Source organism: uncultured Ellagibacter sp., assembly GCF_934643285.1.
Lineage (GTDB): Bacteria > Actinomycetota > Coriobacteriia > Coriobacteriales > Eggerthellaceae > Ellagibacter.
Genome location: NZ_CAKUBT010000003.1, coordinates 113,086 through 159,241, shown reverse-complemented (window position 1 = coordinate 159,241; position 46,156 = coordinate 113,086). Strand labels below are relative to the sequence as shown.

Below are 46,156 nucleotides of genomic sequence, written 5' to 3'. Positions count from 1 at the left end.
GCCGGCGAGCGCCTTCCGGGCGTCTTGCACGTGGCAAGCCGCACGGTGGGCACGCACGCCATGAGCATCTTCGGCGACCATTCCGACGTCATGGCGTGCCGCGACACCGGTTTTGCGCAGCTCAGCTCGGGAAGCGTTCAGGAAGCAGCCGACATGGCGGCAGTCGCGCACCTCGCCGCCGTGAAGGGCAGCATCCCGTTCATGCACTTCTTCGACGGTTTCCGCACTTCGCACGAGCTTTCGCGCATCGACATGCCCGACACCAAGAAGCTCACCGCGCTCATGGACACCGAGGCGCTCGATCGCTTCAGGGCGCGCGCCTTAAACCCCGAGCATCCCATGCTGCGCGCCACCGTGCAGAACGGCGACGTGTACTTCCAGGTGCGCGAGGCGAACAACACCGCCTACGACGAGCTGGCAGATGTGGTCGAGGGCATCATGGCGCAGGTCGCCAGCGTGACGGGCCGCGAGCACCACGTGTTCGACTACTACGGCGCACCCGACGCGACCGACGTCGTGGTCGCCATGGGCAGCGTCTCGGGCACCGCGCAGGAGGCATGCGACTACCTGAACGCGAAAGCCCAGGCTGCGGGCAGCGGCAAGCGCTACGGCTTCTTGCAGGTGCACCTCTACCGTCCCTTCTCGGCGAAGCACTTCTTGGGCGCGCTGCCCCAAAGCGTGGAGCGCATCGCGGTGCTCGACCGCTGCAAGTGCATGGGTTCTGCCGGCGAGCCGCTCTACCTGGACGTCTCGAGCGTCATCGCGAACAGCGACCGCGCGGGCAAGGTGCTCGTTGTGGGCGGGCGCTACGGGCTTTCCTCCAAGGACACCGATGTCGCCCAGATCGTCGCCGTGTTTGAGAACCTTGCTGATGACCAGCCCAAACGCGGCTTCACCATCGGAATCAACGACGATGTGACCAACCTGTCGCTTCCCGTCAGTCCGCTCGAAGACTTCGACAACGACGACACCTACAGCTGCAAGTTCTGGGGCTTAGGCGGCGACGGCACGGTGGGCGCCAACCACAACACCATCCGTATCTTGGGCGACTGCGCCGACCTGTTCGCGCAGGCGTATTTCGAGTACGACTCCAAGAAGTCCTTCGGCGTGACTAAGTCGCACCTGCGCCTCTCGAAAAAGCCCATCCGCAGCACGTATTACGTGAAGCGCGCCGATTTCGTCGCCTGCCACAACCAGAGCTACGTGCGCCAGTACGACATGGTGCAGGAGGTGAAGCCGGGCGGCACGTTCCTTTTGAACACGGGCTGGACGCCTGAGGAGCTCGATGCCAACCTGCCCGGAGCGATGAAGCGCTACATCGCGAGCAACGGCATCCGCCTGTTCACCGTTGACGCGGTCGAGATTGCGCAGCGCGTGGGCCTGGGAAGCCATATCAACACGGTGCTCCAAGCGGCGTTCTTCAAGATTTCAGGGCTCATGCCGGTCGAGCAAGCCCTCGACTATATGAAGGACGCGGCGCGGAAGTCCTACGCGCGCAAGGGCGACGCCGTGGTGGCGAGCAACGTGGCCGCCATCGAGGAGGGCGCCCAGAGGTGTGTTGAGGTCGAGGTTCCTTCAAGCTGGGCAAACGCCGAGCTCGACGAGCTTGGTGGCGATGAGGGACTGCCAGCTGTGGTCACGAACATCCTGCGTCCCGTGAACGCCCAGAAAGGCGATGAGCTCCCCGTGAGCGCGTTTGCGGGCTACGAAGACGGCATCATCGACATGGGTCTCACGGCTTTCGAGAAGCGCGGCATCGCCGTCGCGACGCCCATGTGGAAGGCCGACGCCTGCATCCAGTGCAACCGCTGCGCCTTTGTGTGCCCCCATGCTGCAATCCGCCCCTACCTGGTGAGCGAGGAGGAGGCTGCGACTGCTCCCGCAGGGTTCGAGACCGTCGCGCTCAAGGGCGGCAAGAACCTGCCCGATGGCATGCGCTTCACCCTCCAGGTGAGTCAGTTCGACTGCACAAGCTGCGGCAGCTGCGCCGACGTGTGCCCAGCAGACGCGCTTTCCATGGAGCCCGCCAAGCTCACCGACGCAAGCCGCACGCTGTGGGAATACGGCCTGGGGCTTGCCGACAAAGGCAGCGTGTTCGACCCCTACTCGGTCAAGGGCTCGCAGTTCAAGCAGCCTCTTCTCGAGTTCTCGGCGGCATGTGCGGGCTGCGGCGAGACGCCCTACGCCAAACTCCTCACCCAGCTGTTCGGCGACCGCGTGTACTGGGCAAACGCCACGGGCTGCTCGCAGGCGTGGGGTGCGCCCTTCCCCGGCATCCCCTATACCACGAACAAGCGCGGCTTCGGCCCCGCGTGGACCAACAGCCTTTTCGAGAACAACGCCGAGCTATCGTTGGGTCTCTACCTGGGATCGACCCAGCAGCGCGCGGCCGAGAAGGCTCGCGTCGAGAAGCTTTTGCAGGTGCTCGCATGCGGCCTGGAGAACCCGAAGGAAGGCAAAGGCGACGCACCCGAGCCCGCCGCCATGGAGAGGGTCAAGGCTGCGTGCGAGTCCTATCTCGCCGCTTTCGAAGACTTCGACGCCTCGCGCGCCGCCTCCGATACGCTCGTGACGGCAATCGAAGATTCGATGGGCTCGCTCACCAACAGCGCCAAGAAGGTATGCGAGGGGATCCTCAAGTTCAAGGACCAGCTCGCCAAGAAGACATTCTGGATGTTCGGCGGCGACGGTTGGGCGTACGACATCGGCTTCGGCGGGCTCGACCATGTGGTCGCGAGCGGCGCTAACGTGAATGTCCTGGTGGTCGACACCGAGGTCTACTCCAACACCGGCGGCCAGAGCTCGAAGGCCACGCCCGCGGGTGCCGTCGCGCAGTTCGCGGCGAGCGGCAAGAAGACCGGCAAGAAGGATCTGGGCGCAATCCTTATGAGCTACGGCAACGTCTATGTCGCCCAGGTGGCGATGGGCGCCAACTACAACCAGCTGGTCAAGGCGCTCAAAGAGGCTGAGGAATACGACGGCCCCTCTGTCATCATCGCCTACGCGCCCTGCACTTCGCACGGCCTGAAATGCGGCATGCACGATGTCCAAGGCGAGATGAAGCGCGCGGTGGAAAGCGGCTACTGGGCGCTGTACCGCTACGACCCGCGCAAGGAGAGCCCGATGACCCTGGACTCCAAGGCGCTCACTAGGGACTACCTGGAGTTCGTCGCGGGCGAGAACCGCTACGCCTCGCTCACCAAGACCTTCCCCAAGGAGGCCGAGCGACTCTTCGAGCAGGGCAAAGAGGACGCGCTGCGCCGCTTCGAGCGCTATCGCCGCATGACACAGGATTAACTGCCAACGTCCAGCGACTGCCCAGACGGCGCGAGGGTTCGGCATGCGCTCGCATCCCCCGCGCCGTGGCTGGCCACGCCCGCACGGCATGTGCCCCGCCCATTGCCCGTTCGCTGTGCGGAGCCGTCTATGGCGCTGGTCTCCCTTCACCGCGCGGGCGTCTTTCCCTTTACCGCATGCCGTGCGGATGGCACGTCATGGCTAAAACACCTGATGAGAATACTATTCGAACAAGCGTTCCAATTAATGCTTGCCAATTCGGGGGTTCTTCGTCTATACTCCGAATGCACCCGTTGACGGCTGGTCCGTCTTTTTTAATGGGAGTTCTGGGGGCGGCATCGGCTGCCTTTGCTTCTCGAAGCGTGTCACAGAATTCCCCGTCATACACGGCATGGGGGCGGCGCCGGCTGCCTTTGCTTTAAGCGGCTTTCCAAGCTGCGGCGTGTTACATGACCGTTCGCAATACCGCAACAACTGAAGATGAGGAAACGTTGAGCAGGAGCGGCATCGCTGAGCCTTCGTGCGCATTCTTTCCCGTCATGCAACCCGCATGATGGTGAGCGCGCGTTTGGCGTCGAGCCTTGCATCCTCTGCCCTTAACAACCCTCCGGCGCTTGGCGCCATTCGAAGAAAGGCACGGCATGAGCACTTCGGTCTACCCTCCCCAAATCATTGAGGAAACTAATCTCGGCATCCAGCGTTTCGACATCCGCGACGCGATGCTCGCCTCCCGCGAGCTCGAGCTTTCCGGACCCGTCGACTCGGAATCGGTGGCGGTCATCATCCGCGGGATCCTCTATCTGCAAAAGGTCGACCCTACGGCACCCATCACGCTTTTCATTAACAGCCCTGGTGGGGAGGTAAGCTCGGGCCTGGCGCTCTACGACGTGATGCAGGCCACAAGCTGCCCCATTCGCACCGTGTGCCTGGGTCTTGCGGCGAGCATGGCCGCGCTGCTGTTCATCGCCGGCGACACGCGCGACATGCTGCCCCACAGCCGCGTGATGGTTCACGACCCGCTCATTTCAGGCGGCGTGGGCGGAAGCGCGCTTTCGGTGAAGGCGCGCGCCGACGACCTGATGCGCATCCGCGACATAACAGCGCAGGTCATCGCTCAGCATTCGGGAATGGACCTCGAACAGGTCTTCGAGATCACTGCCCGGGACACCTATTTCGAGGCAGAAGACGCGGTGGCGGCGCACCTTGCCGATCGCGTGATAAGCACGCTGTAGCGGCGCCGTGCGAGGGCATCGAGTCTGCTCGGACCGCAGGCGGGCTTAAGCTTGGCGCCACCCGTTCGTTCCCTCGCTCACCCTTCCCCTGCCCGCCCATTTCCCATCCACTGTCAACTTCCAACCTGAGGAGCAGCCTATGAAAGCCACCGAATTCAAAACCATCGCCAAAGATGCCAAGCGAAACCAACTCGCGCAAGCTTTCCCCGCCGCAAAGCCCAAAAGCGAGCCTGCTTGCAACCCGCAGCGAAGCGCCTACCAGGGAGAAACCTTGCTTTCCGCCAACCGATCCGTCAACTGCGACACGTGGCGAAGCGGGCTGAACAACAACGTCCTCGTGCTCGGGTCCTCGGGCGGCGGGAAAACGCGCAACCACGTCAAGCCGAACCTGCTGCAATGCCAAGGGTCCTACATTGTGCTCGATTGCAAAGGCTCCCTCTATCACGAGGTGGGCCCTTACCTCGAGGAAAACGGCTACATCGTCGACTGCATCGACTTCAACGCCATGGACGGCACCATCGGATACAACCCGCTCGACCACATTCGCTGGTGCGAGGGCCGACCGATGCAGCAGGACATCATCTCCATCGCTTCAGCCATCTGCCCTGTTGACGAGCATGCGAGCGACTCCTTTTGGCCGCTCGCCGCGGCAAACTACCTCACGGCCTACATCGCTTACGTGCTTGAAGCCTTGCCCGACGACGCGCAGAATATGTCGTCGGTCATCCGCATGTTCGAACTCGCCGTCGCTCGGGCGGTCGACCCGCTATTCACTGACCTGCAGAAAGAAGACCCCCGGGGCTTATGCGCCCGCGCTGTACAACCGCGCAAAGGCCACGTGCGGTGCGGAGAAGATGCATGCGAGCATCTTGGGAATCCTCGCGGCGGACCTCGTGCCGTTCGGCTTCGAAGGCGTCATCAGGTCGTACAGCAATCCCCGGCAGATTGACTTCTGCAGCTTCGGGCGAGAAAAGCGCGCGCTGTTCGTCACCATCGACGACATGGATAGAAGCCTCGACAAGCTCACGAGTCTCTTCATCCAGCAGGCGTTTTCCTCCCTGTGCCGCTCGGCCGACCGCGATTACCCCGACCATCGGCTCCCCGTGCCGGTACGCTTCGTCCTCGACGACTTCGCAAACCTGCGCCTGCCCCACATCGACGACGTGCTCTCGGTCATCCGCAGCCGCGAGATTAGCTGCACGGTGGTGTGCCAGACGATAAGCCAGCTTGAAGCGCGCTACGGCGAGGCCACCGCCAACTCCATCGTGGGCAACTGCGACAGCCAGCTTGTTCTCGGCTTTCAGGACGAACGCACAGCCACTTACTTCTCCTGCCGCGCGAACAAAACCGCCAGCACCTTGCTGGAAACGCCTGCGGGGATGTGGTGGGTGTTCCTGCGCGGTCAGCGCGGAGCGATGGACCCCGCCCGGCGCTTGGAGGACCACCCGCGCTTTCCCGAGCTCATCGAGGCGAAGCGCGCAAAGGAGGCCCAGATCGAGCTTGAAGAGCGGCGGCGCAGGGAAGAGGAAGACCGCATGCTCCGCGAGATCGAGGAGGAGCTCAACGTCAGCTTCGAGGAGCTCGAGATGGAGGATTTCGACGAGCGAAACATCGCATAGATGCAAAGAAACCCCCTGTTCCCGAGATTGTTCTCCCGGAAACAGGGGCAGGTTTCCCGCTTGGCGCATGCCCGCCAAACTTAGGAGGCCACCAACACGAGCACGACCAAGGCGAAAACGGCCAACACGTAGACGGCTCGCATGATGTCGCGCGTTCTCTTCCCGATTCCCAGGTCACGGGCAAGGGACTTCGTCGCGATGCCGACATGCCACGCGAGCGCGGCAAGAAGGAGCAGGAAAAACACCTTTATCTGATGGGGAAAGGCGGGAAGGCTACCAGGGCAAAGGACGCAGAAGAGGTGCGCGGCGATCGCTGCCGCCAAAACCGCCCCCGTCGCCCACTTCAGCACGAAGTGGCGCTTCTTTCGAGAACTCGGCGGCCGCGCGGTGTCGGTGAGCATCAAAGCGGTGGCGCCGACGCTTGCGAGCACGTGCGCTCCCGCCGCGCCGAACATGATCCAGACGAGCCAAGGCACGCTGTTGGTCAGGCCTTCAACAAAAAGCGATGCCGTCCCAAGTGCAGAATGCGCTAAGAAGAAGACGGCGATCGCCGAGGCGACGAGCGCGTTTAAGAGGCGCAGCTTCTCTGCAGAAGTGCTCGCGCGCCTCATCGCAGGGTCATCTCTTCCACGGAACCGAACAAAAGATCGACCATGAGCAGCCTGTTGCGAAGGACGTCCTGCCTGCCGAGCAGTACCTTAACAGCCTCTGCCGCCTGAAACGACGCGATCGCGCCCGCCGTGAAGGGCAGGTTGCCCTCGGCTTTCTGCGCACCTTCCCCGCTGTCACTATCTTCATGGGCGCCATAGAGGGTGACGAAGGAGACGTCGCCGGGGAACACCGTGCACACCTGGCCGAACCAGCCGGCGATGGCGCCGTACACAACGGGAATGCCCGCCTCCTGACAAGCACGGGCCAACTGAAAGCGCGCAGTGACATTGTCGAGGCAGTCCACCGCGCATTGGCAGCCATCGATCAGGTCAGAAACGTTGTCGCTGGTCAATAGCGTGTTGAATGTCTCAAACTGCACCTCGGAGTTCACATTCCCCAAACGCTCGGCAGCCACTTCCACCTTCGCGCGGCCCAAAGCGTCCTCGGTGCAGAACAGCTGGCGATTGAGGTTCGACTCTTCGAAGATGTCGGCATCGACAAGGCGCAGTGTTCCCACGCCGACGCGGGCGAGGTGCTCGGCCGCATATCCGCCCAGTCCGCCGCACCCGATCACCGCCACCTTGCACTCTGAGAGCGCCTGACATTCCCGATCCGACAACGCCTGATTGTTGCGATCATAGCGATGTTCGAATGCCATGGCGCCCCCTTCTGTCTAGCTGGCCCATCATCAGCGCGGCCGCGCCTTTCGCATATCCGAGCGAAGGTGCGGCCGCCTTGCTTTGCGGCCGCGATCCTACACGAAACGATACGTCTGCGCTAGCTCGTTCGCAACTGCTTTTCGGCGGCACGCGTCGCACAGTTCCACATCCGACATCTGCTGAGTGCCCAGCACGCGTCCGCATTCCTTGCAGCGAGAAAGCGTGAACGTGCGGTTCCAGATGGTACGCGTCTCGGAGTCTTCCGTGAACGGGATACTGTCCGTGGGACAAACGTTTGCGCAGCTCAAACACCCAATGCAATCGTCGCTTGCCGCGCCGTAGGGGGTGTTTATCTCCTTGTCGACGCCGCGATTGACCGTCGAGATGGCACCCGTCCCCATGCTCTCGCACGCCTGCACGCACAAACCGCACAGGATGCACTTGCCTGCGTCTAAAGGCTCAAGGCGCTCATAGCCCTCGCCCGCCCCCATATGGGACGCCATCGCAGCCATGAGGTCGGACTCCGGCGCGCGGGCGGCAAGCAGCGCCATGAGAACCTTGCGATCCTGGACGATCTTAGGCGAGTTAGTGCGCACCTCACATTCCCCTTCTATGGGGTACACGCAGGAAGTGACCACCTTGGAGCGGCCGCGCGCGACCACTTCCACAATGCACACGCGGCAGCTTGCGCGGTGTTCGGGGAAGGCCTCGCTGCGGCACAGCGCAGGAATCTCGATGCCGTTGCGCTTCGCTACGTCCCACAGGTATTCGCCGTGCTCGGCCGTGCAGGTCTTGCCGTCGATCACGATTTCGTACGTCTTAGCCATAGCTACATCCCCTCCGTCAGCACCGCGTTGAAGTTGCAAATCTCACGGCAGCTGCCGCAGGCTATGCACGCGGCGGGGTCGATGGAATACGGCTGCTTGCGCTCGCCGGAGATGGCTTCAGTGGGGCACGCCTTAGCGCACATGCCGCAGCCCGTGCACGTTTGCGGATCGATGTTAAACCTGGTCAGCGCGGCGCAAACGCCCGCGGGGCAGCGATGCTCGCCGATATGCGTCTCGTATTCCTCGCGGAAGAACTTGATGGTGGTCAGCACAGGGTTCGGCGCCGTGCGGCCCAAAGCGCACAAGGAAGCGTCCTGCATCATATGCCCGAGCTCTTCAAGCAGCTCGATGTCGCCCTCTTTGCCGCGGCCTTCGCAAATCTCGTTGAGGATGAAGCGCATCTGGCGCAGGCCCTCGCGACAGGGCGTGCACTTTCCGCAGCTTTCCTCGCACAGGAAATCGATGTAGTAGCGCGCGACTTCGACCATGCAGCTGCAATCGTCCATGACGATCATGCCGCCGGAGCCCATCATGGCGCCGTATTCAACCAGCGTGTCGAAGTCAACCGGCAGATCGAGCAGGCTTTCGGGGATGCAGCCGCCCGACGGGCCGCCCGTCTGGATGGCCTTGAAGGGACGGTCCTTGATGATGCCACCGCCGATATCGTAGATGAGGGTGCGAAGCGTGGTGCCCATGGGGACTTCAACGAGGCCTGTATGCTTGACCTTGCCCACCATGGCGAAAACCTTCGTACCCTTCGATTTCTCTGTCCCCAGCTTGGCGTATTCCTCCCCACCGTGGGCCAAGATGGTGGGAATGGACGCCAAGGTCTCGACGTTGTTCAGCACCGTGGGCTTCTCGAACAGGCCGCTTTGGACGCTGCGGATATACTTGGGCCGCGGCTCGCCCACCTTGCCCTCGATCGAATTCATAAGTGCCGTGGACTCGCCGCACACGAAGGCGCCGCCGCCGCGCACGATGTTCAGGTCCAGCTTGTGGTCGCTGCCCATGATGCGCTCGCCCAGGATGCCGGCAGCGTAGGCGTCGTCGATAGCGCGCTGGATATGCTCGCGCGCCAACGCGTACTCGTCGCGGATGTAGAGCACACCCGTCTCGGCGCCGATGGCCAGCGCGCCGATGATCATGCCCTCGATAACGGCATGGGGGCTGCCCTCCATCGTGGAGCCGTCCATGAACGCGCCCGGGTCGCCCTCGTCGCCGTTGCACACGATGTACTTCGGCCACGCGTCGTAGCTTGCCGCACTGCGCCACTTACGCCCCGCGGGGAAGCCGGCGCCGCCCTTGCCGCGCAGACCGCTCTTCTCCACTTCGTCGATGATTTCGCCGGGGGTCATGGTGAGGGCACGCGCGAGCCCCTCGTATCCGCCGGCCGCCTTGTATTCCTCCAGACTCAAGGGGTCGATGATGCCCACATCCTTCAGCACCACCTTGTGCTGAAGGCCGTAGAAGGGGTTGTCCGCCTGATGCTCGTGGCGTACGCCCTGCTTGTCGCGGTATAAAAGCTTCGCCACCGCGTCGCCCTCGAGCGAGGCGATGACGGCGGGCGCATCGGCGGGCTTCACCTTGTAATACATGGTGTCGCGGGGCATGAGGCGCACAAGCGGCCCCTGCTCGCATTCGCCCGAGCAGCCCGTGCGGCATACCTTAAGCTCTACCTGGGCATTTGCTCCCTGTGCCGCAATCTGCTCCTCCAGGGCGCTCGCCACCTCGTAGGCACCGTTGGCAATGCACCCAGTGCCGCAGCATACCAGTATTCTCTCGGTCCTAGTCATTGCCGGCCTCCCCTTCTTCAGCATCCGCGAGGCGGTAGCGCTCCACGATGCCGGGGACATCTTCGAGCTTGAGCTTGTTGTGGTAGGTGCCGTCGACCAGCATGACCGGCGCTAAGGCGCACGATCCCAGGCAGTTCACCATCTCTACGGAGAACATGCCGTCCTCGGTCGTCTCGCCAGGATCGATTCCCAGCTCGCGCTTGAGGCCGGTCGCGAGGTTCACCGAACCGCGGATGTGGCAGGCGGTGCCGTTGCAGATCTTGATGATGTGTTTGCCCTTCGGCTTCAAAGACAGCGCCTTGTAGAAGGTGGCCATAGAATACAGCTGGGCGACACCGCAGTTCAGGTGCTTGGCCAGGCAATGAAGCCCCTTCTCGGGGATATAGTTGAAGGCATGCTGCATATCCTGCATGGCGGCCAGCGCATAGCGGCGCTCGGCAGGATAAGACTGCACGATTTGGGTGACTTCTTCGTCAGAAACCATAGGAGTCTCCTTCGCGTTTTCGAAGGGCGCGTGCTCGATGTCCGTCGCACATTGCGGCATCAGCCTCCCGCAACTAGCGGCGTCACGGCTACGTAATCCTGCTCGGAAAGCGGGGTGCGCACGCCATCCAAATGCTCGATATGGCGGCCGCACACCAGCACGATGGCATCGCGTCCCTTATCGGTATGATCGTCGTTGAGCAGCAGCCCCTGGAAATCAGGGTAGCGTTGTTCAAGTATTTCCAGCAGCTCCAAAACGTCGCGAGGGGCGGGGAGGTTAATGCACCCCTGCCCCACAATCATACGATATGTAGCGAAAAACTTGACGTTCATACAGCCCCTTACAGGCGAAGCTCCTGGAATTTGGTGTCAGTGGGGTCGCTTTCCACTGTCGAAAACGCGCTGCGCGCTCTTGTGCGCGAGGGGTATCTGGAGAAGATCGGCGCCGGCCGCTCCACGGCGTATCGGCGCAAGTGAGGGTTGCCGGCAACCCGCTCGCCTTCCCGTGCCTTCGAGATGACTCCCCCCAAACCTGCAAGGATTCCCTCGCCCGATTCGTTTCTCTATCGAAGACAGAAACGATAGGAGGAGGCCACCGTGTTGAGAAATAATTTCTGTCGGTGAGGCAAATTCGGGCGCCACTGCATATAATTATGAGGTTATGTCACGTGCGCCCGCATGCGCAGGCGCATTCCCATCGATTTTGAAGGAGCTTCGCATGGATCCCAATCATCGTCCCGACGATATGGTGCGCATCACCACCCCCGAGCTTGCCCAGGCGTTCATCGACGAGCAGGTTGCCGCAATCCGCGAGCAGGTCGGCGACAAGAAGGTACTGCTGGCTCTTTCCGGCGGCGTCGACAGCTCGGTCGTCGCGGCCCTTCTCATCAAGGCCATCGGCAAGCAGCTCATTTGCGTGCACGTGAACCACGGCCTCATGCGCAAGGGTGAAAGCGAGCAGGTCATCGATGTTTTCAAGAACCAGATGGATGCGAACCTGGTCTATGTGGACGCGACCGACCGCTTCCTCGGCAAGCTGGTTGACGTCGCCGAGCCCGAGGCAAAGCGCAAGATTATCGGTGCCGAGTTCATCCGCGTGTTTGAGGAGGAGGCGCGCAAGGTTGGCAACGAGGTCAGCTTCCTGGCGCAGGGCACCATCTACCCCGACATCCTGGAGTCCAAAGACGGCGTAAAGGCCCATCACAACGTGGGCGGCCTGCCCGATGACCTGCAGTTCGAGCTTTGCGAGCCCGTCAAGCTGCTGTACAAGGACGAGGTGCGTGTCGTGGGCCGCGAGCTCGGCCTGCCCGAGAACATGGTCGAGCGTCAGCCGTTCCCCGGCCCTGGCCTCGGCGTTCGCTGCCTCGGCGCTATTACCCGCGACCGTCTCGAGACGCTTCGCGAGGCGGATGCGATCGTTCGCGAGGAGATTGACAAGGCGGGGCTGACCATCTGGCAGTACTTCGCCGTCGTGCCCGACTTCCGCGCTACCGGCGTGCGCGATGGCAAGCGCGCCTACGACTGGCCCTGCATCATCCGCTGCATCAACACCGTCGACGTCATGACCGCCGAGGTGCCCGAGCTCGACTGGGCGCTGCTCAAGCGCATCACGGCTCGCATCACCGCCGAGGTCCCCGGCATCTGCCGCGTCTGCTACGACCTCACGCCCAAACCCGTCGGCACGGTGGAATGGGAGTGAGCTGGGCCTTCATTCCATCTAGTTGCAAGCCGCCCGCCTGTTGGCAGTGGTTAGCATCTATTGGCACGACTAGGACGAAGCCACCCGGACTTTCCGAGAGTGAAACGTAGGAATCAGCCCCGAGACAAGACCATTTCGGGGCTGATTCTATAGGCGTTAACCTGGGGAAATACTCTCGACAACCCTTCAAGAGGACGACGTGATGATACTCTCTGCTAAGAGGGGCGAACGGATGCCAAAACATGCCAACGCGGTGATGGAAGATTTCATCGCGTTTTCAAGCCAGGGGGGCATCTGACGCCGTGCCATGTAATCACCTTGTAGTCACCCCGCTTTTTTGCTCTCCGTTTTGCAAAATCGCAGGTAGGAGTGAGGAGTGACAAATCGCGAAACTCGGCGATTTCCGATGAATTCGGGCCGTTTTCAAGCCTTCCGAAAGAGCGTTTGTCACTCTCAACACTGTGTTGTAATAGACGATTCTAGGCCCATTTTGGCCCCCGAAAACCGGCAATAGTAATGCGAGAGTGTCGACTCCTCCGCAATCGTTGCACTTCGCACCATTGTACTATCATGCTGAACTTCCGCGGATATAAAGCATAAATGTACGAGCCGTAAATCTATACCCACTATTTGAGCGGCAGGATTATTTTCAAACACTCGGGAAGCTATTCGCGAATCTCTTCCTAAATCGCTTCCTGAATGCGTGAATGCTTCCCGAATCATGGTAAAATTTCAACAGAATATGACCCTAAATTGGAACGAGTAACCCGCATGGAAGCCGAACTGTTGTTAGAGACGATCGCCCAGGGTGAATCTGTATCAGTCGAGTTTAAGAGGTGCGGAGCACGGCCTGAACGGGACACCTTTGAGACCGTCTGTGCATTCGCTAACCACATGGGTGGAAGTGTCTACCTCGGCGTGGAAGACAATGGGACTGTTGCTGGCGTTGCGGAAGGCGCGGCAATAGATATACAGCGCAATATCGCCAATGTCGTCCGCAATCCCAAGCTGTTCGATCCCGCTGTGATGCTCGAGACTGAAATGGTTGCCGTAAATGGCAAGACCGTCGTCCGCATCTGGGTCCCCATGAGTCCGGATGTTCACCGCTATAAGGGCGTCGTATACGACCGCATCGCTGATGCCGATGTAAAGGTTAGCGCTGGCAGTCAGATTTCTGCCATGTATATCCGGAAGAGCAATCTCGAGACTGAGCGGCGAATCTTTCCATATTTGACGCTGAGCGACTTGCGTGCAGATCTTATACATCGTGCAAGGCAGATGGCTACGGCACGGCGGCCGGGACATCCTTGGGCAGGGTTGGATGACGAGCAGCTCTTGCGGAGCGCCCAGCTTTTGGTCAAGGACTACTCAACAGGACAAGAAGGCCTCACTCTCGCCGCCGGCCTGCTGTTCGGTAGCGACGAGACGATTGGCTCGCTCTGTCCTACTTACAAAACCGATGCTGTGGTCAGGTTGCGTGACCAGGACCGCTACGACGACCGTCTAACGGTGAAGACCAATCTCATCGATGCGTACGATGCCCTCATGGGGTTCTGCGAGCGTAATCTCCCCGATCCCTTTGTTATTGAGGGAGACGCAAGGGTAAGCGTGCGGGGCATCGTATGCCGTGAGCTCATCTCGAACATGCTCATCCACCGGGAATTCACGAGTCCCTATCCTGCAAAGCTGGAGATCGACCGCGAGGGCTTGCACACCCAGAACGCCAGCAGGACGTTCTTTGAGGGGAATATCACGCTCAATGACTTTAACCCGATGCCAAAGAATCCCTCGATTGCCAATGTCTTCACTCAGATAGGGCTTGCGGAGGAGTTAGGGAGCGGCACACGCAACCTCTTCAAGTATGCACGAAGCTTCATGGGTGGGGACCCGACCCTCGTGGACGGAAGCATCTTCCGCGCTACAGTTCCAGACGCAGGTGGGGTTTTAATCACCGAGTCGACAGTTGCCAAGCAGTTGGGGGGCACTGACCAAGCCATACTGGAGCTCGCTGCATCACGAGTCAGCTTCACGCTGGCAGATGCTGCCGATGCTGCTGGAGTCTCAAAACGCAGCGCCAGCGCTCACGTATCCGCACTCATTGAATCGGGCAAATTGGTCGGGGAGGGATCGACGAGGAGGCGCCGGTTCAGGAAGGCATGACCTCGCATTTGGTAGGCGCGGACTCATTTCTAGATTGCCGAAGTGGCCCATTTTGTCCGCGTACTTTGACTTTGCGTGGAATCTGATTGACGTCTGACTCCCCGATGAGTATTAATATGCGCACATGGAAAATCTTCGGGTTTTGTAAGGGCGGGGCCCACGGGGTTTCGCTCTATTTGTTATGCAAAGGGCGCGGCCATAGGATTCCCGAACAGATGTCGTTGCCCATGGCGCGGAGCGTCTCGCCTCGCTCGCCTTCCCTGACAGACAGAAGCCTCCCGATCCTTATGGTGGATATCTTCTGCCGCTCGATGGGCTTGCAGACCGACGCCTTCGATACGCGCAGGTAATCCGCGACCTGCGGCACGTCCACGAGGCATGGGGCGTCACTTGGACATGAACGACTAGGTGCCGACCAGCAGGTCGAGGTTGGCGATGGTCACGCCAAGCACACCCTGCGCCACCGTGCGCGCGAGCCTCCACTACCACTCGTTTCTGCAAGGGAGCTCGTTCATTATCTCCAGCCTTTCTCCCAGGCCACAGTTGCTTCGGCAATGAGCGCGACGAACGCAGTATACGTTCCGTTGCCGACGGTGCCGACTCCGCTAGAACAACCGATGCCGCCCCACTGTGCAGAGAAATCTCCGGCGCCGTGGGGCGGGCGGCGGAGTGAGCCAACAGCAAAGCCACGCCGCTAGTAGTAGCCTGTCACCAGCAATCTGCAAGTCATTAGCACCCCACAGCCGCGTCGCCCGCATCCCTTGGTCGCCATATCAGCCGCACGGTATAATCTATCCATCGATATATTGGTTGAACCATGGTGTCTCTGCTGTGACCATAAACCTCCGCAAGACGCCAGGACCTTGTTCTAAGGAGATCTGGTGGAGAAAGGTCAAGAGGACCCACCACAAGACCAGGCACTTGCCCATAGAGTCAGGTGGGCTGACCTCGACAGCGTCTTCGCGCACATGGGCGACAATACTAGCGTCGGAGAGGCAAGTAACGGCATCCACCTCATAAATGACCGGGAGCACGTCGCCGTGCGCCAGGACCACGAGGTTCGCATTCCCGATGAATACCTGCTGGAATCATACGTCGGACAGCGCGACAGCGACCTGAGAAAAGCAAGGGAGATGCTCCTTCAGGCCAAGCAGGAGCGCCCTTCCTACAAACCTGACATCCTTTTAGGTCTCGCGACAACGTTCCTGGGCTGGTTTCTCGGGGGTTTGTCGTCATCTGTCAATCTCGCATCTTTGCTCGGTATCTTAATGCTCTGCGTAGCACCGTGTGGCGCAGTAGGACTCTTTGTCGCTTTTATCTTTATCCGAAAAGAAGAGAACCAAGGCAAATCTGATCTGGCTGAGCGCGTTCTAGAACACCTAGCGGATCCCGATGGCAAGGAGGCCAAGACCGATGAACATTAATGATACGAGCACGCAGCTGCTCTTTACCACGGTCCCCATCGTGGGCATAACTACCGAAGGCACGGGCGTCTCGGGTACAGGATTCTTCTTTTCCTATGACCTTGAGGACGGGCGCAACGTGCCCCTGCTCATCACCAATCACCATGTCCTCAAGGATGTGATTCAGGGTCGCTTCGTCATCAATCTAGCCGAAGGTGACGCCCCGTCACGCGAGACCATCAGCGTGAACTTCGACAAGTCATTCATCGAGGGGAAGAAGCTCGGAGAGCTCGACTTGGTTGCGATGCCGGTGGCTCCTGTTCTCAGCATGCTCGAACAAAACGGGAGGAGGCCTTTCTACCGCTCCATCGACTCTGGACTCATCCCGAAGAAGAGCGTGCTGGACAATTTGGCGGCGCTCGAGCAAATCACCTTCATCGGATACCCCAGCGGGCTCTATGACGACTACAACAAGACTCCCCTCATCAGACAAGGCTGGACTTCCACGCCCGCTTGGAACGACTACAAGGGCAAGCGCGAGTTCCTCGTTGACGCATCTGTATTCGAGGGCTCCAGCGGCAGTCCCGCCTTCATCCTCAACCAGGGCAGCTATCCCACGACCGACGGAATTGCCCTCGGCTCCAGGCTGCTGTTCATGGGTGTAATCACTCAGACGATTACGAAGGAGGAGAGTGAGCACCTCGATTTAGGTACAGTCATCAGAAGCGACGCGATGCTCGACAAGCTCAAACCCTTCGTGGAAGGTCTGCTGTAGCTAAGAGCGCCGTCAAAAGCGGTGACGCCCCTTTGCTCCTTTGCCTAGGACGAGGTGACTGAGCTCGGCGTGCTGGTTGACATCTGGCTCCCCAACGGCTCACAATACAGACACATGGAAAACCTTCGGGTTTTGTAAGGGCGGGACCCATAGGGCCTCGCTCTAGTTTTATGCGATGAAGATATGCCGGAAGTTATGGGATCACCGATTAGATGTCGTTGTCCATGGTGCGCAGCGTCTCGTCTAGCTCGCCTTTCCTGACACGCAGAAGCCCCCCGATCCTTATGGTGGGGATTTTCTGCCGTTCGATGAACTTGCAGGCCGACGTCTTCGACACGCGCAGGTATTCTGCGACCTGCGGCACGTCCATGAGGCCGTCGGGCAGGTCGTACGTTTCGGATGTCGAGGAGGCGACAGACCCCCGTATCTCCGCCCCGGCATTCTCGCGGCTCTCGGCATCATTATCCGATATTCCGATGGGCGTCGGGAACGCGTCACGTGTCATCTGGAGGATGTCGTCTCCCATGGGGTGGCCTACCTCCTCTTCGTCTTGCATCTGGTGCGTTTGGGTTGCAACGAGACCCAAGGAGCCTCGTTCCGTCATCGCGGGCAAGCTGAGAGATACCTGATGGGAAATACGTACGCAACGTCACAAAGGGCGCTAGGCCACGCTAAGTCACGATTCGTCTTAGATCCGTTGGCCCCGCGAATTAAGGGATGATTACAGCGCCCGAATGTCGGACTCTGTCACTGGCGATAAAATAGTCATTGATAATGCGAAGGGGCGTGTCGGGTATGAGTAACACTGATGACATTGTAAAAATCGTTTACTTTGATGAAGGCTCTGCAACTGACTATGTTCAGTTGAAAACAGGTGGGTCATTCATGTCGGAGATTGCCACGACTGATGACAAATCTGCTGAAGGTGGAGCAGAAATAAAAGGTTCCATCGGCGTGCGTGCTTGGTTCGCCAACCTGGTAAAGGGCTCAGTATCTGCCGAGGGGTCGCTCTCGGCCTCCTTTAAAGATGACACCGTAGTCAAAAGCATCGTCACTAACACCGTGCTTACCGACTTCCTTGCTGCAGTGGATGGAGAGGAGAGCGATAAGCGAATTGAAAAGTTCGATAACTGCAAAATCGTGCAAATCCCAGGATCCATCTCTAGCCTCTCTTTGCTCACTCCCTATTTGTCGATGCTTCGGAGCGGCCAGGGCATAGAAGCTGGGGAATTTAACATCTCCTTGGACAAGCTTGATTCCACGTTGACGAAGGCAAAGGGGTACTTCGAATTCTTCGGCAACAACGACGATGGCTAAAGAATCGTTCTTCGATTTAACGGTTTGGGCTTCAAGAACAACTACAAGCAGGGTAATCTCCTCAATATGAATTTGAGGCTGTATGCAGTAAACGTTGGCAAGACACGGATTGCTGAGCTAGCTGCAGACAAGGAACTTAGCCTTGAAGGATTTTCATCTGCCACCAATCCAGATTATGTCGAGGGCGCCGAGAATGAAGAAAGCGCAGTTGGCGAAGATGAAAGCCTGGACATGTATGATGTAATCCTTGCGGGAGTTGTTTCAAATGGCTGATAACGCAGTGATCTTTTTTGGACCGCGAAAAGCATTTGATGAGATGGTAGAAAGAGAAACCGCTGAAGATGAGCGGAGCGTTACCTATCTCGAATCCATCCGCGTCTATAACGCCCGGATAAAGTCGAGTGATCTCATCACTAGGGATCTCGTCCTCAAGGCTCCCGAGCGAGTTGATAGCTGCGTGGTCCATGCCGATGACTTCGGTTCCGTCTTGAGCCATGTCCTACCAAGCTTTGCCACCATACTCGAGCAGACGTTTGATGTCGGAAAGCTCTACGTGCAGAACCCTCCGAAACGAGTCTTCGACTCTCTAAAGGCGTCGCAGCCGTAAGGAACTCTTGATGTCGTACACTATGAGTACCCGCTCATTGAGAATAAGAGACTCAATGACATATACGACAAACTGCAATCGGATGTCCTCGGGCAAGACGAGGGGAAAGAGTCACTGATTGCATCTCTGTATCGGCTTGCCGCCATGAACGAGGAGCGTCCCTCTGTAATCATGTTCTATGGACCGTCCGGCGTCGGCAAGACGGAAACGGCGAGGTGTTTAAGCGAGGCAGTTGGCGGAGAGCTTACCAGAGTGCAGTTCTCGATGATGCAAACGCAAGAGGCTTACGAGTATCTGTTTGGCGCGGAACACTCGAAAGCAAGTTTCGCGCGCGATCTTTTGGCGAGGGAGTCTAATGTCGTTCTAATAGACGAGTTCGATAAAGTCGATCCCCGTCTGTACAACATGTTCTACCAGCTCTTTGATGAGGGCAGATATGTCGACACGAACTCTGATGTCGACATGAGAAATGCCCTTTTTCTCCTAACGTCTAATTTCAATTCCGAAGCGTCCGCTCGTCGAGCAATGGGCCCCGCCATGTTCTCGCGCATCGGCGCAAGCGTACATTTCTGCGATCTCGGAGTAGACGAGAAGGTCACGATAATCAACGAGCACATTGAGTTCGTTCTCTCAAAACTTGATGAGGAAGACAGGGCGACAATCGAGCAAAGCGATGTTCAGGCTTGGTTCATCGAGCATGCTGCAAAGTATGACAACATGCGTACGATGAAGAACAAGATTGAGATGGCCATATTTAAGAAGCTTTCTGCTCCCATTATTTTGTCCGGAAGAAAGAGCGTTTAACGCAAAGAAACGCCGCCTTCTCCTCATGATTCAGCTCGGGGATGGGTTGTTTTGCTTGCGAGGACCGATGTAGTCACCTACTAGGTAGAAATTCATATTTTCCAAGCTCAGCGCAGTCACTCTTCACTCGGGATTTGTCACTCTTCAGTTGGGGAGCGCCCCACCCCGTTGGCTCTGTTTCCGCCATGTAGTCAGTTGTGCACAATCGAACTTTGTTTCCGCAGGTCAGACATATCACTCTTCGGTCTGGTGAAAATACTCTCCCCAGGTGACTACAGGTTGACTACACGGTTTTCGAGATAGGAGAATAGATGGAATCCCAGCTCATCCATCCCGCTGACTACACGGAAACGGGCCATGCAACGATTGAGTGGGAATAGCAGAATCTGGCATGCCGCTCCCAAGCGCCCTGTTCAGAGCGCTGGCACATCCACTAAAAACCTCGAAGTGGCGCCATCAGAGCGTCGTCAGAGCGCCATCACAACCGTGTGAAATCCACAAATCCGAACTCGATAATCCGATTAACCCTGGAATAAAACCTTGCCCCGGCTTTTGGGATGGATATGTCAGTTGCAGATGATGGGAATAGGCGCACCTCCTTCCGTGTCGGAATCGGTGCGCCCATCATATGAGGAAATCATCTTCTATACTTTCCAAAAAATTCAGTTAAGTCCCTGTAAGTCCCGTCTGCATGATTTCTGCACAAATGCGAGTTTGGATTCGGCCTCGTTGGCGCTCTATGAATGTTTTCACCGGGACCTCTTTGAGATATCTATCCCGCGTATAAAGATCCTCCTCACGGCAAATTAAAACAGCAGGGCGGCAATGACGACGAATGTGGGGGTGATGGCAATGGCTCGCACGATTGCTATAGATGATCTAGGTGCAGATACATCGAGTGAAAGGGATTTCGCGGACACGCATATATGAGTGCAGACTGCTATCGCGAGAATCATCGATGCGAGTATCCAGACGGCTCCATCGAAGGGCGCGAGAACATGCGCGTCAATCATGCCCACTCCCGCCCATACGATCCAAGAAGCCTCCTTCCGCACCGTGCTCATAAGGTAAAGTGCACCCATCAGCTCATGGGCTGTGAACATGGCGCATATAAGCAGCGCAATTATGCCGTTCGACCGTCGGAGGATTCAAACAGTATTACAGCAGTCCCAGCAATTTCACGTAATGCGACACGTAGGAGGTCTCGTTGTCGAACCAAGCAGCAACTTCGACCAGGTATCTCCCGTCTCCGATATCGGAGACCTTGGTCTGAGTCGCGTCGAAGATGGAGTGCAGCTTCGTTCCCGCGATGTCGGACGAGACCAGCTCTTCGTTGGTGTAGCCGAATATGTCGCTCTCGCGTTCGCGCATCAACTGGTTCAGAGTATCGGCAGTAAGCCTTGTCTCGCCCTCTCCGCACACAACGGCATAGAGCGTGATCAGGCTACCGCGTGTTACGGGAACTCGGATCGCGTAGCCCGACAGCCTCCCTTGAAGCTCCGGCAATACCAGCCCGACCGCCTGAGCGAAGGCGGCAGAGGTGGGGATGATGTTCTCGCTTGCCGTGCGCGAGCGGCGCAGGTTGCCTTTGCGCTGCGGATCGTCGAGCACCATCTGCGAGGGCGTGAGGGCATGGATTGTCGTAGCGATGCCCTGCTCGATGGGTGCCACCGCATTGAGCGCCTGTGCGAAGGGGGCAAGCCCGACCGTGGAGCATGAGGCTGCCGAGATGACGTTGTCTTTCGCTGTGAGGATGTCGTCGTTCACGCCATACACGACAGTGGGCACATCGGATCCGGCGGCAGCCGATATCAGCACCTTCTGCGCTCCTGCCTCGATGTGCGCATGCGCCTTCTCGCGAAAGCAGTACGCGCCAGTGCAGTCCAGTACGACATCGACGGAGAGCTCCTCCCATGGGAGCTTCGAGGCATCCGCCACCCGGAGCGCCCTGATGCGCGAGCTGCCGAGCGATAAAGTGTCATCCGCCTCATCGTAGGACACGTCGCAGTCAAGCGTTCTGTATTCGGTGCTGTGCTTCAGCAGGTAGGCTATCGTCTCCATCGGCGCGATGTCGTTCACGGCGACGATCTCGATTTCGCCATGCTCCATCAGCGAGCGTGCCACCAAGCGGCCGATCCTGCCCATACCGTTTATCGCAACGCGTTTCATATCCGGTCTCCTAACTTCCGACGACAAAACAGATGAGGTTGATGATCTGAGGGAACAGCGCCATCACGACCGCTGCGCGCACCACCTGCATGATGACCACATCGGTGTTCCTCACGTGCAGGTCCTCCATGATGAGCGCCATGTCCGACGCGCCTGCAGGGGATGCCATGAGCATTCCCTCCTTGCGCCCGTAGCCGAAGAGCCTGCTCTCGAGCTTTCCTGCACCGAAGCAGTTCAGCGTGTATCCAGCGATGAGGATGAGCGCGGGCGCGATGAGGCCAGGAAGCCCTGCGAATCCCTCTGCGGTAAGGAGCGTCCCCAGATAGCAGCCGGCGAGCAGTTGGCATCCCTTCTTCACGACCTTGGGTATGAAGGCGAAGTCGAATGCCAGCTTCAGGATGGAGACCGCGACGATGGATGCCGTGAAGGTGAGACCGGGGATACCACTGAGCTTGCCAAGAGCGCCGAATACGAGGGCAACGGAGAGAGCGGCTATGGTAGAGCCGCTGAACTTCTGCTTCGACTTCACGCGCTTTGCGTCGTCTTCTGTCTTCGCATCTCCGGGGTCAGGATGTCCCTGGCGTACACGCAATCTGTCGAAGGCCTCGATCATGATAGGGAACACTCCGATGCCTAGCACCTGGCGGATGAGCTGCATGATGGTCACGTCCGGGGCGTTCGCGCCCATGGCAGCTGCCACGATGGGGGTGTCGTTGATGCCGCCGGGTATCGCACACATGAGGGCGGTCACTAGGCTTAAGGGAGACGTCGCCCAGATGAGGAACCCGACCACGAGGTTGAGCGCCAGGAAGATGAGAAGCAGGAGCACCATGGGCTTCAAGAAACCACGCACTCGCTCTAGGTCGCTGCGCTCAAGGGAGCATCCGACGAACGCCCCTGCGATTATCTGTACGAGGGTGCGGGTCTCGGTGGGCAGCCATGCTGCGCCCGTCGCTATGTTCAAGACCGACACACCGGCGAACGCGCCTATCATGAAGCCTGCCGGTACCTTGAGCTTCTTTGCGATGAGCCCGCAGGGCACGCCGACGCAAAGCGTCAGGAGCGCCGATATAAGAAGGCTGTCCACTTGCCCTCCTTCGTTGATTGATATTTGTGCAAGTATAATTCCAATCAGCATCTCACGATTCGTGCTGGTATCATTAGATCCTCGTATACATCGTTTCGTATCGTTTTGTAGCGTTTGGAGGTAGATCGTGCCAATGAACCAGGACGAAGCCCTGACGGCAGATGAGGTGGCCAAGCTGCTCAAGGTGAGCAAGGGCACGGTCTATGCCATGAAGGACAGGGGTGACTTACCCTCTTTCCTCGTAGGAAGGAAGCTCCGCTTCACGCGCAAGAGCGTGCTCGACTACATGGAGAGGAGCCAGACGGCGCAGGACGTGGCTGAAAAACCCCTTTCCTCTGAAATCCCACAGCCCGACAAGGGCAGAATCGTGATCTGCGGGCAGGACATAATCCTGGATGTGCTGTCGAACTATATGAACCAGGCCGGGCATCATACGCTGCGTGCCTACGTGGGAAGCTACGACGCGCTCTCCGCCCTCTACAAGGACGAGGTGCAGATAGCCTCCTCGCACCTTTGGGACGGCGAGAGCGACACCTACAACGTGCCGTATGTGAGAAGGCTCCTCCCAGGGGTTGCCGCGGTCGTTGTCAATCTGACCTATCGCACGCAGGGATTCTACGTCGCCAAGGGAAACCCGCTCGGCCTGAACGGCTGGAAGGATCTGGCGCAGCCCGGCATCCGCATAGTCAATCGCGAGAAGGGGGCGGGCTCTCGCATACTGCTCGACGAGCATCTGAGGATGCTTGATATCGATCCTGGCTCGCTGGATGGATACGACTCCGAGGTTCAGTCACATATCGCTGTTGCGAGCGCCGTGGCGAGAGGCCGCGCTGACGTAGCCGTGGGGAGCGAGAAAATCGCGCGCCAAGTCGAGGGCATCGACTTCGTGCCGCTGCAGAAGGAAAGATACGACCTCGTTCTCAAGAAGCGTGACCTGGATACCCCTCCCATGCGCTCGCTCATGGGCATCCTCGAATCGGGGTTGCTCAAAGAGGAGTTCTCTTCTCTCGGTGGCTACGATACCTCCGACATGGGCAAGATCATGTGGATCGGATAAGGCGTATGGAATCGTTTTTCGCTGAAACACCAGCTCAGATCCACTGGCTCAAATTGAGCCAGTGGATTTCGTGTTGTACGATCACAGTTTGAACGAGATCACCCATCTTCTAATAAGCATGAACTCAATATGAACTCAGATTTTTGCATTCTCGCAGGTCAATGAACTATTACACTATGCGAAATATATTCCTGAACTATTCCAGTGGAGTATTTTCGATGCAGCTGATGGAATTGCCTGAACTCAACCTGATTGCTAGCAGAAAGAACCCCCAGTTAAAGGGCTTATTCTTCTATAACGCAAGTATTCACTTTTGTCAGGAGATTTCACCTAAATCTAGGTGAGTTCAAAACGATACTGCAACGAGAAACGATGAGCTGGCAGTGCCCCTTACGCTCCCCTATGCGCCTTCCCCGCCTTCGATCTCGCAAACGCCCAGCTCGCGCAAGTAGGGCTGCCCCTCGCGATTCTCGAAGACGTTGGTGCTCTCGGCGAAAACCGCCCTGGGGCATGCCCTGCGCGCCTCCCCCAGGCAGTCAAGTGGAATGGCAATCGAAGGCACCTGCGCATCCCAATCCTGCGGTACGCGGCATGCTCGCGCCCACGCACGAACCGTCTTCGCGTCCTTGCCGAAAGCCTTTGCGCACTTCAGGAGCTTGTCCCCTTCGTCAAGGGAAAGCCAGGGATATGCGGCCTGCAAATCGACGTCCTCCAGAAACGCCTTGTTTTGCTGGAAGATCTGCCCCGTGTTCTTGTTGTCTGAGCTGCAGTAATGCACCCCCAGCTCAAACTGCTGCTCGTCGGCGTACTCGAGCAGCGCCAACGCCTCAGCCTCGCTGCCCGCAACGGGAACGCCCCCGCCGTACCAATAATCGTACAGGTAGTTGAACGGGTGCTTGCGCAGCTCGAAACCGCGCGCGCGGAACTCTTCCGCGTTGCAGAGAGGAAAGCAGAACTCGAGCAGGTTAATCCCCTGCACGCCCATCGCGTCGAGGCGCGAGAGAAGCGGCTTCATCGCGGCAAGCGTGCCGGGAATCACCGGCATCTCAACCATGACGTGCGGCAACGAGGACACAGCAGCCGCCATGCGCTCGAACACGGGCGCATCCGCACTCGCGACGTCTTCGGGCTTCACACTGAAGCGGAGCTCGTCGAGCCCCGCCTGCGTGAGCTGCTCCAGACACACGTCGTCAAGCAGATCGCCACACGTGTATAAGCGCACGTGAGCGGCGGGATACAGCTCGCGCGCCCGCTCGATGAAGGTCACGACCTGCTCCTTGTGCAGCAAAGGCTCGCCACCCGTGATAGCAAGGCAGTCAAATTGAGCGCCCGCATCGTGTGCAGCGTTGAGCTCGGACACGATATCGCGGCAGTGGGAAAGGAAATACTCGTAGTGATCCTGGTTGGGATTGAAGCAGAAGTAGCAATGGCGCGTGCAACGCAGGTCAATGAAAAACGTTGCCGTGCGCTCGCCGGTGCGGCATGCCAAGCACGCAGGCGATACCCATCCGCGCCACAGTGAGCCGCCCCCGTTCTCGCAATGACAGCCGCAGGCGCGGGCCACCTGTGCGCGACGCTCTCGGGAACAGGATTCCGAAGCCTCGAAGGGAACGCCGAAAGCGGCGACCGCTTCCTCATAATCGCGTTCTACCTGGTTGAATGCTTTCGCGTATTCCCGAACGTCCATCGCAATCCCTATTCGCCAATATGCCCCGCAAGCCAATCGAGCTGCACGCTATCGACATGGGCAACCATGACGATGCTCTGGGCAAATGCGGTATACAGTCCGCGCGCGTCCCGTTCGATCACCTTTTGAGCGAACGCGTTGACCCACGTGAGCACATGCGCTTCCAAAAACGCCTTGGAATCCTGCAGCGCCTTCCAGCATTCGGAATCGCGCCCGTCGGCATACGCCTCGTACGCGCGAGACCCCATGCAGCTCAGATATCCCAGCATAGCCGCAATGTGGTCATCGGGGAACTGCTTTTCAGCTTGAAGTTTCAAACCGGCGGCATGATACGCCGCGCGAACATCGAGCGTGCTGCACTGGAACAACGTCTGCTCGGTGCCCACGTACGGCGACTCCCACATATGAACATAGCAGTCCCCAGGAATCTGGAAGAGCTTCGCGTAGTCGCCCTCCATCTCAGACGCAAGCGCCGCCACGGCATCCGAAGGCAGGTCCCCGTGCTCGTCATAGCACGCCAGAACCCCCCTCGCACAATCGTCGAGCGAGCGATCCATCTTAGCGAGAGCGCACTTGCTGTCAACGGACAGGTCCCCATCAGAGATCACGGCAGCCTCGTAGGTGAACATCTCGCGAGCCTGCGAACCAAAGAGCTTCGCAACGAAATCGGGCGAGCAGTTGCCGCCGAAGACCGCATGAAGCAGATCGTAGAGGTACGCGCGGCGGGCAAGATCCATACCGATGCGGCTTTCGAGTTGTTGATCAGGCATAACGCCGCTCCTTTCAAGGGAAGGCCGTCCCTTCTCGCCGCAGCGAGAACACGGGCAGTCAGCTGTACCAGGTAATACTACACGACAAGAAAACGCCGCGCCGCAAGCGAGATGCGGCGCGGCGGCAAACAAACTCCGGGTTCTACCAGATCAGCTCGACAGCAGAGCTATCGAACGCAAGATCTTTGGTCTTGACGAGAAGGTTCGGCTGGGTCAGATCGGGGCTCGGGAGCACCACGATGGTGCCCTTGTCCAGATCGTTGCCATACTTCTTGCGAAGCTCGTCGACGTCGCCGGCGTCAAGCGCACGGTTCGGGCAACCCGCAACGCAAGCGGGCTGATTACCGTCGGCTCGCAGGCCGTAGCAGCCGTCGCACTTGCCGGAAACGCCCTTCTCGGGGAAGTACTGCGGATGGCCGTACGGGCAGCTCATCACGCACATACGGCAACCGATGCACTTGTTCTGGTCCTGAACGACAGTGCCATCTTCGGCCTTGCTGATCGCGCCCGTCGGGCAGTTGGCCAAGCAGATCGGGTTCTCACAATGGTTGCAGCTGCCAGAGTAGCTGTACGACTTAACGTTGGGGAACGTGCCGACCGTGTAGCTCTTCACATTGCGATACAGGGTTCCGACCTCAAGACGATTCTTGTCTTTGCACGCCACTTGGCACGCGCGGCAGCCGATGCAACGCGTCATATCAAAGTAAAAACCAAAAGCCATGATTCCCTCCTTAGCCAAGATTCAGGATGCGTGCATCGGTGTAGCAGTCGTCTTCCAATGCAGGGCCATCGTATTTCTCGAAATTACAGTTATTGTTGTTGTAGCTGGTCACGCCGCAGCCGGAAATGTTGTTGCCGGTGAGGTAGTTGTCAGCGCCGCCCTCGTCGATGCCAGTCTTCTCGTTCAGGCGAACCCAAGAACCGTGCGGAATGCCGACTTCGCCGGGCATGAGGTTCTCCATGCAGCACGCCTTGCGCAGCACTTCGCCGTACTTCGTCCAGACGCGCACGGTGTCGCCATCCTCGATTCCCTTCTCCTTCGCGTCAGACGCGTTCAGGAACACGGGGTTCGCCCAAGCCTCGCGCAGCCAGGGGCAGTTGTCGAAGACGGAGTGCGAACGACGGAAGTAGTGCGGGTTGAACAGCAGGTACGGGTACTCGCCCTTCTCGCCACCGATCTTGCCGTCCTTGAAGGTGGTCTCGTAGCCCGTGCCGGGAACGAGGTACTCGGGGTACGGCGCGTAGGTGTGGTCGCACAGGCCGATGCTGTTGAACAGGTCGGCCTTCGCCTGGCAGGTGATCTCGAACTTGCCGCTCTTGGTCTTGAGCGGGTTCTTCTCAGGGTCCTTAATGAACGAGGCGTAGCCCAAAAACGAGGAGTACTTGTCGTCCTTCTTGCGCTCCACCTGGTAGCCGCCGTTGGAGACGAACTCGTTCAAGCCCACGCGGCCGGTCTGGGTCTTGCCCTCGACGCCCCACTCCTCGAGGTCGGCCTCGGTGACGGTGACGAGCGGCACGTACTTGCCGGAGTTGTCGTCCGCGATGACCGTGGCGCCCGCGATGCTGTTGAAGAACGCCTGCTTCGGGCTGATCGGGTACACCGTCTTCGGGTCAACACCGATGGCCTCCATGATCAGGGAGTTGATCTCGACGTCGGTCTTCGCTTCGAACAGCGGCTCGGTGACCTGCGAGAAGCAGAACAGGAACTCGCGGTTGGAAGCGGAAAGGCCGCCGGGAACTTCCCACTGGGTGGTGACGGGCAACACGATGTCGGAATACATCGCCTGCGTGGTCATGAACTGAGCCTTTGCCAGAACGAAGTCCATCTTGCGATGCGCTTCGATGCCGCGCTTCATGTTCGGACCGGTCTGCAGGTAGGCGTTCTCGTCATGGATGATGCAGTGGATGTCGCACGTGCGATCCTCGCCAGCCTGCGAGCCCTTGCCGGAGTACCAGTCGCCGACCATGCGATACTTGCCGGTCAGGCACGCTTCCCACACCTGGGGCCCGGGAATGACGCCGTCGATCTCGTTCTTCTGACTCGGGTAGCCCGAACTGCCGCCCTTCACCAGGGCGGGGCCGCCATTACCGGCGTTTGCATGGTAGTTGTTCGCGGTGCAGTTGCCGGGCTTGCCCATGTGGCCGCCCATAGCGCCAAGCGTCATGAACAGCTGCGGAACGTTCTCGCACGCATCGCAACGAGCGGCGGCGAAGTTGTGAAGCAGCCAGACGTTTTTCTTCTTGCCGATCTCGCGAGCGAACCACGCGATCTTCTCAACGGGAACGCCGCAGATGGCAGACGCCCACTCGGCGTCGTGCTTCACGCCGTCGTACTTGCCTTCCAGATAGTCGGCGAAGTTGACGTCTTCCTTCAGGTCTTCAGGCTTGTGGTCGGCATCGAAACCGACGGTGTATTTGTCCAGGAACTCCCAGTCGACGATGTCGCCCTCGGCCTTGTCCAGGCGGATCATCTCAGAAGCGACGCCCAGCAAGAACGCCGTATCGGTGCCGGTGCGGATGGGAATCCACTCGGCGTCGAGCATCTGGGCGGATGCCGTGTAGATCGGGTCGACGGTGATGAACTTGACGCCCGCTTCCTTCGCGCGGATGTAGTGGTAGCTCGGCGTACCGGCGGCAGACCACGCGGGATTGGAAGCGTAGAACACGATGGTGTCGGCGTTCAGCATGTCGGTGCGGTCGTTGCATACGCCCGCGTCGGTGCGGGGAATGCCGATGGTGTCGGCGGTGTTCAGAAGGTAGGCACCATGGGAAGTGGTGTCGGCGGTGCTGGTGTGCCCGCCCCATGCCAGAAGCGGCGCAAACGCGAGGCGCGAGCCGTAGCTTCCCAGCAAAAATGCCTGGCTACCGTACTTCTCCTTGATGGTCTTGAACTGGTCGCCAATGTAGCTGATGGCCTCGTCCCAGCTGATGCGCTCCCACTCATCCTTGCCGCGCATCTCGCCGTTCGGGTTATCCGGCGACCAAGTCTTGCGCTTGATGGGATACTTCAGGCGATCGGCGCCGAAGCACTGCTGCTGCTGCGCCTTGCCGCGCACGCAACCGCGCTGCTGCGGATAATCGAAAGAGTCTTCGTGCGTATCGTCGGTCTTCTGGCGAATCACGGCGCCATCTTTGACCATGACCTTGTTCATGCAACGGCCGCCGCAGTTGTGCCAGCACGCTGCCGACGTCCATTCGCCGCCCTTCGCGGGATCGACGGGCATGCCCTTTGCGTCGGTGGCCTCAAGGCTGGATTCCGCAGAGCAGCCAGTCGCCGCCAGACCCGCGACGCCAGCCATAACAGCAGCAGAAGCACCCAAGAAACCACGACGGGAAATGTTGTTCGTACTCACTGTTGGTTCCCCCTTTCTGCTTTCCTACATTGCGCAGGTCGCGTAGAAACCGTAGCGGGCAATGGCAACGCCAATCACCAGCAGGGCGCACACGACGATCGCGAGCATTTTCTTGTTGTTGAACTTTGCGCTGGCAAACACCAGGATCGCGGACGCAATCGGAGCGATGACCAGGCCCGCGATCTGCATGGCCGGGTTCAAGCCCGCGCCGGAGAAAGCGGCGATCTCGAGCGCCAAACCGACGGCGAGCACGACGTCGACGGCGACCAGCGTGTACATGACCGGCTTCTCGGCGATGTCAGCCGAACCGAAAGCGGCGCACAGGCCAAGGCCCATCGCCAACGCGCCAGCGACAAACGTCAGAACGGTCGCGGGAGCGTTGCTCCACACAGCGTTGCCGTACACATCGATGTATGCCGTGCCCATGAGCACGATGACGAGCACCGCCGCAATCGCGCCGATGACGCGCAGAGCGAACGGGCTGTCCTTCTTCACGAAGGTGATAATGAGGTCGATAAGCGCCAGAATGAAGAAGAGGCCTGCAAGCAGCACCTCCTTGACCATGCCGGAGCCGAAGTTGACCGTGCCCGCACCGATGGACGCAAATGCGCGGGAAAGGCTGTGGACGTGCGTCGCGGCGGCGATCATGCCGATGGCGAACAGCACCACGACGACCAGAGAAACGAGCCACGGACGCTCGCCCTTGCGGGTGCGCTGGAAGCAAGTTTCGAACACGTAGGCTCCTGCCGCTAGCCCTCCCAGCAACGTGAACAGGAATAAGGATTCAAGACCCATGTTTCCCCCCTTAGTATCTCTTTGGCGCCCGCGTCGTGCGGGTAGCCCTGCTTTGCGGAACGCGCCTCGCCCGCACGTTCCGCCTATTCGATAAGCGGTTCATCCATGTGGCGACAAAGATGACCTTTCACCGAATATTTGCCCAGGATCTCAGCTGGCGATCCTTTTCGTGGATTGTAACAAAATTGTCGCACGACAATCAATAGTGTCGTGCGACAATTTCACGTGTTGCTATTCTATCTTGTGGATAATTGGGGGTTTCGCTATCTACTTCGTCGGCTCCTCGCCCGGCTTTGCGTTGAAACCGTCGCTGTAAGCGCTGGGAACCACCAGTGCCCCATCGTTGTCCTGCATGCCCTCGTAGGTGAGGTGCATCTTGCGCAGCGTCAGGGCGATGTCGTCGTGGCTGTACGATTGCGCCACGTCGTCGAGGATCGCGGAGATGTCCTTCTCGGCCTCCATCAGCGTGATGCGCGCGCTCTTGCGGCATTCTGCCTGCGCCTCAAGCGAGATCACGTCCTGAAGCTCCTTGGGGATGATGAGGTCGCGCACCTCGACTGACACGATGGAGATGCCCCAATCCGATACCTTCTGCTCCACGGCTTCACGAAGCTCCTGGTCAAGCTGATGTCGGCGCATAACCACGTTCTGGAGCGACGCGCGGCCGATGGCGTCGCGCAGGGCCGTTTGCGCGGAAAGCGCCACGGCGAAGTGGCAGTCTTGCACTTCGGTGCAGGCCTTTTCGGGGTCCCAGATAACCCAGAACAGCACAGCGTCCACGTCGAGCGGCACAAGATCGCTGGTCAGCGCCTCCTCAGCGCCGAACGGCGTGGCATTCATGCGCTGATCGACGCGCAGCGTGCAGAATTCGAACAACGGGATGGTGAAGAACAGCCCTGGGCCCGCAAGGCGGTTGAAGCGGCCGAGGCGCATGACCACGACGCGTTCCCAGTCCATGCACACATGTACCGAAGACAGGACGGTGAGGCCCACGATCACGGAGACGATGACCCCTGTGAACGTGAACTTCCCGAGCACGAGGATAGATGCGGCGAGCACGATCGCGAACGCGACAAGGGCGAGCACCACAGAGATCATCACCGCGCCGTTTCGCGTGGCTTTCTTCGTCGGGTCGGAGCGATACGCGTCCGCCGCAACGCCGAACTCCATTTCAGAGCGGCGATACGTGTCCTTCTGCTCCTGAGGGTGGGTCTTATCCTTGAGCTTTCTCATGATCCTTCTTCATCCTCCTTACGCACGAAGACACCATCTTCGGAATGTCGTCATATGCCATGCCGTTTTCGATGCAGCCTTTCACGAACTCCTCGACAAGCGCGTCTACCTCGGGCGCGGGTTTCATGATGGCGCTCGAGTCGTTCACGAACACGCCGCTGCCGCGCACCGTGGTCACGAAGCCGTCGCGCTCGAGCCCCATGTAGGCCTTGCTCACCGTATTGTACGCAATGCGCAGGTCAGCTGCATATTTGCGCACCGTCGGCAGCTTCTCGCCCGGCTCGTAGAAGCCCGACGTGATGAGGTAGGCCATGCGATTGCGCAGCTGTACCCACAGCGGCAAGTCGCTGGACTCGTCGAACGAAAACGGCGGTATTTCTTTAATCTGCTGCTTCACGTTTCCCTTTTTCTTGCACTTACCTCATATGCTCGGCGGCATTGCGTTCCCTTGCCTTCCATTCCGTTCTGCGCCCCTCCCCCGCTATGGCGAAGGCGCCACGCCGCATGCGACGATGGCGATTCGAAGGCAAAGCCCTCCGACCAGCGCCAATGTGGCAACTCCCGCGGCAGCGGGGGTGGGAATCTCCCGCTTGCGGGCCAGGGACGCCGCTTCCGCAACAAGGGGAATCGCGAGCCCGCAGGCGACAAAGCCCGCCCAAAACGTGGTCGACAGATCGCCTTCAAGAAGCCGCATGACCGCCATCGGGGCGCTCCCCTTCCCGAAGGCGAGCAAAGCGACGATGGAGACCACCTCGAGCAGGATGAACGCGATATCGATCCAGGCGAGCAGGCGGGTCATGATGCGTGTCACGCGCACATCTTCGCAGGTGCAGGCCGCAAGCATAACCACTGCGCAGCCGCACGAGAGCGCCGATGCCGCGAACAGGACGGGCAGCCACGCCGACTGCCAGACTTCGACCGAGATGACGCTTTGGAGAAGCAAGCCCGTGTAGACCATCACGATGACCGCAACGGGAAGACCTGCCGCCTTTGCGGCAAACGAGACGACGCGCACCCACTTCGGCAGCACGAAAATGGTGTCGGCAAGGGCGATTGTCAGGAAGACGGTGAGCAGCGTCAAGGCGAAAGCGCCGATGGAAACCAGGCTGCTCGTCGGATAGAGAAACAGGAAGAAGAATGCTTCGGGACGTCCTAGGTCTGCGACCAGGCATAGCTCGCCTGTGAGGACGACGATCAGCGCAGTTCCGTACACAAACCGGCGAATGCGACGGTATGTTGGCTCGGAAATCACCGATTGCGGGGCAAGAAACGTTCTGCCGTACTCGCCGCGACGATGGGCTTTCGCGGCCTTGATGACGTCGAAGAGAGCGGTGAGCGCGAAGGCCCCGGCGGCGGTCCCGCCCAGGAAAAGGTAGATGGCTATCAACTTGCTGAAAACCACGCAGCCCCTTCCTTGTTGCAGCCTTGCTCGTTTTGTCAACGATAATCTACCATATGTTTTGCCCGAGAGGCGCTTTTGTCGCACGACAATTTAGATTCCGCAACGATTGCGCATCCCGGAGCGGTGCCTTTCCAGCTCGTCTGAAGCGCAAACGGCAGTTCGTGGTCAACTGGACGAGTTGTGCGCGCCTAGTTTCTTCTCGTGGTCTCACGGAAAATTTGCGACCAGGCCTTTTGCCGGCAGAGGTGCCCCAGCTGAGATCACGGGGCGCGAAAACGCCGGTCTTCCGCAACAAAAACGTCGCACAACTCGCTCAGTTGACCACGAACTTGGGTTTCGCTTCCCCGAAGATGTGCTTGATTATAAATTCAGAAAAGTGCGGTTACTCATGTCTTCTAATTTCGGAAAAGTGCGCTAATGCGCTTCTGTCAGCACGCCGTCTTCCACGTGAAGGCGCATGGTGGCGAACTCGCGTGCCTTTGCGCGATGCGCGGCGACAAAAATCGTTTTACCAGGTAGCGAGGCTATATTGGCAAGAACTGCCGCTTCTGTCGCGTCATCGAGCGCGCTCGTGACCTCGTCGAGCACCATGATGGGCGCACCCGAGCACACCGCACGCGCAATCGCCAGGCGTTGCAGCTGCCCCTGAGAAAGGCCCTGCCCGTGCTCGCCGATCATGGTGTCGAGCCCTAGCGGAAGCTCTTCCACGAAGCCCCATGCACACACCACTTCGCACGCACACTTGACCTGGTCGTCGGTCGCATCGGGAGCGGCGAACGCCACGTTCTCGCGAATCGAGCCTGCGAACAGGAAGTTGTCTTGCGGCACATAGGCGAACACGCCAGGCGGCACCTGAGATGCGGCGTAGGCGGAAACGGCGATCGTAGCGCCCGCAGGGGTGTCGGCAAGAGGTGCGCCCGCAGAGAGCGCGGCGGGTGCGGAAGTCGCGGCACCTTCGGAAAGCTCGTACGCGAATCCGTCCGCATCGTAGGCGCCTAACAGCAGCTTGAACAGCGTGGATTTCCCGGAGCCGGATGGACCTTCCACCACCACGAAGGAGCCCTTGGGAACGAATACGTCAGCGCAGGTCAAGCTCACGGGCTCTTCTCCAGAAGGAGCCTCCATCCCCCCTGCGGGCGCAGGAGCGCCTCCTGCCTCCTCGCCATCGTAGGAAAACGCCAAATCGCGCATCCGCACGCCTGAGAGCCGCTGATAGAATTCCTCAGCCGTCACGAGCAAGCAGCCTTCCGAGCGCGGCAACTCCGCCACCTCCATCAGGCGCTCCGCCGACGCGAGCGTCTGATACAGCTGCGGCAGCATGCCCGATAAGCTGGAAACCGGCGCCTGAATGCGCGCCACCAGCTGCAGCACCGCCATGAGCGTGCCGTAACTCATGGCGCCGTGCAAAAGCTCGAACGCGCACCACGTGAGCGCCACGGCGTACAGCGCGTTGAAGAAGAACGAGAAGCTCGCGTTGGCGGCGATCGAATACCCGCGGCGGCGCATCTGTGCGGTGAAATGGTCCTCCTGCAGCGTGTCTGCGCGCGCGCTCGTGGCAGGCTGAGCCCCGAACGAGCGGATGACCAGCTGATGCTCGAGCGCCTCTTGCAGAAACACGCGCACGGCGCCTTCCTTTTCCTGCACGGTTTTGTGCAACGCCTTCAACCGTCCGCGCAGCGTGCGCGCCAGCACGAACGAGAGCAGCGCGGCGACAGCGAACAGGGCCACCATGGGCGGGCTGATCAGCGCGAGCACCGCAATGGCGAACACGAGCTGCATGAGCATGGACACGAAGCTCGGGATGATGGTCGCCACGCCGTTCGATACGACCTGCACGTCGGAGAACATGCGGTTGGAAAGCTCACCGGAATGGAAGCGCAAAACGTTGCCAAAGCGCGCGGCGAAGATGCTGTCAAGCAGCGATTTCCGCAGCTCAAGGGCGAAACGGGCCCGAATGCGCTCCTGGGTGCTGTTGATAGCCAGGCGAAGCACCAGCTGCGCGATGATAACGCCAGCAAGTACCGCCGCACTTGCCAGCAAGCCGTCGACGTTTCCCGCGACCGCCTGGTCGATAACGGCACGGCACGCCAGCGCGAAGCTCACGAGCACCGCCGCTTGCACCGTGCAGAGCACCGACAGTGCAACGATGCGGCCATGCTGCGCCCTCGACTGCGTGAACAGCCACGCGTAGGTGACCTTGTCTTGCTCGCGCGCCTCCGCCCCGCGCGTCATTTTCGCCCCGCTTCGCTCGCAGCGTCACGTTTACGCAGGCCACACACCGAAAGCACACGCTTGCCAACGCGCCTCACCGCAGCGTTTACGCCCTTGCACACCTTGCGTGCGGGGAACAGTGCCACCCACAGCTTCGAATACGCATGGTATCCGCGGGAGGTCTCGCAATCGATGCGGCGGCCGTCGCGATAGAAGCCCCGCAGCACGCCGAGCACATCCTCGCGAGGGATGTATTCCAGCATGACGCAGTTATCTCCGCAGATCACGTAGCCTTTTTGGGGACCTTTCCCGTAATGCCCCACCACGCGATGCAGCACGTACTTCTCACCGCGGCGGTAGAGCGCCACATCGTAGCGACGCAGCTCGCGATCGACTGGCACCACCATCATCACGTCATGGCGGTTGCGCAGCATCGGCCACATGGAAACGCCCACGGGCGGCCCCATGTAGAAGCCCTCGGATGCGAGTACGTCCTCGATTTTGCGCAGCTCATCAGGGGCGGAAGACCCACCCGCGTCAGGCGCCGCTGAGGGTATGTCTTTTTCGCATGTCATGAATCGCTTGCCGGATGGAACCTAACGGTTAGGCTCCTACTCACCAAGGAGGTCGGCGTCGCGAAGCTTCTCCAAAAATGTCGCCACGTCGGCGCACGCCGTGTCTTCGTCGACAGCGTATTCCGCCAGCAGGGCCTCTACCAGCGCATCTTCCGTGGTATTCGCACCGAGCTGCTCCCACAGGAACGCGCCCGTATCGTTCAGACGAATCATGCAATGGCGCTCCATGCTGGCCTCGCCCACCGGCACGACCACGTGCTGGCTACCCACTTTGTTCACAATGAAACCGTCTTTAATCTTCATGCCCAGATCCTTCGCATCGATGCATTCGTTTGCGCCCATTATCGCACAGCGTCATCTGGAACGCCGCGTCAAAGGCGGCAGGAGTCGGCGTGCAACGCAGCACGTAGAACGGCACGCTGCTCACCAACCTATCGAGTAAATCAAGCTGGCGAGCAGCCAAAGCAGGATCATTCGGCATCAGAATCTGATTCATGATGCGCGCGATGATTTCCCCGTCATCTTCCAAACGGGACAGTCGGTCCGGCTCGCCCGGCTCGCAGCGCTCGATAAAGCAAACGGCGTGAAGGGGAACGCTCGTGTTCTGCCCCCAGTTCTCCTTGCCGCAGTACGGCGTGCCGTACGCAACGAACTCACCCGCCAGCTGGTCGCAGGCGACCTCGACAGCTTCCCCACCAGGCGTCTCGTTCGGCGCCCCAGCGTCTTTCGCCTCGCCGCCTTCCCCGCTTTGCCACCGAAGAATGGGCTTGTCGCCGTTCACGACCGTCACGTCATCGCCGAGCGCTCGCATCCACTGCGCGACGTGCGTGCTCTTGCCCGTCCCGCTTTTCGCCGCGAACGCGAACCCGCGACCCCTATACGAGACGACCGCCGCATGCAGCAGAAACGCGTCGTAATCCAGCATGCGAGTGCAAATCTTGCGGTAGAGCGCCAGCGACTCGCAATATGCGGGCGAGAAAGTGCCCCCATCGTTGTTCTCCGCCGCAATCTCCTCCAGCGTCGCCGATACCGAAAAATCACATTCATCAGGGGAGGCGTTAGCAATGTAGTCCGCGCAAAGCCGCTCGGAGAACGCATAGCGGTTCTCGATAGCGACAAGAACCTCGGCTATTTGGACGCAGAACATAAACTTCGCTCCTTGGGAAGGCGGCAGAACAGGCGGGCCGCGCGCGGCCAGCGGCGGCACGGACGGGCTGCACAGCCGGCACGGACAGGTTGCAGGCAGCTAGCGGGCTGCACGCGGGCGGCGGCAGCAACCGCAACAACTCTCGAATTGCACGGTATAAAGGCATTTCTCGATTCGCGTTTAACGCTGTTATATTATAGGCGCACAGGAAGAACGCACGACTGATTGTCAGGTTCGCAAGTAATTTCCACGTGCGCGCATGCTGCAACGAAGCAACGAGAGGAAGAATCCGTGGAGCTTTCCGCCGCCGAAGAATACGCGATCAGAATCATCGCCGCCGAAAGCGCCCTTCAACATGCGACGCGCGATGAGGCTCGCGCGGTCAAGGCTCCCGGCCCATTTTCCGTCCCCGACGGTTTGTGGCCTGCCGTGCAGGCGGAGCTGGAAGCGCAATCCGTCATCGGCTATCCGGCAAACGCCGTCGAATCCCTCGGGCTCTCCCCCGCCGACCAGGCGGAATACCTTGCGCGCGCGGGCAAGAACCTGTCGGGCTGGTATCGCCTCATGATGGCGCAAGACAGCGTGCTCGCCGAGTTTCGCCAGGCAGGCATCCCCGTTGCCGTGCTGAAGGGCGCGGCCGCTGCGGCAAATTACCCGCAGCCGAACAGCCGCAGCATGGGCGACATCGACCTCATCGTGCCGCCCGACCACTTCAAGCAGGCGTTTTCGCTCCTGGAGCGCTTGGGCTGGGAAAACGATATTGAGCTTGAAATCAATCCGCGCCACGCGGGCTTCAAGAAGGCGGGCTGTCCCGAAATCGAGCTGCATCGCTATTTCAGCACATGCACCAACAAGCAGCAGGCACGTTTCCTTGACCAGGCCATTTACGACGCCATCCCGCGCGCCGAATGGACTGATGTCGCAGGCTTCAGCGTGCCCGTGTTGCCGCCGCTCGAGAACGGCCTGGTGTTGCTCGCGCATGTCAACCAGCATCTAGGTTCGGGTCTGGGGCTTCGCCAGATTCTGGATTGGCAGATGTTCGTCGACGCGCACTTGACCGACGAGCTTTGGGAGCGCGGCTTTCAACATGCGGCGCAGCAGATCGGCATGGAGAAGCTGGCGGTCACCACAACGTGGCTTTGCCGCACCTACCTGGGGCTTCATACGTCGGCAACATGGTTTGGCGAAGCCGACGCGCAGCTTGCGAGCGACCTTCTGCTCTACATCATGCAGAGGGGGAACATGGGGCGCAAGATGGAGCGCGGCGCGCAGGCAACCCGCACAGTGCTGCACAGCTTCCGCAGCCCCGCGGCATTGGTTCGCTATCTTTACGAGGGCGGGCGCGCTCATTGGGCGCCGGCGCGCAAGCACGCGTGGCTTGCTCCAGCCGCGTGCCTCTACCAAGTGGGGCATGTTATCCGCAAGGGACTCTCGCGCAACGCGAGCATGAGCGAGCTCGTCACCGACGCACGTAGCGCGCAAGAAGACATCGACCTGCTCAAACGCCTTGAGGTTACCAGGATGTAGGAAGGCGAAGGCCAGGGGAAGTTCCTTACGTTGAATAGGGAAATTCCCATCGGCGACTGCAAAATCGACCCATCAGTGGCTTTTCCGTATCGGTTTCAGCTTTGTTCCGCGAATGCAAATCCGGTTTTGCGGTTGAACTGTATAACATAAAGAGCTGGTTTTCCGCTGAATTTTTTGCTCGATGTGCGCAGGTTTTGCCGCGGCTTGCTTGCTCATTGCCGGCACGCGGGCGGGCGCCTCTCCATAGTGTCAGGTTGGAAGGGTGCAGCTTTCAGCTTCAGAAGATGGCAAGGCCCGCGCTACCAGGCGCGGGCCTTGCCTTGCCGATGAGGGAGATGGGTTCTCGGCTGCGCCTGCGGTGACCGGAAGCACGTCGAACCGAAACCGGCGTCCCAAGCCGATACGCCTTAGCGGTTTCTCTTTCGCCATAGCCATAAGCAGGCGGCGGCACATACTACCACAACAACGATGCCAAGAGCCACCCAAAACCAGGGGAAGCTTGCGCCCTGCTCTTGCTCGGTCGAGCTGTCCAGCTGGGAAATCTTCTCGCTCCCCGACTCAGAAGCAGCGTCGGCGGAGTCCGCCGCGTCGCCGCTAGGGTTGGATGCGGCACTGGTGTCCGCAGCGGCGGCACTGCCTGAAGTGGCGGAGCCGTCCGCGTCGACGGTGGTCTCGTCGATACCGGTCGACGAATCAGAGCCGCCGCCAGAGTCGCTTCCGGCAAAATCACCTTCGCCGATCGACGTACCGCCGCTGACGACGTTGGACTGGTAGTTCACCGTAATGCCGGCAGCAAAGGCCCCTTCTTCCACAGTAGTGATGGTATCCGGCAGGTTTACCTTTTTTACGCTGTCGTTGTGAGCAAACGCACCTGTGGCGATGGTGTTCACAGGAGTGCCAGCAATACTAGCAGGCACGGTAACTTCAGCGTCCTTGCCGAAGTAGTCGGTGATAGTGATGGACTCATCCGCGATGGTATAGTTCAGCGCACCCTCGGTGTAGACGGTGTCCGCAAACGCCGGAACCGCCACAGCCAGCGCCATGAGCAGCGACAGCAGTACGGGGATGAGTTTTTTCATAAGTCGCTCCCTTGATTTAAGCGCAGGGGCGTAGCCCGCGCGGGCTACGCCCCTGTTTTAGGTTAGGTTGGAGATGAGCGGGCAATTTAATCGTCGCCGCCGACAAAGCCAGAATCAATTTCGCCACTGGCGGTGATGACATCTTCGTCGGCGATCAGAATGACCAACATCTCCGGAGATTCATACTGCTTCCTATCCATAAGTTCTTTTGCCTCCTTTACTTGGTTACTTGGTCAGGCTGTCGTAGCTGCCAGACGCAATCGTATCCGTATAAATATACAGGAGTTCACCCGCATCGCTCTTAAGAATCATGTAGCCGCGGCCGTAGAACGTTCGATCACTGTACTTGGTGGAAATGTCAAGGCGCGTCACACCGTTTAATTCCAGGCTGTTGCCGATGTAAGCATTTACGCCGGTCGGCAGTTTGCCGTTGCTATCAAACTGCATGTACGTCGCTGCGCCATCCTCACCGCAGGCAGCATCTCTACTCCACAGGATACCCTGCTCCACAACCTGGTAGCCCTCAGGTATAGCACGCGTTGCCATGAAAGTGACTGCATAGCCCTCATTTACCTTGGTAGCGCTAACCTCACTGATGGAAATGACAGGCTGGGCTTCGGTGGCTCCGTCGCTGTAAATAGCTTTCACGGTCATGTCGCCGCTGGGAGCCAGCTTCAGCGTCTTGGTGTAGCCCAGGATGTTGCCGTCGTTGTCCGTCCAGTAGGAAAAGGTCTTGCCATCGATGTCCTTGGCCGTCACGTCGATGGCCTTACCGACCACCGCGTCCACGTCCTCATTGTCGACGCCTTCGGGATAGACCACCGTCACCTTGCAGGCCATGCTGGGCTCCGTATAGAGCGCGCGCACCTCAATGATGCCTCCGTTGCTGGCCATGGCCGCGTGGATCTGATCCTCCGTCATGGACCAGCCGGTGAAGGTGCAGCCCATCTTAATGGGAGGCACGGGGAACTGGAGGGTTTCGTTGGTGGTGTAGGCTTTGGAGCTGATGATCTGGTCGCTGTGGGAAACGAACACCACGGTAGCCTGATTCTGGCGTGCCTTGCCGTACACAGCCTTCAGGGCCGTCTCGCTGCCCATAGTGAAGGTGTAGCTCTTATCGGTGGAAACTACCTTGTTGGATGCGTTGACCCAGTACAGGAAGTTCTCTGAACCAGTGAAGTTCACCGTCACAGATGCGCCGATGGCGTACTGCTCATACAGGTAGGAATCCTGCACCGCGCCGCCGTTGACCGTGAACTCAGAAGCCGTAACGGTCAGCCAGAACTTGCCGCCGCTGACGGGCTCGTAGACAGCGATCATGGTGCAATTGTCGGTTGGCTTGACCGTGCAGGTCAGGTCGGTGCTGTACGGCGTGCCAGAATAGTCATTGACGAACCAGCCCACGAAATTGTAGCCGCTAATGGCGGATGCCGTAACTGTGGTGCCATCTGCGTAGGTGACATCGCTGCCGCCGCCGGACACATTGGCCACAGGACTATCGCTGGTAGTGGTGCGGGACGTCACCTGGACAGTGAACTTACCCACCGCCACGCCGTAGGTGCCGTCGGCGTTAGTGGCGGGAACGTAACCTGCAGCGCAGTAGTTCTCGGGAACAGCGGCCGTGAAGGTGCCGCCAGAAACCGCGATAGTGGCATTTGCCGCCGCCGCGGCGGGAGTCACCGTCCACTTGGTAACGTCCAGCTTGCCGCCCTCAATCTTCAGAGTCGAAGGATTGGGGCTCATGACGTCCATGTAGATCGTGCCGGTAAATTGAGCGTCGCCGCCGATGACGGTTTCGCCAATCGTACCCGCTTCGGTGTAAGAATCCGTCCAGAGGTAACCGCCCGTCAGGTTGCCGCCCAGGATCTGAGCCTTGTTCCAGTTCTGAACAACAGCCTGCTTGCTGGTCAGCGTGCCGCCGTTGATGGTGAGCTCGCCATTGCCATCGTTCTTGACCGCAATGAAGTTCTGCTGCTCGAACGTGCCGCCGTTGATGGTGAGCGACGATACATTATCCACACCGCCATTGCGAATCAGAGAAGAGCCCTTGGCACCAGAGTTGTTCACGACGTTCGCCTGGTCAATGACCATCGTGCCATTGTTGTCAATGACGTAATAGCTAGTCTCGCCTGCGACGCCCTGATCGTCGCGCTTGATGGTGCCAGTCTTGTCAGCACTCGTATCGGTGATGGTCACGGTGCCCTTGTTTAGGATAGCCGCTTTCGCGGTGCCCGTGCCACCGTTAAGGGTATGACCATTCAGGTCAAGCGTGATCTGCTTGGAGGCATTGATGGTGATGTTTTCCGTGGTGTCGTTCAGCAGCTGGATGGTCTTGCCGCTCTTAGCCGCAGCGATGGCAGCCTTAAGGCTAGTGTACCTCGTGCTGTCAATCTGAGCGATTGCCGTTGCGACGCCGTACGTGCCATCGGAGTTCTTAGCGCAAGTAAGTCCATCGGCGAAGTAGCCATCGGGAACCTTCTTGTTGAAGGTACCGCCGGAGACCTCGAAGTTGTCAGAGGTGGCCTTGCCGTAGCCGTGGAAAATGTTGTCGCCCGACTTCTTGTTGGTGAAGTGGCCGCCGGTAACCCGCGTAATAGAGGTATAGCCCTCCACAACACCGGTCATGACAACCTGCGGATAGCCCCATTTAGGAGTTGCGGTCTGGACAAACTCGCCGCCGCTGATGGTTGTATCACCGTACACCAGAATTGCTGCGGTATAACCGCTGCTTGGCGCATAATCCAGCGTGAACGTACCACCGGTGATGGTCAGCTTGGAACCCTCCTCGCTCTTGACCACGTTCAGGCCGCCAGTGTAAGTGCCGCTCTCGATAGTCAGGGTGCCCCAGTTGTCGATCATGGAGGAACCGGTGTTGCCCGCCGTGGCGGTCACATCCGCCAGCGTCAGGTTGGCGTTGCTGCCCTTCGTGACCTCGATGTTGTAGTAGCTGGTGCCGCCCGTAACATTACCGTTCTTAACAGTAACGGTGCCGCCCTGCACGGAGATCGTTGCCTTGCCAGCGTTCGTGTTCGTCAGGGTCTTGCTGCCCAGATCGAGGGTGATGCTCTTGCTGATGGCCACGTCTTCAGTCGCATCCGTCAGCAGCGTAACGGTCTCGCCGTCCTGAGCTGCGTCAATAGCTGCCTGCAGGCTAGTGAATGCCTTACCCGCCACCTGCGCCACACCAGCAGCAACGCTGTACGTACCGTCGGCATTAGCAACAGTCGTATAGCCAGGAGCCGTGAAGATCGTGCCCGTGCCCTCGGCCAGGTTGTTGGCCGGATCGAAGCCGTTGAACGTACCGCCGTTGATGCTGACTTGGGCAGTTCCGTTCTTGTAGCTCGAATCGTAGCAGTTGATGGTAAAGCGATGATCGTCCTGGCCGCTCAGCTGCTTGATGTCAAACGTGCCGCCATTGATGGTCAGCGAGCCGTCGAAGACGTACACCGCGCTGATGTTGCCGGTGAACGCGCCGTTTTCGATGGTGCACTTGCTCGCTGCATCGTACAAATCAATCGCGTACGAGTCGTTCGCCAGCGCGTCAATTGCGCCGTTGCCCGTGATGGTCAGGTCGGAGTTGCCCCTGACGGAGATAAGGGACCACTTATCGGCGCCTTCGTTCCAGATCTCCTTCGTGTTGGAGATGGTCTTGCCGTTCAGATCAAGCGTGATAGCGCCCTTGTCCTGAACAATCACCGTGTCGTCAACCACGGCATCCGCCAGCAGCTTGACTGTCTCGCCCGTTTGAGCGGCGTCGATAGCGGCCTGGACGCTGATAAATACATTGCCGCCAATCTGCGCTACGGGAACACCAACGCTATACGTGCCGTCAGCGTTCGCAACAGGTGCATAGCCTTCAGCGCACAGGTCGGAAGCAACCGCAGACGAGAACGTACCGGCGGAAACGGCGACCGTCTTGGCAGAGTTGTCGAAAGCCGACTCCTGCTTCGTTGAGGAATTCCAGGTGTAGGCCTTAAGAGCTGCGTTGCCAGCCTTCGCTGTAAAGGTACCGCCGGCAATGGCAATCTGACCAAGACCCTTGTAGCCAGCGCGGTTGACGATGGAAATTGCCGCGCCGTCCTGAATAGCGCCGTCGCCCTCGAGCTTCTCAACCGGGTCGCCCGACACGTTGATCTTGCTACCAGCGGTAACGTTCAGGTTACCCGAGCACACCTGCGCGCCCATCGTCTTCGCGTTGATCGTGGAGCTGTCGATGGTCAGCGTTCCGCTGCTGGGGAAGTATATGCCGAAGCCGTTGGGAACGTTGAGCGTGCTGTTCTTCAGAACAACGGTGTTGTTCGCGTTGTTGCCGTTCGTCTCGATGCCACTCGTGGCGGTGGTAGAAGCCTCAACGCCCTCAAACGTAAGAGTGGAGTTGTCGTACTTGATGGTGCCACCCATAGCGGACGGAATCAGGCCGATGAGCTGCGAGCTTACGATCTTGCCGTTCTTCACCGTGAGCGATGCGTTGGGATTATTGATCTCGAACGCTGCAGAGTTTGCATCGGTTCCCGTGCATGTCCAGGTGTGGCCATTCAGGTCAACCACGCGAGCAACGGTTCCAGAGTTGAACGTGCTGCCCGTGGTGTAGTCGCGCAGCAAAGTGATGGCTTCGCCGCTTGCGGTCTGCGCCTTGAACGCCTCGTCCATGGTGTAATAGCTGGCTTCGCCAACCTGCGCAAGGTAGGCCTTTGCTACGCCGTACGTGCCGTCTTCGTTCTTGTTAATAGCGCAATCTTCCACCACGTACTTGGTGGGATCCTCCTTAAACGTACCGCCGGTAATCTCGATGGTGGCCTTGGCGGCATCAGTGGTAGCAGCCAAGCCATTGTTATAGGTATAGGTACCCAGCGTACCGTTGACGGAGCCGCCGGTAATGCTGACCTTGGCCACCTTGTCCTCGGCGCTGCCGTAGTTCACAGAGAATACATTGCCGTTGACGGTGCCGCCGCTGATCGACAGATCGCTGTTGTGACCGCCGCTGCACGTCCAGGCCGCCACTGTGCCGTTAACCGTGCCGCCCTTGATGGTAGCTCTGTGCCAGTCCTCAATGGCGTAGCTATTGGCGGAGTTCAGCGTGCCGCCGTTCAGGAACAGATCGCCGCTCTCGACCTTGATCACGATGAAGTTGTCCTGGGTAAACGTGCCGCCCTTGATATTCAGGCCGGGGTACTTGGCGACACTGTCATCGCCCACGCGCACCAGAGACGCGCCCTTCCCGCTGTCGTTGCCGCTGTTGTTCTTGACGCTGCCGCTCTCGAAGGTGAGCCAGCCGGCTCCCTGAACGTCAATGACATAGTGGGAGCTGACGCCGGAGGTCTCCGCGGTATCCTCGCGCATGATGGTACCGGTCTGAGCCGCGCTGCCGTCCTTGACGGTGACGCGAGCCGTGACCGTCAGCGCAGGCTTGCCCTTCTCGGTGCCGCCGTTGAGGGTATGACCGTTCAGATCGAGCGTGACATAGGGCGCGGAGATCGTGACGTTCTCCTTCGTATCAGCGAGCAACTTCACCGTTGCATTGCGCGACGCAGCATCAATTGCCGCCTGCAGGCTCGGATAGCTCGTGCCGTTTACTTCCGCAACCCCCGCGGGAGCAGCTTCGGTTACACCGAACGTGCCATCGTTGTTCTTGCTCAGCGTAAAGCCGTCAGCAAGAAAATCACTCGAAACCTCGGAAGTGAGCGTACCCGCGTTCAGATTGAACTCGGCCTTCGTGGCATCGGAACCCGTATTTGACGTAATGTCGAAGTTACCGCCGATACCCGTGCCGTTCGCGTTGAGAGTAACTTTTTCGGAGCTTCTCTCGATATCCTTCTGGATAAGACCGTTCGCGCAGTCAGTTACCGACACACTGCCAAGCGTTACCGTGGCAGGCTTCGAAACGACAATCGCCGCCTTCTCGGTCAGACCCGTGAAAGACGTTCCCGTGATATTAACCTCGGGAGCAACCGCGGCGGTTCCTTCGGTGTAGACCTTCACGCCGCGAACGCCCGTGAACGATCCGCCGTTGACCTCAACGTTGCCGCCATAAACCCACATGTTGTAGAGGTCCGTTACGGTGTTGGTAAACCTGCAGCTATTGAAAACCGTCTTGCCGTACTGATTGTTGCAAACGCCATTGGGGAATTCGCAATTCGTGTACGTCACACAGTTCGACGCTGCATCGGTGTTCCTCAGCCAAGTCGTAAAGTAGTTAGTCGACTGTCCGTAATCACCAGCATACGTCGGATTCAGCTTCGAAAGCTTCAAGTCGCTGAACTCAACGCTCAAAGCAGAGCTTCCCTGATCGGCGAGGATTGCCGTACCCTGCGTGATGCAGATTTCAGCATCGGCGCTCTTGCCGACGAACTTAACCACCTTTGCATTAGTCGCTGTCGCGGGACGAACCTGAACCCAGCCAGTGCCGTCAACGTTCACCTTACCGGTAACCTTGTAGGTGATTACTCCCTGAGCATCGACAGTTGCATTCCGAACTGCCTCTTCAAGGGTCGAATAGCCATTTACCGTGGCCGTAGCTGCGGGGGCTGCTTCACCGGTTGATGCGTCGGCCGACTCGGACTGCGGGGCTACCGTGTCGCTCGAGCTTGCGCTCGTGCCGAAGGCTTCCGCCTGATCGGCAGACTGCGCCTGCTCAATCGGAGAGGAAGCACCCGATGCCGCGTCATCGTCAGCTGCAAATGCCGCGGATGGCACCATCATGGGGCACATCGCGACGCTCAGCAAAACTGAGACGACTTT

35 protein-coding genes and 1 pseudogene are annotated in these 46,156 nt (G+C 59.3%); 13 read left to right on the top strand and 23 right to left on the bottom strand.

The window, feature by feature from the left end; all coding sequences use genetic code 11:
• From nifJ to Q0I65_RS03445, 4 genes are all read left to right on the top strand, one after another.
• On the top strand, window positions 1-3,297 hold a 3,297-nt coding region (gene nifJ / locus Q0I65_RS03460; RefSeq protein WP_296059854.1), incomplete at its 5' end, for a pyruvate:ferredoxin (flavodoxin) oxidoreductase.
• Between the two features lie 641 nt (window positions 3,298-3,938).
• On the top strand, window positions 3,939-4,529 hold the full coding sequence (locus Q0I65_RS03455; protein ID WP_296059851.1) for a ClpP family protease: 591 nt from the start codon (window positions 3,939-3,941) through the stop codon (window positions 4,527-4,529).
• A 139-nt stretch (window positions 4,530-4,668) separates the two neighbouring features.
• A complete protein-coding gene (locus Q0I65_RS03450; protein ID WP_296059849.1) occupies window positions 4,669-5,478 on the top strand; it encodes a type IV secretory system conjugative DNA transfer family protein in 810 nt (269 codons plus the stop codon).
• Window positions 5,399-6,148 carry a type IV secretory system conjugative DNA transfer family protein gene (locus Q0I65_RS03445; protein ID WP_296059847.1) on the top strand — a complete coding sequence of 250 codons (750 nt, stop codon included), beginning with the start codon at window positions 5,399-5,401 and terminating at the stop codon, window positions 6,146-6,148. The genes Q0I65_RS03450 and Q0I65_RS03445 overlap by 80 nt, the downstream gene beginning before the upstream one ends.
• Before the next feature lie 80 nt (window positions 6,149-6,228).
• On the opposite strand, the gene Q0I65_RS03440 is transcribed toward Q0I65_RS03445, so the two are convergent.
• The 6 genes from Q0I65_RS03440 to Q0I65_RS03415 all read right to left on the bottom strand — a co-directional run bounded on the left by Q0I65_RS03440 (window position 6,229) and on the right by Q0I65_RS03415 (window position 10,894).
• Window positions 6,229-6,759 (bottom strand): hypothetical protein, encoded by a 531-nt coding sequence (locus tag Q0I65_RS03440; RefSeq protein ID WP_296059845.1) that lies wholly within the window; start codon window positions 6,757-6,759, stop codon window positions 6,229-6,231.
• Window positions 6,756-7,457, bottom strand: coding sequence for a HesA/MoeB/ThiF family protein (locus tag Q0I65_RS03435; RefSeq protein WP_296059843.1), 702 nt, complete (start codon window positions 7,455-7,457; stop codon window positions 6,756-6,758). The genes Q0I65_RS03440 and Q0I65_RS03435 overlap by 4 nt, the downstream gene beginning before the upstream one ends.
• Before the next feature lie 96 nt (window positions 7,458-7,553).
• Window positions 7,554-8,285, bottom strand: a complete 732-nt coding sequence (locus Q0I65_RS03430) for a 2Fe-2S iron-sulfur cluster-binding protein (protein WP_296059839.1) — start codon at window positions 8,283-8,285, stop codon at window positions 7,554-7,556.
• A gap of 2 nt (window positions 8,286-8,287) precedes the next feature.
• On the bottom strand, window positions 8,288-10,078 hold the full coding sequence (locus Q0I65_RS03425; RefSeq protein WP_296059836.1) for an NADH-ubiquinone oxidoreductase-F iron-sulfur binding region domain-containing protein: 1,791 nt from the start codon (window positions 10,076-10,078) through the stop codon (window positions 8,288-8,290).
• The gene (locus Q0I65_RS03420; RefSeq protein WP_296059834.1) at window positions 10,071-10,562 is read right to left on the bottom strand and encodes an NAD(P)H-dependent oxidoreductase subunit E; all 492 of its coding nucleotides are present in this window, start codon (window positions 10,560-10,562) and stop codon (window positions 10,071-10,073) included. The genes Q0I65_RS03425 and Q0I65_RS03420 overlap by 8 nt, the downstream gene beginning before the upstream one ends.
• Before the next feature lie 59 nt (window positions 10,563-10,621).
• Window positions 10,622-10,894, bottom strand: coding sequence for a MoaD family protein (locus Q0I65_RS03415; RefSeq protein WP_296059831.1), 273 nt, complete (start codon window positions 10,892-10,894; stop codon window positions 10,622-10,624).
• A gap of 385 nt (window positions 10,895-11,279) precedes the next feature.
• Between Q0I65_RS03415 and guaA the strand changes: the two genes are divergently transcribed.
• The 4 genes from guaA (at window position 11,280) to Q0I65_RS03395 (ending at window position 16,598) form a co-directional block, all read left to right on the top strand.
• Window positions 11,280-12,260, top strand: coding sequence for a glutamine-hydrolyzing GMP synthase (gene guaA / locus Q0I65_RS03410; protein WP_296059829.1), 981 nt, complete (start codon window positions 11,280-11,282; stop codon window positions 12,258-12,260).
• Window positions 12,261-13,031: 771 nt separating this feature from the next.
• Window positions 13,032-14,420, top strand: coding sequence for an RNA-binding domain-containing protein (locus tag Q0I65_RS03405; RefSeq protein ID WP_296059828.1), 1,389 nt, complete (start codon window positions 13,032-13,034; stop codon window positions 14,418-14,420).
• 968 nt (window positions 14,421-15,388) lie between these two features.
• A complete protein-coding gene (locus Q0I65_RS03400; RefSeq protein WP_296059825.1) occupies window positions 15,389-15,844 on the top strand; it encodes a hypothetical protein in 456 nt (151 codons plus the stop codon).
• Window positions 15,834-16,598, top strand: coding sequence for a trypsin-like peptidase domain-containing protein (locus Q0I65_RS03395; RefSeq protein WP_296059822.1), 765 nt, complete (start codon window positions 15,834-15,836; stop codon window positions 16,596-16,598). The genes Q0I65_RS03400 and Q0I65_RS03395 overlap by 11 nt, the downstream gene beginning before the upstream one ends.
• Before the next feature lie 208 nt (window positions 16,599-16,806).
• Here the strand turns inward: Q0I65_RS03395 and Q0I65_RS03390 are convergent, their stop codons facing one another.
• Window positions 16,807-17,124 carry a helix-turn-helix domain-containing protein gene (locus Q0I65_RS03390; protein ID WP_296059820.1) on the bottom strand — a complete coding sequence of 106 codons (318 nt, stop codon included), beginning with the start codon at window positions 17,122-17,124 and terminating at the stop codon, window positions 16,807-16,809.
• Between the two features lie 248 nt (window positions 17,125-17,372).
• Here Q0I65_RS03390 and Q0I65_RS03385 point away from each other — a divergent pair.
• From Q0I65_RS03385 to Q0I65_RS03375, 3 genes and pseudogenes are all read left to right on the top strand, one after another.
• Window positions 17,373-18,188, top strand: a pseudogene (locus tag Q0I65_RS03385) (DUF6414 family protein).
• Window positions 18,181-18,522, top strand: coding sequence for a hypothetical protein (locus tag Q0I65_RS03380; protein ID WP_296059817.1), 342 nt, complete (start codon window positions 18,181-18,183; stop codon window positions 18,520-18,522). Before Q0I65_RS03385 ends, Q0I65_RS03380 begins: the two are co-directional and overlap by 8 nt.
• A gap of 144 nt (window positions 18,523-18,666) precedes the next feature.
• Window positions 18,667-19,326 carry an AAA family ATPase gene (locus tag Q0I65_RS03375; RefSeq protein WP_296059814.1) on the top strand — a complete coding sequence of 220 codons (660 nt, stop codon included), beginning with the start codon at window positions 18,667-18,669 and terminating at the stop codon, window positions 19,324-19,326.
• 1,158 nt (window positions 19,327-20,484) lie between these two features.
• Here Q0I65_RS03375 and Q0I65_RS03370 read toward each other — a convergent pair.
• Window positions 20,485-21,495 carry a glyceraldehyde 3-phosphate dehydrogenase NAD-binding domain-containing protein gene (locus Q0I65_RS03370; protein WP_296059811.1) on the bottom strand — a complete coding sequence of 337 codons (1,011 nt, stop codon included), beginning with the start codon at window positions 21,493-21,495 and terminating at the stop codon, window positions 20,485-20,487.
• 10 nt (window positions 21,496-21,505) lie between these two features.
• A complete protein-coding gene (locus tag Q0I65_RS03365) occupies window positions 21,506-22,582 on the bottom strand; it encodes an AbrB family transcriptional regulator (RefSeq protein WP_296059809.1) in 1,077 nt (358 codons plus the stop codon).
• Window positions 22,583-22,715: 133 nt separating this feature from the next.
• Between Q0I65_RS03365 and Q0I65_RS03360 the strand changes: the two genes are divergently transcribed.
• Window positions 22,716-23,639, top strand: coding sequence for a helix-turn-helix transcriptional regulator (locus tag Q0I65_RS03360; RefSeq protein WP_296059806.1), 924 nt, complete (start codon window positions 22,716-22,718; stop codon window positions 23,637-23,639).
• A 400-nt stretch (window positions 23,640-24,039) separates the two neighbouring features.
• On the opposite strand, the gene Q0I65_RS03355 is transcribed toward Q0I65_RS03360, so the two are convergent.
• From Q0I65_RS03355 to Q0I65_RS03300, 12 genes are all read right to left on the bottom strand, one after another.
• Window positions 24,040-25,326, bottom strand: coding sequence for a radical SAM protein (locus Q0I65_RS03355; protein ID WP_296059803.1), 1,287 nt, complete (start codon window positions 25,324-25,326; stop codon window positions 24,040-24,042).
• A gap of 8 nt (window positions 25,327-25,334) precedes the next feature.
• Window positions 25,335-26,096 carry a molecular chaperone TorD family protein gene (locus tag Q0I65_RS03350; protein WP_296059801.1) on the bottom strand — a complete coding sequence of 254 codons (762 nt, stop codon included), beginning with the start codon at window positions 26,094-26,096 and terminating at the stop codon, window positions 25,335-25,337.
• A gap of 142 nt (window positions 26,097-26,238) precedes the next feature.
• Window positions 26,239-26,817, bottom strand: coding sequence for a 4Fe-4S dicluster domain-containing protein (locus tag Q0I65_RS03345; RefSeq protein ID WP_296059800.1), 579 nt, complete (start codon window positions 26,815-26,817; stop codon window positions 26,239-26,241).
• 10 nt (window positions 26,818-26,827) lie between these two features.
• The gene (locus tag Q0I65_RS03340; protein WP_296059798.1) at window positions 26,828-29,449 is read right to left on the bottom strand and encodes a molybdopterin-dependent oxidoreductase; all 2,622 of its coding nucleotides are present in this window, start codon (window positions 29,447-29,449) and stop codon (window positions 26,828-26,830) included.
• Window positions 29,450-29,473: 24 nt separating this feature from the next.
• Window positions 29,474-30,244, bottom strand: a complete 771-nt coding sequence (locus tag Q0I65_RS03335) for a DmsC/YnfH family molybdoenzyme membrane anchor subunit (protein WP_296059794.1) — start codon at window positions 30,242-30,244, stop codon at window positions 29,474-29,476.
• A 267-nt stretch (window positions 30,245-30,511) separates the two neighbouring features.
• Window positions 30,512-31,477, bottom strand: coding sequence for an SPFH domain-containing protein (locus tag Q0I65_RS03330; RefSeq protein ID WP_296059791.1), 966 nt, complete (start codon window positions 31,475-31,477; stop codon window positions 30,512-30,514).
• The gene (locus tag Q0I65_RS03325; protein ID WP_296059787.1) at window positions 31,458-31,874 is read right to left on the bottom strand and encodes a GntR family transcriptional regulator; all 417 of its coding nucleotides are present in this window, start codon (window positions 31,872-31,874) and stop codon (window positions 31,458-31,460) included. Before Q0I65_RS03325 ends, Q0I65_RS03330 begins: the two co-directional genes overlap by 20 nt.
• A gap of 84 nt (window positions 31,875-31,958) precedes the next feature.
• On the bottom strand, window positions 31,959-32,879 hold the full coding sequence (gene nrfD / locus Q0I65_RS03320) for an NrfD/PsrC family molybdoenzyme membrane anchor subunit (RefSeq protein WP_296059785.1): 921 nt from the start codon (window positions 32,877-32,879) through the stop codon (window positions 31,959-31,961).
• Between the two features lie 414 nt (window positions 32,880-33,293).
• Complete coding sequence (locus Q0I65_RS03315) at window positions 33,294-35,111, bottom strand: ABC transporter ATP-binding protein (RefSeq protein ID WP_296059783.1); 1,818 nt, start codon at window positions 35,109-35,111, stop codon at window positions 33,294-33,296.
• Window positions 35,108-35,665, bottom strand: coding sequence for a hypothetical protein (locus Q0I65_RS03310; protein ID WP_296059780.1), 558 nt, complete (start codon window positions 35,663-35,665; stop codon window positions 35,108-35,110). The genes Q0I65_RS03315 and Q0I65_RS03310 overlap by 4 nt, the downstream gene beginning before the upstream one ends.
• A 36-nt stretch (window positions 35,666-35,701) precedes the next feature.
• The gene (locus Q0I65_RS03305) at window positions 35,702-35,968 is read right to left on the bottom strand and encodes a PqqD family protein (RefSeq protein ID WP_296059777.1); all 267 of its coding nucleotides are present in this window, start codon (window positions 35,966-35,968) and stop codon (window positions 35,702-35,704) included.
• A complete protein-coding gene (locus Q0I65_RS03300) occupies window positions 35,958-36,812 on the bottom strand; it encodes a hypothetical protein (protein WP_296059774.1) in 855 nt (284 codons plus the stop codon). Before Q0I65_RS03300 ends, Q0I65_RS03305 begins: the two co-directional genes overlap by 11 nt.
• A gap of 291 nt (window positions 36,813-37,103) precedes the next feature.
• Between Q0I65_RS03300 and Q0I65_RS03295 the strand changes: the two genes are divergently transcribed.
• Entirely contained in the window at window positions 37,104-38,339 is a 1,236-nt protein-coding gene (locus Q0I65_RS03295) for a nucleotidyltransferase family protein (RefSeq protein ID WP_296059770.1), read from the top strand.
• A gap of 407 nt (window positions 38,340-38,746) precedes the next feature.
• Here the strand turns inward: Q0I65_RS03295 and Q0I65_RS03290 are convergent, their stop codons facing one another.
• A complete protein-coding gene (locus tag Q0I65_RS03290) occupies window positions 38,747-39,418 on the bottom strand; it encodes a hypothetical protein (protein WP_296059767.1) in 672 nt (223 codons plus the stop codon).
• A 225-nt stretch (window positions 39,419-39,643) separates the two neighbouring features.
• Entirely contained in the window at window positions 39,644-46,117 is a 6,474-nt protein-coding gene (locus Q0I65_RS03285) for a hypothetical protein (protein ID WP_296059764.1), read from the bottom strand.
• Between the last annotated feature and the right edge of the window lie 39 nt (window positions 46,118-46,156).

Bases quoted from the DNA above. Each gene is read 5' to 3' on its own strand.
- Q0I65_RS03450 (WP_296059849.1), top strand. From the start codon at position 4,669: ATGAAAGCCACCGAATTCAAAACCATCGCCAAAGATGCCAAGCGAAAC.
- Q0I65_RS03405 (WP_296059828.1), top strand. From the start codon at position 13,032: ATGGAAGCCGAACTGTTGTTAGAGACGATCGCCCAGGGTGAATCTGTA.
- Q0I65_RS03390 (WP_296059820.1), bottom strand. From the start codon at position 17,124: ATGGGAGACGACATCCTCCAGATGACACGTGACGCGTTCCCGACGCCC.
- Q0I65_RS03440 (WP_296059845.1), bottom strand. From the start codon at position 6,759: ATGAGGCGCGCGAGCACTTCTGCAGAGAAGCTGCGCCTCTTAAACGCG.
- Q0I65_RS03335 (WP_296059794.1), bottom strand. From the start codon at position 30,244: ATGGGTCTTGAATCCTTATTCCTGTTCACGTTGCTGGGAGGGCTAGCG.
- Q0I65_RS03330 (WP_296059791.1), bottom strand. From the start codon at position 31,477: ATGAGAAAGCTCAAGGATAAGACCCACCCTCAGGAGCAGAAGGACACG.
- Q0I65_RS03400 (WP_296059825.1), top strand. From the start codon at position 15,389: ATGGGCGACAATACTAGCGTCGGAGAGGCAAGTAACGGCATCCACCTC.
- Q0I65_RS03290 (WP_296059767.1), bottom strand. From the start codon at position 39,418: ATGAAAAAACTCATCCCCGTACTGCTGTCGCTGCTCATGGCGCTGGCT.
- Q0I65_RS03435 (WP_296059843.1), bottom strand. From the start codon at position 7,457: ATGGCATTCGAACATCGCTATGATCGCAACAATCAGGCGTTGTCGGAT.
- Q0I65_RS03380 (WP_296059817.1), top strand. From the start codon at position 18,181: ATGGCTGATAACGCAGTGATCTTTTTTGGACCGCGAAAAGCATTTGAT.
- Q0I65_RS03315 (WP_296059783.1), bottom strand. From the start codon at position 35,111: ATGACGCGCGGGGCGGAGGCGCGCGAGCAAGACAAGGTCACCTACGCG.
- Q0I65_RS03370 (WP_296059811.1), bottom strand. From the start codon at position 21,495: ATGAAACGCGTTGCGATAAACGGTATGGGCAGGATCGGCCGCTTGGTG.
- Q0I65_RS03350 (WP_296059801.1), bottom strand. From the start codon at position 26,096: ATGCCTGATCAACAACTCGAAAGCCGCATCGGTATGGATCTTGCCCGC.
- Q0I65_RS03360 (WP_296059806.1), top strand. From the start codon at position 22,716: ATGAACCAGGACGAAGCCCTGACGGCAGATGAGGTGGCCAAGCTGCTC.
- Q0I65_RS03420 (WP_296059834.1), bottom strand. From the start codon at position 10,562: ATGGTTTCTGACGAAGAAGTCACCCAAATCGTGCAGTCTTATCCTGCC.
- Q0I65_RS03300 (WP_296059774.1), bottom strand. From the start codon at position 36,812: ATGTTCTGCGTCCAAATAGCCGAGGTTCTTGTCGCTATCGAGAACCGC.
- Q0I65_RS03310 (WP_296059780.1), bottom strand. From the start codon at position 35,665: ATGACATGCGAAAAAGACATACCCTCAGCGGCGCCTGACGCGGGTGGG.
- Q0I65_RS03345 (WP_296059800.1), bottom strand. From the start codon at position 26,817: ATGGCTTTTGGTTTTTACTTTGATATGACGCGTTGCATCGGCTGCCGC.
- Q0I65_RS03355 (WP_296059803.1), bottom strand. From the start codon at position 25,326: ATGGACGTTCGGGAATACGCGAAAGCATTCAACCAGGTAGAACGCGAT.
- Q0I65_RS03395 (WP_296059822.1), top strand. From the start codon at position 15,834: ATGAACATTAATGATACGAGCACGCAGCTGCTCTTTACCACGGTCCCC.
- Q0I65_RS03285 (WP_296059764.1), bottom strand. From the start codon at position 46,117: ATGATGGTGCCATCCGCGGCATTTGCAGCTGACGATGACGCGGCATCG.
- Q0I65_RS03425 (WP_296059836.1), bottom strand. From the start codon at position 10,078: ATGACTAGGACCGAGAGAATACTGGTATGCTGCGGCACTGGGTGCATT.
- Q0I65_RS03305 (WP_296059777.1), bottom strand. From the start codon at position 35,968: ATGAAGATTAAAGACGGTTTCATTGTGAACAAAGTGGGTAGCCAGCAC.
- Q0I65_RS03430 (WP_296059839.1), bottom strand. From the start codon at position 8,285: ATGGCTAAGACGTACGAAATCGTGATCGACGGCAAGACCTGCACGGCC.
- Q0I65_RS03375 (WP_296059814.1), top strand. From the start codon at position 18,667: ATGAACGAGGAGCGTCCCTCTGTAATCATGTTCTATGGACCGTCCGGC.
- Q0I65_RS03455 (WP_296059851.1), top strand. From the start codon at position 3,939: ATGAGCACTTCGGTCTACCCTCCCCAAATCATTGAGGAAACTAATCTC.
- guaA (WP_296059829.1), top strand. From the start codon at position 11,280: ATGGATCCCAATCATCGTCCCGACGATATGGTGCGCATCACCACCCCC.
- Q0I65_RS03415 (WP_296059831.1), bottom strand. From the start codon at position 10,894: ATGAACGTCAAGTTTTTCGCTACATATCGTATGATTGTGGGGCAGGGG.